Genomic DNA, 53,910 nt, shown 5'->3' on the forward strand with positions numbered 1-53,910 from the left:
AACAAATTAAATCGACCGAAGTTTCAATAATAGGTTTCCCGTTCGACTTGCATGTGTTAAGCACGCCGCCAGCGTTCATCCTGAGCCAGGATCAAACTCTCTGATAAAATGTTTGATTCACTCAAGATAACAACTAGCTATCTCTCGTTTTTACTGTTTATAAAAAGTTCATTCTATTGAATGATGATTCTTAAAGAATTTTCGAGAATCGTATGTGTTTCACTGTTTAGTTATCAAGGTTCTTTACTCGCCACCTTGCGACAGCTCATTTATTTTATCTCATTCTCAACCATTTGTCAAGAACTTTTTTAACTTTTTTCAAAACTTTTTTATTTTAAGAAGTTTTGAAACGGAGAAGGAGGGATTTGAACCCTCGCGCCGCTATTAACGACCTACTCCCTTTCCAGGGGAGCCCCTTCGGCCAGCTTGGGTACTTCTCCAAATTGCCCTACGCAATGCTTTCTGTTTATCAGAAGCGTTTTATATTATATCGCGTTGTTTTTCGTTTGTCAAGAACTTTTTCAACTTTTTCCAAAGTTTTTATTTCTTTTCAAACAGCGGAGAGAGTGGGATTCGAACCCACGCGCCCTTGCGGACAAACGGTTTTCAAGACCGCCTCGTTATGACCACTTCGATATCTCTCCATTTTCACTTTTCAGTGTTCGTTGCATCTCTGTCAGACGCAAGATGTATTCTATCATCAAATCTTTTTGTTGTCAACACAAATTTTTATATTTTTTCGATTTTTTTCAAAAATATCTCCGCAACGTCCAGATCCTCCGGTGTTGTAATCTTGATGTTCTGGTAAGACCCCTCTACAAGGCGCACTTTTACTCCACTTTCCTGCTCCACTACCATTGCGTCATCAGTAATCATTGTCATATCTTTCTTGCGAATACTCTCGTGCGCTTTTCTGATAAGCTCATAAGAAAATATCTGTGGGGTCTGTACAGTCCAGACTTTGCTTCGGTCTGGTGTTTCTTTTACAAAATCTGCTGCATCAGACACTTTTACCGTATCTTTCGATGGCATACCAACTACGCAGGCCCCTGTCTCCCGCACACCAAACATGCCTCTTTCCAGAATTTCTTCTGTAATAAACGGTCTTGCTCCATCATGAATAAAAACATAGTCGCAATCTTTACACGCAAGCAGACCTTTGTAGACGGAATCATAGCGTTCTTTTCCTCCGGCAATCACTTCTGTAACTTTTGTAAACTGATAGCGTTCCACAATTTCCTTTTTACAATAAGAAATCATATCTTCACCTGTTACTATAATGATATCCTGGATCAGTGGACTCTCCTGAAAACATTTCAGTGAATAATATAAAACAGGATGTCCCTGAATATTCAAAAACTGCTTCTGAATCTTGCTGTGCATGCGTTTTCCCTGTCCTGCCGCCAGAACGATTGCCGTTGTTTTTTCCTTCATTTCAGAAACCTCCTGTTTTGTTGAATTTTATTTTACAGTATTACTTTTTATAAAAATATCGCCTCAAATCAGCGTTCTCCAAGTTTCAGATTCGGAACTGCATTCAGATCCCATCCGTGACGTGTTCCCTTAATATATTCATAGTAAGCTGCCACCCCGATCATAGCCGCATTGTCTGTACAGAAAATCGGCGATGGACGGTAAAATGTATACCCACGTTCTGCACATGCTTTTTCCATGGCAGCACGAAGCGTGCCATTGGATGCAACTCCACCGGCAATAGCAATCTTATTCATCTTGTAGTCTTTTGCTGCAAGCATCGTATGTTCTACAAGGACATCCACCACTGCTTTCTGGAATGAAGCCGCCAGATCTGCTCTGTTTACTTCTTCTCCCTTCATCTGCGCCTGATTGATATAATTCAGAACTGCTGATTTCACACCACTGAAGCTGAAATCATACGGACAGTCTCCGATTTTTGCACGCGGAAATACGATTGCATCTGGATTGCCCTCTTTGGACAATTTGTCAATCTTCGGTCCTCCCGGGTATCCCAGTCCAATCGCACGCGCAACCTTATCAAATGCTTCTCCCGCCGCATCATCACGAGTGCGGCCAAGAATTTCAAATTCTCCATAATCTTTTACGATTACAAGATGTGTATGACCACCCGATACGATCAGGCAAAGGAACGGCGGTTCCAGATCCGGATGTTCAATATAGTTTGCAGACACATGTCCTTCTATGTGATGCACTCCAACCAATGGCAGTTTCTTTGCATATGCGATTGCTTTTGCTTCTGCAACACCGACAAGGAGCGCGCCAACGAGACCTGGTCCATAGGTTACTCCAATGGCATCCAGATCATCCAGTGTCACATCTGCTTCTTTTAATGCTTCTTCAATTACCTGATTTACTTTTTCAATATGTTTTCGGGAAGCGATTTCAGGTACAACACCCCCGTACAGCTTATGAAGTTCTATCTGCGAGGAGATCACATTCGAGAGAATCGTTCTTCCGTTCTTTACAACAGAAGCCGCTGTCTCATCACAGGAACTTTCGATTGCCAAAATCAATGTATCTTTCATTTTCAGACTCCTCTAGTCTTCTTCAAAATTCAATTCCCTGCTCTTACCATCTTTGCCCGGCCAGGCATTTGGGAAAATTCCTCTTACCATATCCATATATTCTTCCGGATGAATCAGCGACGGACTGTAATGTGTCAGCCACAGCTCCTTGACCTCTGCATCATGTGCCAATGTTGCCGCCTCACGAAAAGTCATATGTTTATAGCCCTTTGCCTTCTCAATCTTATCCTCTTCGCCATACATACCCTCGCAGATAAAAAGATCTGATCCCGCGGCATTCCTGAGAATAGAGTCCGTTGGTCTGGTGTCTGTCGTATAAGTTACCTTAATTCCTTTTCGGTCTGGTCCAAGTACCATATCCGGCGTATACACTGTACCATCTGCCTCGATCGTCTGTCCTTTCTGAAGTGGATTCCAATACTTCAGCGGAATCTCCTGCTCTTTTGCACGTTCCGGTGAAAATTTGCCCTGTCTCAGAATTTCAATAGTATACCCATAACAGATCACATTATGGTTTACTCGAAAAGCCGTAATACGATATCCATTCAGTTCAAGGACTTCCTGAGGCTTTGTAATCTCAATAAATTTAATCTCAAAAGGAAGTTCCGGTGCAATCACCCTGAGGGCATTTACAACCCTTTCCAGCCCTTTAGGACCTACCAGAGTAAGCGGTTCTGTCCTGTCGGCATTTCCCATAGTAAGGAGCAGTCCCGGAAGCCCGCTGATATGATCCCCATGATAATGCGTAAAACAGATCACATCAATTGGTTTGAAACTCCATCCTTTTTCTTTAACCGCCACCTGCGTACCTTCTCCGCAGTCAATCAACAGACTGCTGCCATTATATCTGGTCATCAGTGCAGTCAGCCATCGTCTTGGAAGAGGCATCATTCCTCCGCTTCCAAGCAAACATAAATCCAACATATATCTTCACTCCTGCATTTTTACTGCATCTTTGTCATTAACACTGCATTTTCTGTAGGATCTGTGTAATAATCTTTACGCAGTCCATCCGCTTTGAAGCCCAGTCTCTCGTATAGTCTTCTGGCAGTAGCATTGCCTTCACGCACTTCAAGATGCACAATATGTATTCCGTTCATCTCTGCCATTTTAAGCATACTGTCCACCAGAAAATAACCGATTCCTTCCCGCTGCCGGTCCGGACTCACTGCCACATTCAGGATATCTCCTTCATCAAGAACAGTCTGCATGCTACAGTATGCCAGAATCCTTTCTTTTTCTTCTATAACAAAAAACATCGTATTGTCTTTGGTAAGAAAAGTAAAAAATCCCTCTTTTGTCCACGGATCTGAAAAAAGTCTGTTCTCAATCTCCACAACCTGCTCCAGGTCATCCACCATCATTTCGCGGAAAGTCATGCCTTTATTTCAGCTTTTGCTGCCTCCCGCTCTGCACGTTCACGTTCTGCCTGAGATACGCGCAGATAATCCGGCACATGTTCCATCGCAGTCTCCGTCTTTCCTTCGCGGTAATAGAGCAGTCCCAATGCAGCTACTGCTGACGCGCGCTGTTTGTTCACATGCGCCGGTGCAAAAGAATACGGTACCTCAAGTTTCTCTTCAATCAGTTCACGGAATACCGGCACGCCATCACCCAGAAACGTCACCGACTGTCCATATGCATTTAATTTCGCGATCATTTCTTCCATCGGCACCGCCATCTGATCTTCTACAACTTCCAGCTTATGCTCTTTGAAACGATATACACCTGTGTACACCTGTTTACGTCTTGCATCCATGATCGGACAGATCAGTCCCGGTGTATCATAGAGATTGTATGCCAGTCCTTCTACTGTCGGAATTGCCACCAGTGGTTTCTTAAGAGCAAGTCCAAGTCCTTTGGCAGTCGCTGAACCGATACGAAGTCCGGTAAAGGATCCCGGTCCTGCTGCCACAGCAATCGCATCAATGCTTTCCAGATCAAGTTCTGTCATCTTCACGATCTCATCCAGCATCGGAAGCAGTGTCTGTGAATGTGTTTTTTTGTAGTTTACGGTGTATTCTGCCACCAGAACATCATCTTCTACGACAGCTACGGATGCTACGATCCCGGAACTGTCAAGACCTAAAATCTTCATATTTTTTCTCCTATAAGCCTTTTACAGTGATCTTTCTGTAATCAAATCCCTGTGTCAGATCTTTTTCTATTGTAATGGAAATAATATTTTCCGGAAGGATTTCCTCGATCAGCTCCGCCCATTCGATGAGACAGATTCCGTCACCAAAGAAATAATCGTCATATCCGATTTCTTCCATCTCTTCTATATCTCCAATACGGTATACATCAAAATGATAAAAAGGAAGCCGCCCTTCTTCATATACCTGTACAATCGTAAACGTCGGACTGCTTACCGGTTCTGTAATTCCAAGTCCTGCTGCCACTCCCTGTGTAAAAACCGTCTTACCGACTCCCAGGTCTCCGGTCAGCGTATAGATCTGTCCTGGTCTGGCAGCTTTTCCTATTTTTTCACCCAGAGCATATGTTTCTTCAGGGCTTCTTGTCTCTGTTACCATCTGTTGAATCACCTTTTTCCTTGCAGAATTGTTCTTTGCATATTATAATAGAGCGCACAGAGAAAAACAATACTTTTTACAAAAGGAGACTATGATTATGGCAAATACAAATCCTGTTGTAACCATCACCATGGAAAATGGCGATGTTATGAAAGCAGAACTTTATCCGGAAATCGCACCGAATACAGTAAACAATTTTATCAGTCTTGTTAAAAAAGGATTCTACGACGGACTTATTTTCCATCGTGTCATCAATGGATTTATGATCCAGGGCGGATGCCCGGACGGAACCGGAATGGGCGGCCCGGGATACAGCATCAAAGGCGAATTTGCCCAGAATGGTGTTGCAAATGATCTCGTGCATACACCAGGCGTTCTTTCCATGGCAAGAGCCATGCATCCAAACTCCGGCGGAAGTCAGTTCTTCATCATGCACAAGGCTGCTCCGCATCTTGACGGAAGCTACGCTGCATTCGGCAAAGTGATCGAAGGAATGGATGTTGTAAATAAAATTGCTGAAACTGAAACAGATTTCAGAGACAGACCACTGGATGACCAGCAGATCAAATCCATGACTGTGGAGACTTTTGGCGTAGACTATCCGGAACCGGAGAAATGCTGATTCAGTCAGTTTCCCAGTAAAAAGAAGCCTGCATGTAACGGTTTTATCTTTACAGATACGATCCGCTACATCAGGCTTCTTTTTTGTTCCCATATCAGTGATCAAATGTCATGACATTTCCATCAATCACCGCATAATACAATTCCTGATCTTTTTCGATTCCGGCACGTCCATTGGTACCCTCTGTGATCGCTTTCTCCACGCTTCCAATGTCCTGCACCGGAACCAGCAGTTTCATCACAACCTTGTCCGTATACTCACTGTCCAGAACCGGAATATTTCTTTCTCCGGCGATATACTGAATCTTGCCGATTCCTGTATAATCTGTCGTGATCTTAAGCGAAACACCCTTCTGTTTGAGAATCACTTTGCTTGCTGCAAGACCTTCCTGCACCGATTTGGAATATGCCCGCACCAGTCCTCCTGTTCCAAGCAGCACTCCGCCAAAATATCTTGTCACAACAACCGCAACATTATAGATGTCCTCTCCAAGGATCACATCCAGCATTGGTCTGCCGGCAGTTCCTGATGGTTCGCCATCGTCACTACATCTGGTAAATTCCCTGTTCATTCCAATAGAATAAACATAGCAGTTATGCCTTGCATCCCAATATTTTTTCTTCATTTCTTCCAGAAACGCAAGCGCCTCTTCTTCTGTTTCTACCGGGCGAACAGTCGCAATAAAACGGGATTTCTTTTCCACGATCTCGCCCTCTCCGCCTTCATATACAGTCTTGTACTGTTCCAGCATTCTCTATTCTCCCTCCTGCAACACGGGCTGCAACCGTCTGCCGACAGTCACAGCCCATATTTTATCTCTTATTTCTGTATTTCAGATCAATATTCCGGATCTCCGGTATCACTGCCATCATCCCCACCTGAGGTATCTTCTCCGGCATCATCGCCAGTGTCTCCGGAACCGCCTCCCGTATTATCACCGGTGTTATCGCCCGTACTGTCACCATCCGGATTTTCTGTAGTATCTCCATTCGGATTCTCCGGATCCGGTGTCGTTTCTGTATCATAGGTTTCTTCTTCCGTCGTATATTCGTTAATGTATTCGTCATCACCGTAGAAATGCTGATCACAGTAATCTGTCGGGATATCTCCGATATCAAAATATTCTGTAATTACCGGGCAGCCTGCTCTTGGCAGAAGTCCTGTTTCTTCGCAGACGCTCAGCTTCTCAACACTTGCCGGCATATCAAAATCTTTATCCGCAAGTCCCTCATGGATCCGGGTCATAACCTTTTTCCAGAGCCCTTTGTGGAAGTTTCTCGCGTCTTCCGGAAGTTTTTCATTGTTATCATAGCCAGACCATACTGCACATGTATAATATGGAGTATATCCCACAAACCAGAGGTCATTGTATGCATCTGTTGTACCGGTCTTTCCGGCAACAGTCATGTTATCAAGCTGGCATGCAGTACCCGTACCCTGTGTTACAACATCTTCCATTGCACTTGTCAGAAGCCATGCAGTACTTTCTTTAATAACAGATCTTCCTGCTGAATTCTTCTCGATCAAAACATTTCCATTATGATCCAGAATCTTTGTATAGTAGATTGGTTCGATATAGTTTCCACTGTTTGCGATTGCCGCATAGGCTGCACACAATTCTACATTCGTAACACCATGTGTCAGACCACCGAGTGCAAGCGGAAGATTTGCATCTGTCCATACTGTTCCGTCAGCATCTGTATCTGCTTCTGTCCCATGTGCCAGTGTTGTAAATCCAAAATTATCCAGGTACTGCAGACCAAGCTGCGGTGTCACCTGTTCCAGACATTTTACTGCAACAACGTTGATAGAATTCTGGATAGCCCGGCGGATCGTAGTCGTTCCACCATAACTCTTGGATGCATTGTTGACCGGAGAACCATCCGGGTAACTATACGGTTCATCCTCAAATGTTGTAGCAAGAGTCATTCCCTTTTCGTTTAATGCCGGTGCATAAGTAGACAAAATTTTAAATGTAGATCCAGGCTGTCTGGTCGTATCCGTTGCACGATTCAATGTCAGACTGGCCGTCTTCTCTCCTCTGCCTCCGATAATGGCCTTTACGTAACCAGTATGCTGGTCAATAACGCTCATAGAAGACTGAGGCTGCGGTGCAAAACTTACACGCTCAGAAACGACTGTACTTCCATCTTCCAGAATATGCGCCTTGTAGCGGTCTACATAACTCTGACCTTCTTCCTGGGAATCAAACAGAAGATCAAATTCCGGATCTTCATTCTGGAAGTAAAGACGAAGCATTTCTTTACTGTAGTTTACTTCTTCTCCCTGCGGATTCTTGACTGTCAGGGCATAATCCAGCGCATACTGTACATAGTCCGGATAGTTGGACGGATCTGCATATTCTTCATCCAGAATACTCTGAATACGTGCATCCTGCGTAGTGTAAATACTCAATCCTCCACTATAAACAAGATTCTGTGCCTGTGTCCGTGTATATCCCTTGATATTCATCAGGTCATTGATAACCTGATCGATCAGTTCATCCTCAAAATAGGTATATACCGTATTCTCAGAATCTGCATTTAATGCCTGTGCCGCCTGGATTCCTGAATATACATCGTCATTGATGACCTGATCATACTGTTCCTGTGTAATATATCCCTGATCCAGCATATGATCCAGAACTTCTTTACGTCGTTTGGCATTTGCTTCCGGATGCTCGATCGGGTTGTATTGTGTCGGATTCTGTGTGATTCCTGCCAGAGTCGCACATTCTGAAAGATTCAGATCCCACACATCTTTATTGAAATATTTTCTGGCAGCTGCCTGCACACCATAGGTTCCGGCTCCCAGGTTGATCGTGTTGAGATAATTCTCAAGAATCACATCTTTGTTGTTGATCGTTTTTTCTACCTCAACTGCCAGATACTGCTCCTGTATCTTACGAGTAAATCTTTCGAGCCAGGTAGACTCCTGTGTCCAGTTGGTAAATACATTATTTTTCAGCAACTGCTGCGTGATCGTACTTGCACCCTCTGAAAGATCTCCAGATGAAATATTCTTGACAAACGCACGGAGAATACCTCTTACGTCAATTCCATTATGTTCATAGAAACGCTCATCCTCAATTGCAACAACTGCATGCTGAAGATCCAGCGGAATCTGCTCTATGGAAACAGGAAGTCTGTTAGAACTTGGTGCTGTCAGTTTACGAAGCTGATTGCCATCACCATCATATAAAAATGTCGCATAACCCAGTGGTGAAATATCGATGTCATTTGCATCAGGAGCATTGTCTATAATCCCCCGAAAAGCCCCGATTCCTGTACATCCTATAACCACGCATATTGTAATCAAAGCTACGAACAGGACTCTGATCAACGAAACATGTGCACGTTTTCCCATCATGGCAGTCCGGGAAATCAGCGAGTTTCGCTTCTTTGAGACTGATTTTTTTCCGTAATTCATGGTTTTCCTCCTTTATAGTCCGTTCTATTATAACAAATACAATATATTAAATAAAGACCTAATTAAAAACTTCACACTTTGATTACTTTTCTTATCATTCACCAAAAAGGAGCTCTCCATACCCGGAAAGCCCCTTGTTTATCTCTTCTTTTGTAGATTCTGTCTGCTGTTCTTTATCAGAGAACCATTTTGGCCGCACCACAGATGCCGGCATCGTTTCCAAGTGTTGCCAGAACGATCGGTGTATCTTTACATGACGGAAACGCATATTTTATGTAATATTTCTGGATACAGTCGATCAACGGCTGTCCTGCTTTGGATACGCCTCCACCGATTACGATCGCCTCCGGATCAACGACTGCTGCAAATCCTGCAAGTGCTCCACCCAGAAGATCTCCTACATATTCCATTGTGCGGACCGCAAGTGTATCACCTTCTTTAAATGCATCCAGTACATCTTTTGCAGTGATATTCTGAAGGCCGCGCAGAGTGCTGTCCTCATCAGTTGCCGCAAGCATTCTTCCTGCTACACGAACAATTCCTGTCGCAGACGCATACTGTTCCAGACATCCATGATTACCGCAGTTGCACTTTTCTTCCTCATCACGGACTACCAGTGCATGTCCGATCTCACCGCCTGCGCCATGTTCTCCGGCAACGATCTTGCCCTCTACAATGATTCCGCCGCCAACACCGGTACCAAGCGTTACCATGATCACATTATCAGAACCTGCTGCCGCACCTTTCCATGCCTCACCCAGTGCTGCAACATTGGCATCGTTGCCGGCCTTGGCTTTGAGTCCTGTCAGATCCTGCAAGATCTGCGCAACAGGAGTAAATCCCCAGTAAAGATTGACTGCACACGCAGCTTCTCCTTTCGAATTGATCGGTCCAGGAATGCCAATTCCCACACCCTCTACGTCAGCCTTACTGATTCCTTTTTCCGCAATCTTATCATTAATAGCAGCTGCAACATCCGGAAGGATATTCTCGCCTTTGTTCTCTGTTCTTGTAGGAATCTCCCATTTATCAAGAAGTGTACCATCTGTCTGGAAAAGACCGCATTTTACAGTTGTACCTCCTACGTCAATTCCGAAGCAATATGAACCCATTTTTCTTCCACCTTTCCCTGTTTATTGGTTATTTAAAAGCACTTACTCTGCTTTATCAGTTTTCACGCTTACGCGCAATATTTGCCTGTACACGTTTGTACAGTTCCTCAGCTGCATTGTATCCCATCTTCTTCTGTCTGTGATTGACAGCGGCAGATTCTACGATGACTGCCAGATTACGTCCCGGTCTGATCGGAAGAGAATGGCAGACGATCTTATTTCCAAGATATTCCGTATACTCTTCATGAAGTCCCAGACGATCATATTCCTTATCGCGATCCCATTCTTCGAGTTTGATGACCAGATCCACAGACTGTGTATCCTTAACACTTTCTACACCGAACAGTGTTTTGACATCAATGATACCAATGCCTCGAAGCTCGATGAAATGCCTGGTAATATCCGGTGCAGAGCCCACAAGTGTCACATCACTGACTTTGCGAAGTTCTACGACATCATCGCTGACAAGACGATGGCCTCGCTTGATCAGCTCCAGTGCTGCCTCACTTTTACCAATACCGCTCTCTCCTGTGATCAGGATACCCTCACCATAAACATCCACAAGCACACCATGAATGGAAATGCATGGAGCAAGCTGAACACCCAGCCAGCGGATGATCTCTGCCATCAGGCTTGATGTCGTTCTTTCCGTAACAAATGTCGGTACATTGTATTTGATCGCCATATCGATCATGTCCTGAGACGGTTTGGTCATCGTACTGAAAATAACGCACGGGATCTTGCTGGAAATAAAACGTTCATATTTCATCATTCTCTTTTCATCGCTGAGCTGCATCAAATATGTGTACTCTACGTAACCGATGATCTGAACACGTTCATTTGCAAAATGCTCCAGATATCCCGTCAGCTGCAGTGCCGGACGATTGATCTCTGCTGTCATGATTCTCATCTCGGACAGATCAATTTCAGGAGTCAGATTTGTAAGGTTCAGCTCCTGTACCATCTTTGTCATCAATACACCTTTCATAATGTGTTCTCCTTTAATGTTTATTTATTCGGGTGAAAAAATTCATACACCTGTTGTGCACTTCTCATGTTCATGGATTCTGTCTCTGCAAGATCCTCCACGGATGCGTCGCGGATTCCCTCGATTGAACGGTAACGCCGCATCAGTGCTTTGCGCCTGCGTTCTCCTATTCCCGGGATATCATCCAGAATAGAATGTACCTGCTCTTTGCTGCGAAGAGATCTGTGATATTCTATCGCAAATCGATGTGCTTCATCCTGTATTCTGGTAATCAGACGAAAGCCCTCGCTGTTTGTATCAATTGGTATTTCAATATTATTAAAATACAGTCCTCTGGTACGGTGATGATCATCTTTTACCATACCGCAGACCGGAACCTGAATCCCAAGCCGGTCCAATACTCCCAGTGCGATGTTGACCTGTCCTCTTCCACCGTCCATCAGAAGCAGATCCGGCATCCTGGAAAAGCTGTCGAATTCTCCATTGCTCTCATGTGTAAAGCGTCTGGTCAGAACTTCTTCCATACTTGCATAATCGTTTGGTCCCTGCACGGATTTAATTCGGAATTTGCGGTAATCGCTGCGTTTCGGTTTGCCTTTCTCATAAACAACCATGGAACCTACGGATTCAAAACCGCTGATATTTGAAATATCAAATGCTTCCATGCGGTTAAGCCCCTTAAGCCCCAGCCATTCTTCAACCTCATGCACTGCGCCGATCGTCCGGCCTTCTTCTCTCCGGATACGCTCGCGGTCTTTCTCAAGAACCATGCGTGCATTCTCCCACGCAAGCTCCACAAGTTTTTCTTTTGTTCCTTTCTTCGGGACAACGATCCGCACTTTTTGCTTACGTCTGGAAGTAAGCCATTCTTCAATAACTTCTGCATCTTCGATCTCTGTCTGAAGTGTAATCTCTCCTGGAATAAATGGCGTACCGGCATAAAACTGTTTTACAAAACTGGACAATACCTGTGCTCTGGTATCTCCCCGCGCAACACGCAAATAAAAATGATCTCTGCCTATCAATTTGCCGTCACGCATAAAGAATACCTGCACAACAGCATCCTGCTCCCGCAGATCCAGACTTTCATCCATATCGCAGGCAATGATGTCTCTGTCTTCTTCTCCATATGCTGTGATTTTCTGCCGTTCTCCGATCTTTTGAATACTTCGGATCAGATCGCGGGCTTCTGCTGCATCCTCAAAACGCATTTCCTCGGATGCCTTTTGCATTTTATCGGTAAGCTGATCTATCGTTTCCTGGAAGTCTCCATTCAGAAAACGAATGACCTTCTGAATATTCTCTTTGTAAACACGCTGATCTGCATGCCCCGTACAGGGACCCATGCACTGCTTCATATGATAATACAGACATGGCCGGTCCTTTCCACAGTCACGTGGAAGATTCCGATTGCAGGAGCGTACCTGGTACAGTTTCCGTACCAGCTCTATGACATCTTTTACTGCCCCTCCGCTGGTATACGGACCAAAGTACCGATTCTTATCTTTTTTCATCCGACGGGCAAACAACACCCTTGGATAAGCTTCCTGAACTGTTACCTTAATAAACGGATAACTCTTGTCATCTTTGAGCATCGTATTGTACTTCGGACGATGCTCTTTGATCAGATTGCTCTCCAGTACAAGAGCTTCCAGCTCAGAATCTGTAATGATATACTCAAATCTGGCAATGTGAGTAACCATCTGTTCGATCTTGGCACCTTTGTTGCGGCTGCTCTGAAAATACTGCCGGACACGGTTTTTAAGGCTGATTGCCTTTCCCACATAAATGATTTCATCCCGCTCATCGTGCATCAGATAAACGCCCGGCTTGGCGGGAAGCTTTTTTAATTCTTCTTCGATCTGAAACATATTACTCCTCAGTATCAGATTCGTTATTGTCTGTTTCCGTTACCTCTGCAGCTGAAATTTCATTTACAGGCTCTGCCTGAGTTTCCTCAGTTTTTTCTGCTGCATCTGTTTCAGTCACAGATTCTGTATCCGCTGCTTCGTTCTCTGTCACAGATATTTCATCAGGAAGTTCACTCAGGTCTTCCGGAATCTCCATGCCCTTTTCTACAGCACGGAAAATTTTCATAAATTCTTTACCGGTGATCGTCTCTCTTCGAATCAGATAACCGGCAATCTTGTCCAGCGCTTCTCTGTGCTCATTCAGAAGTCTCTTGGCTTCCTCATAAGAATAATGAAGAAGCTGCATCACTTCGTGATCAATCTCTGTCGCTGTATCGTCACCGCAGTTCAGGACCGCACGTCCGGACAGATACTGATTTTCCTGTGTTGCCAGACCCATCAGCCCAAATTTCTGTGACATGCCATATTGTGTGATCATCGCACGTGCAACCTTCGTCGCCTGCTCAATATCATTGGCAGCTCCCGTCGTTACCGTATCAAACACAATTTCTTCTGCTGCACGTCCGCCAAGATAACCGACAAGCATTGCTTCCAGTTCTTTCTGTGTATTCAGGTATTTTTCTTCTTCCGGTACCTGCATAACATATCCCAGTGCTCCCATGGTACGCGGAACGATCGTGATTTTCTGCACCGGCTCTGCATCTTTCTGCAATGCATTGACCAGAGCATGCCCAACTTCATGATAGGAAACGATCCTTCTCTCCTGTACACTCAGAATACGGTCTTTCTTCTCTTTACCAACCAGAACGACTTCTACAGATTCCTGCAGATCCTTCTGAGAAACAGCTCTTCGCCCGTTCTTGACCGCAAGGATCGCAGCTTCATTGATCATATTTGCAAGATCGGAACCAACAGCTCCGGAAGTTGCAAGCGCAATCGCTTCCAGATCAACCGTCTCATCCAGCATTACATCCTTGGCATGTACTTTAAGAATTTCCACACGTCCCTTGAGGTCCGGTCGATCCACAATAATACGTCTGTCAAAACGACCCGGTCGAAGGAGTGCTGGATCCAGCACTTCCGGACGGTTGGTTGCTGCCAGAATCAGCAGTCCCTTGGACGTATCAAATCCATCCATCTCCGCAAGTAACTGGTTCAGAGTCTGCTCACGTTCATCATTGCCGCCGCCATACCTGGAATCACGGCTTTTACCGATAGCATCAATTTCATCAATAAATACGATGCACGGTGCATTTTTTTTGGCTTCTTCAAAAAGATCTCTCACTCGTGAAGCGCCAACACCTACAAACATCTCGACAAATTCGGAACCTGACAGCGAAAAGAACGGTACATTCGCCTCACCGGCCACAGCTTTTGCCAGAAGAGTCTTACCTGTTCCTGGAGGACCTACAAGCAGTGCTCCTTTCGGAAGTTTGGCTCCAATCGCTGTATATTTGCCCGGATTATGCAGAAAATCCACAACTTCCTGCAGAGATTCTTTTGCTTCTTCCTGTCCGGCAACGTTTTTGAATGTTACGCCTGTTTCTTTCTGGATATAAGCTTTGGCCCGACTCTTGCCAACACCCATGATTCCACTTCCGCCTTTGTTCATACGTCTCATCAGGAACAGGAGCATGACAAACAGCACGACCGTTGGCAGCAGCACACTGACCAGCATCGAAACGACTTCAGCCATTGCATCCGGCTGCTCGTACTGGAATATGATTCCGGTCCCCTCAAGACGCTTCGTCAGAGAATCAATGTCTTCCATTAAATTTACTTTGTATTCTACATTTTTATAGTATTCTTTCTGGATCTTCGGTACAACGGTCAGTACTCCGGACTGGAGTGTCACTTCTTTTACCTGATCCTTGTCTACCATGTCAATAAATTTATCATAGGTGATCTCACTGCTCTTGTCTCCCATATCTGTTACAAAAGCCAGACATACCAGTGAAATCAGCAGACAAACTAAAAAAGCCAGAATAGGCTGGCGATTTTTATTCGGTCCCTGGTTTCCGGGATTGTTTCGATTCGGGCGGTTTCTATCCGGCCGATTATCCATATGATTGTCCATTCTTGTCCTCCTCTTGTTATCTTCTATATTATAAAGATATTTCCTGTATAAATCAACTGGAAAACTGTGAATGTTTGTAGTACGTTATTGCCTGTGAACAGCAACTGTAGTATACTATCAACGTGATAGCCGGAAGTTTGTCCCGGCTAAATGTGATGGGAAAGGAAAACGATAAATGAAAATTGGATTTGATAATGACAAGTATCTGACCATGCAGTCCGAACACATCCGTGACCGCATCAGCAAATTTGACAACAAACTCTATCTGGAATTCGGTGGAAAACTTTTTGATGATTATCATGCTTCCCGTGTTCTTCCAGGTTTCGAGCCGGACAGCAAGCTTCGTATGCTCATGCAGCTGAGCGACCAGGCTGAGATCGTCATTGTTATCAGTGCCGCAGATATTGACAAAAACAAAATGCGTGGTGACCTTGGCATCACCTATGATGAGGATGTTCTTCGTCTGATCGATGAATTCACCAGCCGCGGACTCTATGTTGGAAGCGTATGCATTACCCGTTATGCCGGTCAGGAAAGTGCTGACCACTTCAAAAAACGTCTTGAAAAACTCGGCATTAAAGTATACTTCCACTACAGTATTCCTGGATATCCGAGTAATATTCCGCTCATCGTAAGTGATGAAGGATATGGCAAAAATGAATACATTGAAACAACCAGACCTCTGGTAGTCATCACAGCGCCTGGTCCCGGAAGCGGAAAAATGGCAACCTGTCTTTCTCAGGTATATCACGAATATAAACGCGGTGTTGCTGCCGGCTACGCGAAGTTTGAAACATTCCCGATCTGGAATATTCCACTCAAACATCCGGTCAACCTGGCTTATGAAGCCGCTACTGCCGACCTCAACGATGTCAATATGATCGACCCGTTCCATCTGGAAGCTTACGGCGAAACAACCGTCAACTATAACCGTGACGTAGAAATCTTCCCTGTACTTCAGGCCATGTTTGAAAAGATCATGGGCGAGTGCCCGTACAAATCCCCTACAGATATGGGTGTCAATATGGCCGGTAACTGCATCGTCGATGATGAAGTATGCTGCGAAGCATCCCGTCAGGAAATCATCCGCCGTTACTACAAGAGCTGTGCTGCACTTCTCACCGGTACAGGAAGTGAAGAAGAAGTACGCAAAATCGAGCTTCTTCTGAAACAGGCGCATGCTTCTCTCGAAGACCGCAAAGTAGTTCCGGCAAGTCTTCAGAAAGAGCAGGAAACCGAAGGACCGGCTGCGGCTCTGGAACTTCCGGACGGACGCATCATCTATGGAAAGACTTCCGACCTTCTCGGAGCTTCCTCTGCACTTCTTCTGAATGCACTGAAAGAACTGGCAGGTATTCCACATGAGAACCATGTGATCTCACCGGAAGCGATCCGACCGATTCAGGAGTTAAAGACTCAGTATCTCGGAAGCAAAAACCCGAGACTTCATACAGATGAGACACTGATCGCACTTTCTGTCAGTGCTGCCAACAATCCGGAAGCACGCAAGGCTCTGGAACAGCTTCCTACCCTTCGCGGCTGCCAGGCACACACGTCTGTCATGCTGTCCTCTGTCGATATCTGGGAATTCCGCAAACTCGGTATTGAACTGACCTGCGAACCAAAATTCGAAAAAGAGAAAAAATATCATTAATCAAATCTGTTTTTGATCCTATTTCAAAAGCCCCGGTGCCGCAATGGCATCGGGGCTTTGTTTCTGCTTACTTATGTATAAATGTTCAGTCTTCGTATCCGTTTGGATTCTTCTGCTGGAAGTTCCAGGAATCTGCACACATGTCTTTAATATCATATTCTGCTTCCCAACCAAGTTCTTTTTTGGCTTTTGTCGCATCAGAATAGCATGATGCAACATCACCGGCACGACGAGGTTTGATGGAATATGGAATCTTCACACCCGTTGCAGCTTCGAAATTCTTCACGATATCAAGAACGCTGTATCCTTTTCCTGTACCAAGGTTGTAAATGCTGAGTCCGGCATTGTCTTCCAGTTTCTTGACAGCTTTGACATGTCCTTTTGCAAGGTCAACTACATGGATATAATCTCTGACACCAGTTCCATCCGGTGTGTCATAATCGTTTCCGAATACTCCGAGTTCTTTAAGCTTTCCAACTGCAACCTGTGTAATGTATGGCATCAGGTTGTTCGGGATACCATTCGGATTCTCTCCGATGAGACCGCTCTTATGTGCACCGATCGGATTGAAGTAACGAAGAAGTACAACGTTCCATTCCGGATCTGCTTTCTGAATATCTGTCAGAATCTGCTCCAGCATGGACTTAGTCCATCCATATGGATTGGTACACTGTCCTTTCGGGCATTCTTCTGTGATCGGGATGATCGCCGGATCTCCATATACTGTTGCTGAAGAGGAGAAAATAATATTTTTGACACCATGTTTTCTCATCACATCAACCAGTGTAAGTGTACCTGCAATGTTATTCTCATAATATTCCCATGGTTTTACAACAGATTCTCCAACTGCTTTGAGACCTGCAAAATGGATACAGGAATCAATATCCTCTTTTTCGAAGACTTCATTCAGCCCTTCTCTGTCAAGAATATCTACTTTATAAAATTTAACCGGTTTCCCTGTGATCTTTTCTACACGCTCAAGACTCTTCTCGCTGGAATTGCTTAAGTTATCAAGTACTACTACCTCATATCCCGCGTTCTGAAGTTCTACTACAGTATGGCTTCCAATAAAGCCAGCTCCGCCTGTTACTAAAATTGCCATGATTTTTCTCCTCCTGACGTTTACTTTAGTTCTGTTTCGTTGTCATTGTAGCACCAATCCTTCTTTTTCACAATATCTTCCCTAAGTATCCCACATATTTTACTAAAACTCCCACATATTTTACTAATCCTGTTCGTTTCTCATATTCATGATTCTGAACTTTCATGTTTGTGCAATTTGTCATACAGCTTTTTTATGCAATATATATTATTTTTTTTGTAATTTCGGACTTTTTTTATACATTTTTATTGACACATTCCTCTCTAAACGATATAATCAACCTAACTTATTCGTGATAACCACGAAACCAAACTGACAGTTCTGTCAGTTTCACCAAACAAAAGGGAGGATTTTTCTATGAAACGTAAAATCGCATTAGCTATGGTACTGGCAATGACAGCATCAATGGCACAACCTGTCCTTGCAGCAGACAGCAAAACAACTCTGGACGTAATCATCAGCCAGTATGGTACCCAGACTCAGACCTGGTGGGCTCAGTTTGAAAAAGATTTCGAGGCAGAAAATCCTGATATCGATCTGAATCTGGAAGTTGTTTCCTGGAACGATCTTTATACAAAGGTAAATACACTGGTAGCAAACAACAACGCTCCTGACATTCTGAACATTGATGTTCTGGCAGATTATGTGGCTGACGACCTGCTGATGCCTGCGACAGAATATGCTTCCGAAGACTTGCAGGCAAAATTCTTCCCGTCATTCTGGGAAGCAAGCACGATCGATGATACTGTATATGCATTGCCGATCCTGGCATCCTGCCGTGCACTCTTCTATAACAAGGACATCCTTGATGAAGCAGGTGCTTCCGTTCCTACTACATGGGCAGAAATTCAGGAAACCGCACAGAAGATCAAAGACAAATTCGGCGATGACGTTTATCCATGGGGTATTGATATGACAACTGACGAAGGTCAGGCAGCATTCTCCTATTATACATGGAACAATGGTGGCGGCTTCGTAGATGAAAACGGCGACTGGGCTCTGAACAGCGAAAAGAACGTAGAAGCTCTGAATTACGCAATCGGTCTTGTGAATGACGGATATACAAACTCTGATCCTGCTAACGAAACACGTTATGACCTGCAGGATATGTTCGGTGCAGGCAAAGTTGCCATGATGATCGGACCAAACAACATTCCTACATACCTTTCTGACGGCGGATATGACATCAACTATGATGTAACAACTATCCCGGCTAACGAAGGCTGTGAGTCCGTTGCAATGGGTGTTTGTGACCGTCTTGAAGTATTCAAAGATGATTCCGCAGAAGATCAGGAAGCCCGTACAGCTGCTATCAGCAAATTCTTCGACTTCTTCTACGATGACGAACGTTACGCTGATTACATGGTATTTGAAGGATTCCTTCCTACTACACAGTCCGCAGCTGATCTTCTTGCAAAAGAAGACGAAACCTATTCATCCTGGATCGATATCCTGCAGAGCTGCAACTTCTACCCGGCAACCAAAACAGAATGGGCAGATGTTAAACAGGGCGTAATCGAAGTAGAGCAGAATGCACTTCTCGGTGATGATGTTCAGACACTTCTGGATGACCTTCAGGCTGATATCGCAGGCTGATCGCTTCACAATTAAATGGAACTTTACCGGGAGCCGGAACATTAGTGACCGGCTCCCGCTTCTTTTGAAAATCTTTAAACAAATGATTTGGTGGTGTTATTATGAAGAAAAAGAAACCTCTGGCTGCTGTGGAACCATATCTTTGGCTGCTTCCCAGCATCCTGCTTATGACAATCTTTATACTTTTTCCAATCTTTGAAGTATTTCGCACTTCAATGAGTGAAGTAAGTAAAGCCGGTCTTATCAAAGGCTTCTGTGGATTTGACAATTTTGCCAAAGTCCTGAAGGGTTCTACCTTTAAGCTGGTTCTCAAAAATACTCTTGTATGGACCATTGCCGTTGTTGTCATCTCTACCGTGTTTGGTTTTATCCTTGCACTTGTCCTGAACAACAAATTCCGTTTCCGTAAAGCAGTTCGTGCAATCGTTGTATTCCCATGGGCAACCTCCCTGATCATCCAGGCCGGCGTATGGAAATTTATTATCGATAAAGATTACGGTGCACTGAATACTCTTTTAATGAAGATCGGTCTTATTTCCAGTCCGGTCAACTGGACCCCTACCCCTGAAGCTTATTTTGCCTGGGAAATCTTTGTAGGAATCTTTGTTACAGTACCATTTGTTACCTTCTGTGTACTTTCCGGTCTGCAAAGCATCGACAACTCCTACTATGAAGCAGCAACCGTCGATGGTGCAAACTACTGGCAAAAGCTGTTCAAGATCACGCTTCCACTGGTAAAATCTTCCCTGACGGTAAGTACTGTGCTGAATATCATTTATGTATTCAACTCATTCCCGATCATATGGACAATCACCAAGGGGGATCCGGCAAGCCGTACCGATACCCTTGTTACATACCTTTATAAACTCGCCTTTTACAAAGGCAAATCCGGAGAAGCAGCTGCCGTATCCGTAATCGGATTCCTGATCCTGTGTGCATGTGCTTCTGTTTATATGGTACTTTCACTCAGAAAGGAGGATGAAGACTAATGAAAAAATCACGAGACTCCAAAAGCATACTCCTTCGTGTTCTTCTTTATCTTTTTGTCATTCTGGTCGTACTGGTTACTCTGTATCCATACTTTGTTATGTTTACGACAGCAGCCAAAAGCCGTGCTGAAATCTATGCAACCAAGGGAACACTTCTTCCGCTCAACTGGCTGTGGCAGAACTTCAAAGACATCTGGACACTGGCTCCACTCTCCAGATATTTTCTGAATTCTCTGATCGTTGCAGGTGGTTCCACTCTGATTGCAATCGTCTGTGGTATCCCGGCAGCTTATGCGCTTGCACGAATGAAATTCAAAGGAAAAAAGATCTTTCTTGGAATCGTTATCATCTCCCAGATGTTCGCACCTGTAGTCCTTCTGGTAGGTATCTACAAGATCATGTCCACTTTCGGCATGACAGACAGCCTTGTAGGACTGGTATTTATCAACGCAGCATTCAACCAGGCATTTGCAATCTGGCTCCTGCGCGGTACTTTTATCTCCATTTCTCCTGAAATGGAACAGGCTGCAACAGTTGACGGCTGCGGCAAGGTTTCTGCCCTGATCCGCATCCTTCTTCCTGTCGCTGCACCTGGTATCGTAACCGCACTGATTTTCGTATTCATCAACGCATGGAATGAATACACCGTTGCCCTGACACTGATTTCAACAGACGTACTCAAACCTCTGACAGTCGGTATCACAATCTTCAACGGTTACAACATGGTAGAATGGCAGTATCTGTTTGCATCTTCCTTATTCGCAACAGTGCCTGTTGTTATTCTGTTTGTTGCAATTGAAAAGCATCTCGTCGGCGGTCTTACCTCCGGTGGAGTCAAAGGCTGATACGCACAAAAAAAGCTTCGGAACCTTTTCAGGAATTCCGAAGCTTTTTTATTATAGCATATGTTATTTATTTATATTTATTTATATTTTTTGATAATCTCATTCATCTGCGGCAGCTTTTCTTCCATGTCTTTGACAAGCGTAAGCTGCGTTCTGCAGCGGTCAAGATTGTGTCCTTCACGATGAATGTGAAAATAATGGTCCCCTTCCAGATGATCTGTCAGAAAACGGATTCCATTCTCAAAAGTCATAAGGATTGCTCCCATCGGAAGCATCTCGATCTCAAGATCCGTCAGTGCACCGCCACATCCCTCGATAAAGCCTTTTGCATAAACATCAAAAAGATGAAGATCACAGGATACCTTGGAAAGATCCTGTTCATCCTCCAGTGCAGTACTTGCGCCAAAGCGAATAGAATCACCAAAGTCATTGGCAGTCAGACCCGGCATGACCGTATCCAGATCGATCACGCAGATTGCTTTGCCTGTCGCATCATCAATCATGATATTATTCAGCTTGGTGTCATTATGTGTAACACGAAGAGGAAGTCTTCCGTCAAGCTGCATATCATACAGTGCATGTGTCAGTTCTTCTCTTTCCAGGATAAAATCAATTTCCTTCTGAACAGAAGCGGCCCTTCCACAGACATCCTCTGCAACTGCCTTTTTGAATTTTGCAAAACGATCCGGTGTATTATGAAAATCTTTGATCGTCTCGTGAAGAGTCTCTGCCGGATAATCTGCCAGCAGGCTCTGGAAATGCCCAAATGCCACTGCACTCTGATAGAAATCATTCTCATCTTTGACCAGGTCATAACAGGTCGCACCTTCTATAAAGAGATACACGCGCCAGTACTCTCCCATTGAATCTACAAAATATGAAAGATTATTTACACTTTTTACCAGAGTAAGTGTCTCTCTCTCCGGATCTCCACCATTTTCAATGATTTTTTTGCGAAGCCAGGAAGTAACACCACTGACATTTTCCATCAATTCCACCGGCTTCTTAAAAATATTCTTACTCATTCTCTGCAGAATATAACGTTTTGTCCCCTGTGGAGTTTCATAGGTCAGCCTGTATGTATCGTTGATATGTCCATTTCCATATCGAACACATTCCCTGAGCTCACCCGGCAGTTTAAATCCATCAATTGCTTCGTGTACTTTATTCTCGATTTCCACTTATACTTCCTCCCACAGATTCTGCGGATACAGTCCCTGATCTTTCAGGTTCTGGATCGCAGTCATTACCATCGGCTTATCTTCTTTGTATGTGACGCCGTACCATTTGTCTTCAGATTTGAGTACTTTAACAGTTGCTTTCTTTTCCTGCAGAAGTTCATCTACAACAAACGGAAGAAAATACTCGCCCTTCATTGGGTTATTTTCGAGTGCATCATCCAGAAATGCTTTAAAACGGGCTTTTAATTCCTGTAAGATACTGTTGGAAAATCCCCACATATTCATAGAAACGATGCTTCCCTCCGGAAGCATAGTCCATGTCTTACCATCGTCTTCTGTATAAGCTGTGCCACCGTCATGTTTCTCAATATGTGTGCGTTCATTGATTTTGATCAGGTGACCTTCTTCATCTGTCACACAGACGCCTCTGGCAACATGACCATTCTCTGTCAGAGTATTTTCAAGACGATACCCAACCATCATATAATGGTAAACATCCTCATCACTCTGTTCTGAGGTCAGAAAATCATATGCCATCTTAAATGCATGTACTCCATAATAATCATCCGCATTGATCACGGCAAAAGGTCCGTCGATCTCATTGATACAGCTTAATACTGCATGACCAGTTCCCCATGGTTTCACTCTGCCTTCCGGAACAGTATATCCCTCCGGAAGATTATCAATTTCCTGGAACACATAAGCAACTTCAATCTGTTTGCTCAGGCGATCTCCGATAGCTTCACGGAATGCCTGCTCATTTTCTCTCTTTATAATAAATACAACTTTTTCAAATCCGGCTCTGACTGCATCATAAATAGAAAAATCCATAATAATGTGACCTTCTCTGTCAATCGGATCGATCTGCTTTAATCCACCATAACGGCTTCCCATTCCTGCCGCCATGACTACTAAAACTGGTTTCTTCATCATCTTTACCCTCCTGTTTCTCTTAAGCTGAACTCATGTTACAACACAAATTCCAATATAACAATAAATAATTTTCAGTTTGGATAACTCATATTAAATATGACCTGTTTTTGTATATTAGTATTTGCACAATCAAATTATATTTTTGCACAATGTCAATTATGATTTGACTATTTCTCACAAATTCATTAGTATAAGAAGCAGAAACAATATTATAAATGACGAATCTTATCTGACCAAGGAGGTTATCCCGTGGCTTATCAGAGCGTTCCGCTGGATCAGGAACTTTTTATAAAAGACATTTATACCATTCATTATTATGAATACCAGAATGATTTTCATTTCGACGGGGAACGACATGACTTCTGGGAATTTCAATGTGTAGACAAAGGTGCTGCGGAAGTGGTCACAGACAATGGCACTCATACCCTCACCCGCAGTCAGGTGATTTTTCATCGCCCAAATGAATTTCATACTCTAAAAGCGGCCGGCAAAACCGCACCAAACATCATCGTGATTTCTTTTGCCTGCGATTCCCCCTGTATGAAATTTTTTGAAAACAAAATACTCGAATTTTCAGATACAGAACGCAGTATTCTTGGACGGATCATCGCAGAGGCACGAAACTGTTTTTCTTCTCCTCTGGATAATCCCTATCTGGAAAAAATGATCAGGAAAGACTCCATTCCTTTCGGTTCCCAGAAGCTCCTGACATTGTATCTGGAAGAACTTCTGATTCATGTCATACGCCGTTACACGATTGCCCACTATTCTGCTTCTGCCGGTATTTATGATTCCTGTCAGACAGATTCTGAATCCTGCCGGAATATCATTCAATATTTAAATGATCATGTACGGCAGACCCTGACGATCGAAGAAATATCAAAAAAAAATATGATCGGACGTTCTCAGCTTCAGAAACTTTTCCGGGAAGAATATCAATGTGGGGTCATTGAATTCTTTTCCCGCATGAAGATTGATTTTGCCAAACAGCTTATTCGCGAAAATGATATGAATTTTACCCAGATCTCAGATTTTCTGGGGTACTCTTCTATTCACTATTTCTCGCGGCAATTCAAGAAGCTGTCCGGTATGACACCAACAGAATATGCCACATCGATCAAAGCGCTGTCTGAGCGTCCGCAGCGTCAGTCCTAAGAGAAAGCAATAAACTATATTAATATGTACCTGTCCACCAACAACGGACAAGAAGGAGGAATCATGCAGATCTGCAAAGTAAAAAATTATCAGGAACTCAGCCGGAAGGCAGCCAATCTGATTGCCGCGCAGGTGATCTTAAAACCAGACAGTGTTCTGGGCCTTGCCACAGGCTCATCTCCTGTGGGAACTTATGAGCATCTGGTAGCCATGTATGAAAATGGTGACCTGGATTTTTCTCAGGTGACAACCGTTAATCTGGATGAATACAAAGGACTGGCAGGTTCTGATGAACAGAGTTACCGCTATTTCATGAATACGCATCTGTTCCACAAAGTAAATATCGACCATGCACACACATATGTCCCTGACGGTACCGAACCAGATGCAGAAAAAGCCTGCCAGGCTTATAACGAACTGTTGCACAAAGTTGGTCCGGCAGACATTCAGCTTCTTGGCCTTGGTCATGACGGACATATCGGTTTCAATGAACCATCCGATCATTTCGAAGATGAAACACACTGTATTGACCTGACCGAAACTACTATCCAGGCAAATAAACGCTTCTTTGAAAGCGAGGAAGATGTTCCGAAACAGGCCTATACCATGGGAATCGGTACGATCATGCGCTGCAAAAAACTGCTTGTGATCGTCAGTGGCAAAGACAAAGCTCAGATTCTGAAACAGGTCGTACAGGGTCCGGTTACCCCAGAAGTTCCTGGCTCCATTCTTCAGTTCCATCCAAACTGCACAATTATTGCTGATGAGGATGCACTGTCTGAAATGACCATCTGAATGACTGTACATAAAAACTGTTCAGACATACTTTTGTATTCCAAATGGAGCTGATGTTCTTCAGAACACCAGCTCCATTTTTGTACCTTTTCCCGGTGTACTGTCCAGCCGTATCTCTGCCTTGTGCAGAATTGCACCATGCTTGACGATCGACAGACCGAGCCCGGTCCCTCCGGTCGCACGCGAATGACTCTTATCCACCCGGTAAAAGCGTTCAAATATTCTTTTCTGTTCGTTTTCCGGAATCCCGATACCGTTATCCTCCACCCGGTAAAACGGATGCGTCCCTATAGTTCCTGTAAAAATCTTTACTGTACCATCTTGTTCTGTATAGCGAATCGCATTATCCGCAATGTTATACAGCATCTCATAGATCACATGACGGACTCCCTCTACTATTACAGACTCTCCCTCAAGAGACACCGTAATATTTTTCTTTGAAGCCGCACTGTCCAGATGCAGCACGATATCTTCGGCAATCTCATACAGATCAACCGGTTCAAACGGAAGATCACTGCTCTTCTCATCCAGTCTGGAAAGCTGAATGATATCTGCCACCAGATTACTTAACCGACTTGCCTCATGATAGATCCTGCCTGAAAACTCCGGTACCTTCTCATCCGGAACCATACCATTCATCATAAGCTCCGCATACCCGGATATGGACATCAGCGGTGTTTTCAGTTCATGAGATACATTTGCTGAAAATTCTCTTCGTACCGCCTCTGCTTCTTTGAGTTCCTCCAACTGTCTTGCAATCTGCTTATTCTGCTGGTCTACTCTGCCAAGAAGAGGTCGCAGTTCTTCATATTTCACATCTTCAAGAGGCTTTTCCAGATTCAATGTATTGATTGGCTCGATCAGATCTTTTGTCTGCTTCTGTACCAGAACAAATGCCATGGCAAGTATCAGAAGCAACAAGCCGCCAAGCAGTGCCGAACTGGATAACATTGTTGAAAACACGCTGTCCGTTGTTCTTCCCACACGAAGGATATCTCCGTCTGCCAGTTTCACCGCACAGTAAAAATTCTGTTTGGAAAGGGTCTCTGAATAACGAAGACTTTCTGCATACCCATTCTTCTCAGCCTGAATGAATTCCGGACGGTTACTGTGATTTGCAAGTTCTGCTGAATCTTCCAGCGAATCAAACAGAACATTTCCCTCCGGATCAAGCAATGTAATTCTTGCGGAAGTTGCCTTTCCAAGTGCTTCATCCAGATAGGAATTTCCCATCTTTTCGACACCATCCTGAATATATTTCGTGCTGTCGCGGACGCTCTCCTTCAGATCCTCATTATATTTGCTGTACATGACCAGACCTGCTGCAAGGAATGTCAGAAGCACCGATACAACCACCAGTACACACGTATGATTCAGTATTTTTTTCCTCATATCATACTCCGATCCGATAACCGACTCCACGTACTGTTTCTATCAGATTGCCGGCATCTCCGAGTTTCTGACGCAAAGTACGCACATGAACATCTACGGTCCTTGTCTCTCCGTCAAAATCATATCCCCATACATGACAGAGAATCTGATTTCTGGTCATGACCAGTCCCTTGTTTTCCATCAGGTACTGAAGCAATTCAAATTCTTTACGGGTCAGTTCCACTTTTTCATCTTTCCAGTAAACTTTGTGTTTTCCTATAGAGAGCCTCAGCTCCTCACATTTCAGTTCTTTGTCTTCTTCCTGTCTGGAACAGCGGCGCAGGACTGCCTTCACCCTGGCAACAAACTCCATCATTCCAAACGGTTTGGTGATATAGTCATCCGCTCCTGCTTCCAGACCTCTGACCTTGTCATACTCGGCTTCTTTTGCCGTGACCATGATCACCGGTATATTTCTGGTATCCTGTGAGGATTTCAGACGTTCCAGAATACTGTATCCGTCCTCTCCCGGAAGCATGATATCCAGAAGGATCAGATCCGGGAGCTCTTCCTTCAGTGCTGTCCGAAGTTCCCTGCTGTCTGCCATTCCTTTTGCGGAAAAACCAGTTGTTTCCAATGTATAGATCAGAAGCTCTCTGATATTTTTTTCATCTTCTACACAATAGATCATTCAGCATTGTTCCTTTCTGTCCGAAAAATCCTGCAGAATCTTCTCAAAAATAAATACTCTTTATGGAAGCACATATTCTTTCTGCAGTTCTTCCAGACGTGTAAAATAGGAATCATCCGGTTCGTTTTTGATGCTTTCCAGATGACTGTGTGTATCATAAAGATTCTCTCTTACCTGCGTGATACAGACACTGATGTTGGAACAGTGATCTGCAATCCTCTCCAGACTGGTAATAAGATCTGTCAGAATAAATCCCATTTCAATGGTACATTCTCCGGAACGCAGTCGGTTGATATGACGTCGTTTCAATTCTTTGCTCAGTTCATCCACGACTTCTTCCAAAGGTTCTACATCTTCTGTCAGATTTAAATCCTGCTTGTCAAAAATCTGATATGCCGTATCTACAATCCTGCTTGTAGCTGCGATCAGAACCTGCAATTCATTTCGCGCCTGTGACGAAAAACTGAGATTCTTTTCATGAAGTTCCTGTGCAGATTCCATGATATTTACTGCATGGTCTGAGATACGTTCAAAATCCCCAATACAGTGAAGCATCGTGGATACACTGTGACTGTCTTTTTCAGACAGATCTTTATTGTTCAGCTTTACAAGGTAAGTTCCGAGTTCATCCTCGTAACGATCCACCTTAGATTCAATCTCCTGTACACGCGCTGCCTGTTCTTCACTATAATCATAGATCAGATCCAGTGCAATATTAAGTGCTTTTCTTGAATCTTTCTCCATATGTCTTGCCGCATTTCTTCCCTGTTCTACCGCAAAAGCAGGTTTTTCCAGGAAACGGGATTCCAGAATCATAAATTCCTGATCCTCCCTGCTGACTTCATCTGCCTTGTCATCACGGATCGTAAGACAGGCAAGTTTCACAAGCAGGTTAGAAAATGGCAGCCATACAAGCGTTGCAGTGATATTAAATACGCTGTGTGTGATCGCGATCGTTGCCGGTGTTGCCATCTGAGTCATAAATGGAAAATGTACTGCAGCATTGATGAGATAGAACAGGATCATAAAGACTACTGTTCCGATCAGGTTAAAATACAGATGGATCATCGCTGCACGTTTTGCATTCTTATTTGCTCCGACAGCAGAAAGAAGTGCGGTCACACAGGTACCGATGTTCTGTCCCATGATGATTGGAAATGCAGAGCTGAACGGTACTGCACCAGTCATACAGAGTGCCTGCAGGATACCTACAGATGCAGAGGATGACTGAATGATCGCTGTCAGGATCGTACCTGCCAGGATTCCGGCAACCGGATTCGAAAACTTCAGAAGAAGTCCGGTAAATTCCGGTACATCTGCAAGCGGTTTTACCGCCCCACTCATGGTTTCCATACCAAACATCAGAACTGAAAATCCAAGAAGAATCGTTCCGATATCTTTTTTGCGGGAACTTTTGGTAAATGTCAGTAAAATAATTCCGACAAATGCAAGAATCGGTGAAAAGGAACTTGGTTTCAGCAGACTGATAAAAAAGTTACTGCTCTCAATTCCTGCAAGGCTTAAGATCCAGGATGTGATCGTGGTTCCGATATTCGCGCCCATGATGATACCGACTACCTGGTTCAGTTTCATAATTCCTGAGTTTACAAAACCGACAACCATAACGGTCGTTGCCGAGGACGACTGAATAACAGCGGTCACACACATACCCAGAATGACTGCTTTCCATTTGCTGGAAGTCAGATTCTCAAGAATCTGTTCCAGTTTGCCTCCTGAAACCTTCGCCAGTCCATCACCCATGACCTGCATTCCGTACAGGAACATGGCAAGACCTCCTAATAATGTCAATATACTGAAAAAATTCATATTATTCTCCTTTACCTGAACTTAATATGTTTTCATCATATTGACACCGTGTAAAGTTCTCACCAGCATTCTGTTAAATCTTTGTAAAATCGACTTTTATCGAAAAAGTTCTTTTCATGTATCTTTTTAGAAACTGCGGATATTTTCATCCTCATCTCCGGTCTTATCAATGGACTTGATGATCAGATAATAGCTGACATTTTCGTTAACATTAACCAGTACACGATCACCGACCCTGTGTCCTCTGAGGGCTTTCCCGATCGGAGATTCGATGCTGACACGGTTTTCCATGGAATTTCCACGAATAGAGGTAACGAGTTTGTATTTTTCCACTTCTCCGTCTTCCTCGAATTCTACTTCTACAATATCATCCATTCCGACTTCATCCGATTTGGATGAATCATCTACGACAGTCGCCGTCTTAAGCATTCTCTCCAGATAGCGGATACGGCTCTCATTCTGATTCTTGTGCTTCTTAGCTGCATAATATTCGAAGTTCTCGCTTAAGTCACCCTGTGCACGGGCCTCTTTGACTGCCTCGATTGCTTCTTTACGGATAACGAGCTTACGATGTTCGATCTCTTCCTCAATTTTTTCTATATCTCTTTTTGTGAGTCTTTCTCCCATTTTTTATCACTCCTGTTACTGTTTTTTATGTAGAGTATAACAGTCATGCATGATCTCTACTGTAACTTTGCCTATCAGTATACACGAATTTCTCCGGAATGTACACCCGTACCGAAAATCCCTGATTGACAAAATCGCCAATTCATTATAGTCTTGTTTTATAGTTATTTATAGAAATTTTTTATAAATTGAGGTTAAAGTTATGGCAACGATATATCTGGATCAGGCAAGCACTTCTTATCCCAAAGCTCCGTCTGTAGCACAGGCTGTTTACGACTATCTGAATGGTTCTGCCGTCAATGTAAACCGTGGCGGCTATCAGGCCGCCTACTCCGTAGAAGGACAGATCTTTGAGACAAGAGAACAGCTTCTCCGGCTGTTTCACTTCACTTCCGGTAAAGGAAAAAATGTAATCTTCACCCCGAATATCACGACCAGTCTGAATATTCTGCTAAAAGGGCTGCTGAGATCCGGTGACCATGTACTCGTCTCCTCCATGGAGCACAATGCAGTCATGCGTCCTCTCGTACAACTTGAAGCAGACGGCGTAACTTTTGACCGTATCCCATGCTCTGACGACGGCTCTCTTCTTATAGAAAAGGCAGAAAAACTTCTCCGTCCGAATACCAGACTTCTCGTCTGCCTTCATGCCTCTAATGTCTGTGGAACGATGATGCCCGTGCAGAAGCTTGGTGAGTTCTGCCAGAAGCATCATCTTCTTTTCATTCTTGACACGGCACAGACAGCCGGAAGTGTTCCGATTGATATGGAAGAGCTTCACCTGGATGCGCTTGCCTTCACCGGACATAAGGGGCTTCGCGGTCCTCAGGGAACCGGAGGCTTCCTGATCCGCAACGAACTGGCATCTCAAATCGAGCCTTTATTGAGTGGTGGCACCGGAAGTATTTCCCACACCGAAGAAGTCCCGGCCTTTCTTCCGGATCGTTTCGAACCTGGAACTCCAAACGTTCCCGGCATTCTCGGACTGCATGCAGCACTCTGCGATCTGGAGAAAACAGACATGAATGCGATCCGACAGCATGAACTGGAACTGACACAATATTTTATCAACGGGATCCTGCAGATGGATCCGACAGAATCCGTTCTTCGTATAATCGGAAAGCGCGATATCAAGGACCGCACCTCTGTTGTCTCTGTCCAGACTTTACAGATGGATATGGCACGTGCTTCCTATGAACTGGATGTCACTTATGGAATCATGACACGCGTTGGACTTCACTGTGCCCCAAGCGCTCACAAGTCACTGGGCACTTATCCGGAGGGAACCATTCGTTTTTCTTTTGGACCGGAAAATACGCACCACGAAGTAGATTTTGCATTGCATGCCCTTGCCGAGGTGGCGGAGATTCCGCAGCACCTGTAAGAGCATTTACCCATACAGCACCAAGGAGAATCACATCATGGAATTTAAACAATTAGAAGCTTTTGTTGCCGTTGTAGACTACGGAAGCTTTTCCGAAGCAGCCAGAAAGCTTTATCTTACACAGCCTACGATCAGTGCACATGTCCGTTCTCTTGAGGAAGAACTGCATACCAAACTGATCATCCGTACCACCAAGAAAACAACCATCACCACAAAAGGATATCAGCTCTATGACAGTGCCGCCCGCATGCTGGAGATCCGTAACCATCTCCTGGAAAATTTCACCGGTGTGCAGAAGCATATGATCGACCTTGCAGCATCCACAATCCCGTCTTCCTATCTGCTTCCGGAGATTCTGGCTTCTTACGGCAAATCCCATCCGGACACCTATTTTCACTCTCTTCAGGCAGACAGTGCCGAATCCATCAACCGTGTACTGGACGGAACGGTTGATCTGGCTCTGGTCGGACAGAACACCCGCGACGAAAGCTGTGTCTTTCTCCCATTCTGTCAGGATGAAATGGTAATCGCCACTCCGGTCACACGCCATTATCTGGAACTGCAGCAGAGAGAATCTGTTACATTTGAAGATTTCATCAAAGACCCGATCATTATCCGCGAAAAAGGGTCCGGAACCAAAAAAGAAATGGATATCTTTCTGGAAAAGATCGGCATTACTTCCAGCGATCTGAATGTCATTGCACGTATGAATGATCTGGAAAGCATCAAAAAATCCATTGTCAACGGACTCGGAATCTCAATCCTGTCTGCCCGTTCTGCGATCGATCTGCAAAAAACAAAGCAGATTCTTCTTTTTCCACTTGAAGAATCTGCTCATAAAAGAACTTTTTATATTGTTTACAGTAAAAACCGCATCCTGAAACCACATGTGCGGCAGTTTATTCATTTTGTACGCGATTTCTATATTATATAATTCAGAATCACTTCACAGTTCCCTTTGTCTTTACCAGCACTTTTTGCAGGCTTCATAGCCCTGCGAAAGTGCCTGTGCTTCTGTTTCCTGTGTTGCTTTATTCGGATTCATGTTTCCGCAGTCCGGTCTGCTGTGATATTTACTTCCGGTCGCAGAAATCCATACTGTGCGTCCCTGTGTATCAGTAGCAGTATCTGCTTCCACTGCTGCCGATGCAGAATCTGAAAAGCTGCCGGAATACTGACCATTCTGAGACGAACTGCTGTCCGTACTCTGCTGTTTTGCATCTCCCGCCGTGTAATCATTACATGGTTCCTGATTCCAGCTTATCGTATCTCCATCTGACAGAGCAATGATCGTTCCCTGTTCATCCGTGCGGTAGACCGGGATATCCATATCGCTCAGTTTTTCCATTGTAGAAGCCGCCGGATGTCCATAAGAATTATTCTGTCCGCAGCTGATCACTGCCCAGGACGGAGTGGATGCTTCCAGAAGATCCCAGGAAGTGGAAGATGCAGAGCCATGATGTCCAAGACTTAATACATCACAGTCCAGATTCATTCCGGTACTGATCATATCCTGTTCGCTGGTCTCTTCTGCATCCCCCATAAACATAAAACTGTTGTTTCCATTCTCCAGACGGATGACTACAGAGTTATCATTGCTGTTCTGCGAGATTCCATCCGGTGCCATAACAGTAAAACTTCCGGTTCCGAATTCATAGGTATCGCCAACTGACGGATATTCTACGATGATTGCATGAGCCGTTGCGGTATTCATAAATGTATTGAACAGATCAGAAGTATGTACATAATCGGAACCTAAAACATGTTCTACTTCAAAATTATCCAGGCATTTCACCAGTCCACCCAGATGGTCTTCATCATAATGAGAAGAGATCATATAATCAATGGTCTCTACCTGCTGATTTTTCAGATACTGTACCACTTCGTCCGCATGAGATCGGTTCCCCCCGTCATAAAGAAGGTTTTCTCCACCGGACTGAACGAGGATTGCCAGTCCCTGCCCCACATCAATAAAGTGCACTGCCATATCGCCCTGACCAGATGCCTGTGCAGAAACAACACTTCCCGGTAATATCAGCATAAATGCCAGCAGTAACGACATCACATGCCGCATAAGTCTGTTTTGTTTTTTCATAATGTTCTCCTTCCTGAAACTATTCCAGGTTTCTCCATATGTCTTTGCTAGTAGCTGTTCTCCAACTTTACAGTTCTTCTATTCTTCTTCGTATTTCCTGACTTGCATCTTCAAACAGCAGCTCACGGTTATAACGAACATAACGTTCACACTCATAAGTTTCAAGGAAACGTACACACGAATAATCCGTGTTGATACCAGATACAAAGATTACCATTTCCTGGCTGTTATAGAATGCTGCTTCCATGAAATCAAAAGCATATTCCAGAGTCGAACCGGATGCATCCCAGGCATCTTCCCAGGACGCACGATATTCTCCAAATGCATTCTTTAAGAGATTGAATGCCTCTTCCCAGTTCTCTGTCTGTTCTTTTTTAAGAAGTGTCTCATATCCTTCCAGTACTTCGAGAGCCTTTCGAATCGTACGGTCCTCTCTTCGCTCCAGAAGACCCTCTGTCTGTTTACGTTCTCTTTCTGCCCGCAGATTATCCACAAAATCGCCGAGACGCTGTGCGAGATTTCCACCTTCCTGTGGCTCTTTTAACGCTTTCAGCACCTCGAATACCTTTTCCAGTACTTCTTCCTGAAGAACGACCTGGCGGATTGCCTGCCGAACACCGGAAAATAACAGATTAACTACACTGACTCTTTCATCAAACGGTGCATGGGAAACTTTTTTGACCATCGCTTCTGACGGCTGTCCTTTCAGAATCTCTGCAATCTGGTAATCCTGCTGATATTTCTGATACAGTTCATAATACTCTGCAAATTCCTTTGCAATCCGTTCATGCTGGATATACTGCTCCACTACCCCGGAAGTGATATCCTTGCCAAGCTGTTCATAAACTTCCATGATCCGTGACAGATCTTCCCAGCCACGCGGAGTCGCAAACTGTTTGCCGTCAATCGTCGTCTCCATCTGATAGAAACAGTTATTTCGAAGTTCCAGGTAGGAAAGAATTGCCGGATGGATGTTTTCTTTGAATGCATATTCTTTCCAGACGCGATAATCCGGCTCCACCATGATCTTCTTTACACGGTCCAGCGTAACCACATCAAAATCACGAACAGATTTATTGTATTCCGGTGGATTTCCCGCCGCCACAATTACCCAGCCTTCGGGAATTTCATGATTTCCAAATGTCTTGCACTGGAGAAACTGCAGCATTGCCGGGGCCAGTGTCTCAGAAACACAGTTGATCTCGTCAATAAAAAGAATGCCCTCTGTAAGTCCCGTCTCCCGCATGCGGTCATAAATACTTGCTACGATCTCACTCATCGTATATTCTGTCGCCGAATATTCTCTGCCGCCGTACTCTTTCTTTGAAATAAACGGAAGCCCGATCGCACTCTGACGCGTGTGATGTGTGATCGTATATGCGACCAGTGCCACCCCGCACTCCCTGGCAGCCTGCTCCATGATCTGTGTCTTACCGATCCCCGGTGCTCCCAGAAGAAGGACCGGTCTCTGATGTACGCGCGGTATCACGTACTCCTCATACTCGTTTTTCAGAAGATACGCCTGTACGGTATCTATGATTTCCTGTTTTGCCTGCTTAATATTCATAATGCTCTTCTTTCCTCTCTAGTGCCCGTGTATCCAAAATCAGCTTGATTGCCCATGGCGGCACATCCACATCCCGGTAATCATCTTTCATAAAAATAAATGCGGTATCATACGGCGGCATCTTTGCCGGAAAGGTTCCGTATCCGTCCGTAAAATACAGAAGCCCGCGTAGCCGCTGGAATGTCCCCATTCTTAACAGCTGGTCTACATAAGCGAATGCCGGGCGGAAATCCGTTCCGCCAAATCCCCGGATCGTAAAATCCTGAAGATACGCTTCCATCTCCCGCTGGTTATGTATCACCTGGTCATCCTGTATCTTCTCATCACACTGAATGATGTGTACCTGAATCTTTCGGAAAAAGCTCTCTGACTCAGCCAGCACGCTGTAAGTTTCCTCCAGAAAACGCCGGTTCAGGCTGCCGTTGCAGGACATGGATGTATCCAGCACGATCACAAAATCCTCGATTTTTTTCATCTCTTTTGTTTCAAGCGGTTCGATCAGTGGCATATTGCCGTATAATTCCAGTCCCATATGATAATAGATCGGATCAAACGAATCCATATCAACCTGCATTTCTTCTTTCAGAACAGAAAATTTCCGTAAAAACTCCCGATAATCATAACGTTTACGGTTCTCTGCCTGCAGATGCTCTATCAGTCCCGGAGACTCTCCCGCCACCTCTTTTGAAAAAAGTTCAATCTCCGTCTGCATCTTGCGACGCATCTCTTCCCATTCTTTCTGACGGCTTGCCATCCCGCTCCTGTTCTGTGGAGTATACCAGAAATGATGATCGTCCTGCCTGAATTCCTGTTCCAGTCTGATAATCTCGTTTTCTTCGCATTCCATCAACAGATAAAACAGAGCCTCTGCAGTGAGAACGCTCTTCTTTTCTTTCCACTGGCGGTATTTTTCTCTTCGAAAACTGTTCGGACGGATATAGACAGCCTTTTCATAAAGATCGTCCATGATATTCTCTACTGCAATATCCGCCGCCAGATTCCAGAGCCTCTGGTCACTTTCCTCTTTTACTTTCCTGCTCCACAGATGGCAGAACAGGCAGTGCAGCAGTTCATGCAGATACATGCGGTTGATCCACACTTTATTCTTCATAAAGGTATCCAGAAGCCATATCGGAGACGCATAGAGAAATTTCCCATCTGTCCCCATAACTTCTGTCTCCCCTGAAACAGCTGGCCGCAGTGCGCCAAATGCACTCTGCAAAAAACGCATCGCAACTGCCATCTCATTTCTGGAATTTTTGAGGATATCCTCGCAGATTTCTAAAGTTTCCTCTTCTTTTTTTCTCTCTTCGTGAACAAAATTTCCAAATTTGTCCCTGTCCTCTTTTTTCACAGTTCAAATGCCTTTCTCTGTTTCCTTCCATACTTCTGCAGCTCATTCATCAGAATGCTGACCCATCTGGAATCCTCTGACTGCTGTGCCGTTTCAAGCATTTTTTCTGTTGCTGCCCGGTCCGGTGCAAGTTCTTTCAGAATGTGCTGCATGGAATCATATGCCTTCTGTTCTCCCAGAAGCTTTACTGCCTGTAACCCGTGTTCCTTTATATAAGAAAGATATTTTTCTTTTGCCTCGTCCGTCATGCTCACCGGATAGATAATCCGGTCAAGTGCCAGATTCAGCACAATCCGTTCCTGTTCCCAGGCAACCGCGTATGGAAACAATCTGTCATACTCCAGCGTATTAAGTTTTTTGTGCACAAAGCTGTTTCTGTAACGGATGCCGCTCCCATGTACATGATTTTCCAGAATTCTGGCAGGCGTATTTTCCACACCTTCCTCAAAGAATTCCGGGAACCAGAAGCGTCCATGTTCCCCTGCTATTGTCATATCGACACACAATGTTTCCGGAAGTTCTGTCAGGAAATCCCTCAAACCGGATTCGCCTTTTGCGTCAGTCTCCATCGTGATCTGCTCCATCCTGTGACAGCCTGTCAGTGCCCCTGCCCCCAGATCCTGCATCTCACCATAAAAAGTAAGCTTCTTAAGGTGGAAACAGTTATAAAACGCATATCTGCCAATTTTTCTTAAATTTCGTGGAAGTCGAATTTCCTCTACCCGATTCCCCGCTGCCTGTGGCATATCTTCGTCAGGCTTTTCTTCCGTTCCATCTTCTGTAGAGAATTTTCCCTTTTCCTGCATGGTTTTTAATTCAGCCTGATCAATATGGTCTGAAAAAATATAGGCTCCAAGTTCTGTGACCGGCATTCCCTCCAACGTATCTGGAAGTTCTACGATCACATCGTATCCGTATACGCGATCAATGCAGATGCCGGTTTTATTTCTTCTATATAAATATATCATTTGTTTTCTCCCAGACGGATTTTTTCCATCTGCTCCTGCATTTCCTCTGACATATGGTCAAAAAGGTACGTTTTACTGCTCTGGCGGCGCTGATGCCACTCTGCTCTGGCGGCATTTTCGGTATCCTCGATTTCTTTTTTCAGTCCCTGCGCGGAAATCCGGTGTGCCCCCTGTCCCATAATAATAACCTGTTCCAGACCATCCGATGTGGCAACCGTTACCTGATACTGTCTGCCAATTTTGTGGACCGTCTTTTCAATATACTGATCTGCAGTCTCAGCTTCTTTTGTATAAACCACATAAATATTATGGTACGGAATAATTTCCTCTGCATGCCCTTCTACCTTATAGGCATCAAAGACAAGAATCAGCGTACATTTCCTATAGCCCTGGTAATTGCTCAGGATATCCATCAGTTTGTCGCATGCCGCATGAATGTTATCTTTTGCCAGTTCATTCAGTTCTTCCCAGGAAAAAATAATGTTGTATCCATCCACCAGAAGGTATTCTTCCTGTCGCGGCTTACCGGCTCTGTAGCGGGTAGTCGGTGCCGAACTATGGACAGTCTTCTTCTGGAAAGCACCACGGTCACGTTTTACCGGTCCAAAGGTCCGCTCAAAGATTGCCTGTAGCTCTTCTTCCTCTTCATAGCTTCCACTGTAAGAAAACTTTCCGTTTTTTCCACCGGTATTTCCGGAAACAGCTCTATTATCCACCGCTGTACCCGGATTTTCCGCACTTTCCACATCTTCATACCAGCTTTCACTGTCCAGTTCGTCCATATCCACACCACTGTGCAGATGCATATAATCTTCGACCTGATCCCACGGTACGACAAACCCGGCTCCATGTGCACAGAATACAGAACCTGTCGGATTTTCCAGATCAGCTTCCGGATCATATCCAATATTCTGTACGATCTCATCCTGATCTTTGCACGGTGCATATCCTTTGAGACTGCAGAAAAGTTTTCCTGTTCCATGTGTATAGGAAACAACCTCTTTCTGATAATCACGCATCTGAGAGACCGCCGCTGTTCCTTTAAGAACCGCAGTTTCTCCTTCTACTTCCGGTGCCTCAAAAGTTCCCTGCATTTTCTGGATATCTGCCATTGCACGCCCGATCATCTCTGCCGGAACTTCCAGTCGGAATTCATAATATGGTTCCAGAAGAATATTTCGTGCTTTGCGGAGTCCCTGACGGACAGCACGATACGTCGCCTGTCGGAAATCGCCTCCTTCAGTATGTTTCGCATGCGCTCGCCCGGTAAGAACCGTAATCTGCACATCCGTAAGCGGCGATCCAGTCAGCACACCAATATGCTCTTTTTCTTCGAGATGTGTCAGGATCAGTCTCTGCCAGTTCCTTGCAAGTACATCTTCACTGCACGCGGTAAAAAACTGACATCCGCTGCCCGGTTCACCCGGTTCGATCAGAAGATGAACTTCTGCATAATGCCGGAGCGGTTCAAAATGTCCCACACCTTCTACCGGCTCTGCAACAGTTTCTTTATATACAATACTTCCGGCGCCAAATTCCACTGCTACGTGAAAACGATCCCCGATCATTTTTTTCAGAATCTCAATCTGCACTTCTCCCATCAGCTGTGCATGTATCTCTGCAAGCTGGCTGTCCCACAGGATATGAAGCTGTGGTTCTTCCTCCTCAAGCTGACGCAGCTTCTGGAGCATCTGGTGCGGATCACAGTCGTCCGGAAGAATGATCTGATAGTTGAGGACAGGCTCCAGAACCGGAAGTTCTGATTCCTGTTCGATTCCAAGACCTTCTCCCGGATACGTTCTCGTAAGTCCTGTCACCGCACAGACAACTCCGGCCTCTGCTTCCGGTGTCAGTTCATATTTTGCTCCGGAATACAGCCGGATCTGATCCGCCTTTTCTTCCCAGGCTGCATCCTCTGCTTTACGGCCCGGCAGGCTCTGTCCCCCTGCTTTCGAGGAAAGCAGTGTTTTTACCTTAAGGCTTCCTCCTGTGATTTTCATATAAGTAAGGCGGTTTCCCTGCTCATCTCTGGCAATCTTAAAGACTTTTGCCCCAAACTCTGCCGGTCGCTCTGGTTCGGCAGTATATTTCTGCATGCCATTCCAGAAATCTTTTACCCCTTTTTCTTTGAGTGCAGAACCAAAATAGCATGGAAAGATTTTTCTCTCTACAATCAGTCTGGCAATCTCACGGTCTTCGATAATTCCTGTCTCCAGATATGTTTCCAGAAGGTCATCTTCACAGACCGCAATATTTTCCATCTGTTCCGGAGTGAGCTCGTACACACCAGAATCTGTATCCTCAGAATCTGTTTTTTCATAATCTTCCTGTGTTCTTCCAAAATCCACACAGTTCTCATGAAGATGATGTTTCAGATCGTTCAGCAACGCATCATGATCGGTCCCCTGCTGATCCATCTTATTGACAAATAAAAAAGTGGGAATCCGATATCTCTCCAGAAGTCTCCACAAAGTCATCGTATGGCTCTGCACACCATCCATTCCATTGATCACAAGGATTGCATAATCCAGGACCTGCAGCGTACGTTCCATCTCCGCTGAAAAATCGACATGTCCCGGTGTATCCAGAAGTGTTACCTCCATATTCTCTGTTTTCAACAGTGCCTGTTTGGAAAAAATCGTAATGCCTCGTTCTTTTTCCAGTTCATATGTGTCAAGAAATGCATCTCCATGATCCACACGGCCAATCTTTCTGATCTCACCGCACAGATACAGCAGCTCTTCTGACAAAGTTGTCTTTCCGGCATCAACATGTGCCAGAATTCCAATAACCAGTTTCTTCATTTATGTTCTCTTCTTTCAATTTGTCTTTTTTCAACTAAGATACCTGCGAATTATTTTGTACTCCGTACTTTCACAATTCTACATCTTCAACGTATAATGGCCTCAGCTTCCGTACGATCATCTCACTGACGCGGATCAATGTATCAAGGTCATTTTTCTGATTATTCAGATACGCATGGAAGCATCCCTGAATACAGAAAGAAAGCATGATATTCTTCTCCGGGTCCTTCTCATACTGTGGATATTTTTCTATAATCAATCGTTTAAGTTCTGCTTCCAGGCAATCTCCCAGATGACTTTTCTCCGCACCGGAAAACAGAATATTAATCAGTGAATGATTGGACACCAACGCTATATACAGATTTCGCGTGAACACATCCGGATCTTTAAACGGTGATTCCTGCTGGCTCGAAATATTCTTGAGTACTGTCGTGATCGTCTCTGATTCCAGCATCTGTGAAAGTGCATAAATGTCCTCATAATGACTGTAAAACGTCGATTTATTGATGCATGCCAGACTGCACAGCTCTTTTACCGTAATTTTTTCCAGTGGTTTCGCTGCCCGCAATTCCAGAAATGCATTCCGGATCGCTCTTTCTGTTTTTTCTACTCTGATATCCATATCTCCTGCTCTCCTTTATCCGACAGATTCGATAAATCGTCGGTTATCCACCGTTTATGTAAAATCGTCGGTGGACAATCCCCTTTTTTCTCTGGTATAAAGTAACTACAATACCTGCGGATTGCTTCGTGCTTTTACCTTTGGTATTTAGTATACTCAAAAAAGCAACTGATGTCTATTATCTACAAGGAGAATATGATGGATTTTTACGGATTTTATACAGGAAAAATTTTTGATGCTTATAAATATCTCGGTGCACATGTCGAAAAACAGGGCGTGACTTTTCGTACCTTTGCACCTTCTGCTTCCCGCATCACTCTGATCGGAGAGTTCAATGAATGGCAGGAATGGGAAATGAACAGGGTTTCCGACGGAAATTTCTGGGAATGCTATGTTCCTCAGGCAAAAGCCGGGCAGATGTATAAATACAAAATTTACGACCGGAGCGGAAATGCAGTCGAACACTGTGATCCTTATGGATTCGGAATGGAACTTCGGCCAAACAGTGCTTCTATCATTCGCGACATGTCCAAATACAAATTCAAAGACAGTCAGTGGATGCAGAGCCGCAGTGACTGCCGCAAAAAGCCGCTCAATATTTATGAGATTCATTTCGGTTCTTTCCGCAAACCGTCTGATAAGGCAGATGACTGGTATGATTACGAAGAAATGATCGACATTCTGATTCCATATCTTGTCAAAAACGGATACAACTATCTGGAGATCATGCCATTGAACGAATACCCGTGTGATGAATCCTGGGGCTATCAGGCAACCGGATTTTTCAGCCCGACTTCCAGATATGGAACTGCTGACCAGCTGAAAGCATTTGTAGATGCCTGTCACAAACATGATATTGGCGTATTGATGGATTTTGTTCCGGTGCACTTTGCTGTAGATGCTTACGGTCTGGCAAATTATGACGGAACCGCACTTTATGAATATCCGAACTCTGCAGTTGGTGTCAGCGAATGGGGAAGCTGCAACTTCATGCACTCCCGCGGTGAGACCAGAAGTTTCCTGCAGTCCTGTGCAAATTACTGGATCAGCGAATTCCACATGGACGGTATCCGTATGGATGCGATCAGCCGTGCGATCTACTGGCAGGGCGATCCGGCAAGGGGTGTCAACCTTAATGCAGTGGAATTCCTGCAGTATATGAACCAGGGGCTGAAAGGCATGCATCCTTCTGTGATCCTCGCTGCCGAAGATTCTACTTCCTTCCCGAAGGTAACAGACCCGGTCGATCAGGGCGGACTTGGTTTTGATTACAAATGGGATATGGGCTGGATGAATGATACACTGAATTATTTCCGCACCGCTCCTGAATACCGCTCAGAAAATTATCACAAGCTTACTTTCTCCATGATGTATTATTATGATGCTCGCTTCCTGCTGCCACTCTCTCATGATGAGGTCGTTCACGGCAAGGCTACGATCATGCAGAAAATGAGCGGAGACTATGAATACAAATTCCCGCAGGCGCGTTCTCTGTATATGTACATGTATGCTCATCCGGGCAAGAAGCTGAATTTCATGGGAAATGAGATTGGTCAGTTCCGTGAATGGGATGAAAAACGTGAACAGGACTGGATGCTTCTGGATTATCCGGCACATGAAGCTTTTGCACGTTTTATGAAGGATCTGAATAAACTGTATCTGGAACACTCTGCCCTCTGGGAAAAAGATTACGAAGCCGATGGTTTCCAGTGGATCGACTGTCATCAGGAAAGACGCTGCATCTATGTATTCGAACGCTGCAGCAAAAAAGAACGCATGATTTCCCTGTTCAACTTCTCCGATCAGGAACAGATATATGAACTGAAACTTCACGATGCACAGAAATTAAAAGAACTTCTGAACAGTAACCTTGCAATTTATGGCGGAACCCAGAAACGCAAAAGTGCCGCCAAGACAATCAAAGACGGCAAGATCGTCCTGACCCTGCCGCCGTACTCTTCCGTTTATTATCTTGCAGAATAATATTATAAACTTGCAGGGCTGCGATTACCTGACGGTGACCGCAGCCCTGACAATTTTATTTTTTCTTTATGCTTCTGAAAAAATAGCAGATTGCCCACGCAATACTCATTCCTGCTGCAATTCCAAAGGCAAAGAGAAAGGTATCCCTTCCATATTCCAGTGCCTGCACCGTATTCCCTTCGACAATACTGTTCATGCAATAATAAAGGGTACTTCCTGGAATCAGTGGAATGACGGAAGTCACAAAAAAGGAAGTGGACGTTTCTTTACAGATTCTTGCAAGGATTTCCGCATACACATCTACCATAAAACCTGCCAGCAATGACGGAAGGAAAACATTTCCCCAGAGCCCTTTTCCAAGCAGGAATACCAGCCAGCTTAAGAAGCCGCCAGCCGCTGCCAGTGGCAGATATTTCTTTTTCATATGAAAGAGAATTCCGAATCCCACAGAACCAATAGCTCCGGTAATCAACTGTATAACAATTGTTGTACTCAAAGTCCCAGCCTCCCAAACAGAATAATAGCTCCCATAAATCCAAGTGTCAGTGCGGCTGCAAGAAGTAATGCTGCAATCAGACGGATAATTCCGGAAAGTGTATCTCCGATCAGTACATCCCGGATAGCATTTGTCGACATAAGTCCCGGAATCAGGAGCATAATATCTCCAATCATGATCTTGTCCATATGAAGAGACGGACAAAGCAGAGTAAGCCCACAGATTGCACACCCTGTGAGAAAGGACGTTGCAAACTGAAAGGTCACTTCATTCATGCACACCGGTCGAAAATATTGCTGTAATCCCCAGATCAACGCCGCTCCAAGTCCCGCTGCAATCGCATCCGAAATGCTTCCTCCGTAAAAAAGAGCAAAACTGCAGGCAGCCAGAAGACTTCCAAGAAGTTTCCATGTCGACTTCGGTTTATCCGCATTGATCTGATCAAATTCTTTACGAAGTTCCGCAGCAGAAACAGGCTGTCTGCATGGAAATGACTCCTTTGTTATTCTGTTATCTTCTTCCGTAGCGTGTTGCCAGTTCCAGCATTTCTTCCTGAAGTTCTTCTGAGAACTGTCCTTCTTTTAATCTCCACTTCCAGTTCTTGCCAAGTGTGGACGGCTGATTCATACGTGCAGAGTTGTCAAGTCCCAGGTAATCCTGCATTGGGATGATACACAGGCTGGCAACGCTCTGCATTACAAGACAGATCAGGTCGTCACACAATTCCTTGCCGGAATCTTTAAAATTATTCAGATACTCTCGCACTTGTTTTCTCTCAGCCGGGGTGATATCATCCAGCCAGGAAAGGAGTGTTTCATTGTCATGAGTTCCTGTATAAACAACACAGTTTCTCGGATAATTGTGTGGCAGATAGTCGCTGGCATTTCCGGTATCACGCTCATCAAAGGCAAACTCAATAACTTTCATGTTCGGGTAGCCGCTCTCTTCTACAAGCTGTTTTACGGTATCGGTCATATAGCCAAGATCCTCAGCGATGATCTCTCTGTCTCCCAGACTTGCAGAAATTGCACGGAACAGATCGATTCCCGGACCTTTTTCCCACCAGCCGTTTTCTGCTGTCTTGTCACCATATGGAATTGCATAATATTCATCAAATCCACGGAAATGATCGATTCTTACAACATCATACAGACGGAAACAATTGGAGATTCGTTTGATCCACCATTCATATCCTGAATTGCGGTGTACTTCCCAGTTGTACAGAGGATTTCCCCAGAGCTGTCCTGTAACGGAAAATCCATCCGGCGGGCATCCTGCTACCTGGGTCGGGCAGTTTTTCTCATCAAGTTTGAAGAGCCACGGGTTTGCCCAGGTATCTGCACTGTCCATTGCAACATAGATTGGGATGTCCCCGATGATCTGAATTCCTTTTTCGTTTGCATAGGATTTGAGTTTCATCCACTGCTGGCGGAATTTGAACTGCATATATTCCTGAAATTCAATCTCGAAATACATTTCTTCTCTGTAATAATCCAGAGCATTCTGCCAGCGAAGGCGGATATCTTCTGCCCATTCGCTCCATGAAACACCACCAAAACGCTTCTTCACAGCCATAAAGAGTGCATAATCTTTCAGCCACCAGGCTTCTTCTTCCTGAAACTTACGGAATTCCGGATCCATATAGATGTTACTGCGTTCATATGCTTTACGAAGAAGTATCATGCGTCCTTCATATAATTTCGCATAATCTACGCTTGTTGCGTCTGCGCCAAAATCAATGCTGTCACATTCTTTTTTTGTCAGAACCCCCTCTTTGATCAGATCTTCCAGACTTATGAAATATGGATTTCCTGCAAATGTAGAAAACGACTGGTACGGAGAATCGCCGTAACTGGTCGGTCCCAGTGGCAGAATCTGCCAGTAGCTCTGTCCCGCTTTTTTCAGTGCATCTACAAATTCATAGGCCTTTTTGTCAAAACATCCAATTCCATACTTTGACGGCAGACTGCTCACCGGAAGCAGTACACCGCATTTTCTTTTCTGTGCCATTTTTTTCCTCCCTGGTATTCCTTTTTAACGCGGAAAAACCAGGCGCATTTTAACGCCCGGCAATCCTGATTTATCTGTTATGCTTATTTTGTCATATCGGAAGGTAAATCGTCAATGTTCAGAATTAATGGTTTATGTTAAATTTTAAAGATGTTTCCTTTTCTCTTCCACATAAAAAACACTTCTGTAAAACCAAATGCTCCTACAAACCAGGAGATTATTGATTCTTATGATTTTCTCTCAAGCGCAGCATCCACACAGAATTGCACCGGACTGATTCCGTCAGACCCGGTAAACGAGGATGAACTGGAATCCTATGAAGCGGTATATCACTATCAGCCACCGAAAATCAAAGATATGGCTGAGTCTAAGACTAATTGAATAACAACCAACAAGGGGATACACTTACTAAATATCGATGAAAAGTGTATCCCCTTAACCTAGTTCACATATAGATATTTTCTATTTCAGAGAATTCCAAATTCCCTCATCAACCGTTCTCTGAGCACTTCATCTACTGCTATTCTCTGCAAGTCATCCAGACGATTTTCTTGCATAAGCTTCGTTATAAGTGCAGACATTCGTTCTGTACCAGCTTTTTCGCCTTCAAGTTGTCCCTCTCTTCGCCCTTCCTCTCTTCCACGTACAACACCATCCTCAAATATCATCTGGCCAATCCTCGTCATCGCAACCGCCTCCTTTACCTCTTCCAAATCCTTTCCTTCCAGAAATTTATCTGCCAGTGTATAAAGCATTGCCATTGTTTTTTCTGCAGTGATACTTTTTTCTGTTTTACTTAGTTTCAGCGATTCCAGAATAATATCTTTACGTTCTTTCTTACTGCTCATCAAAGGAGTCAGTGCAAGTTGTGCAAATTCTTCCTCTGTAAATAATTCACCATTCTGTTTCTTTTCCTGCAGACGTTTCAGAACAGTGTCCGCATCTTTATCTGACAGATATATCGGTATCACTCGATAAGAATACATACCACAGTCTATTTCCGTAACTGTGTGTTCTATTCCACCGGAATAAATCACGTATGTAATAACATTTTTTCCTGTTTTGTGAGATAGTACACTCTCGTATGCATGAAATCTACGAAGATCTTTCTTTCCGGAATCTGTCGTCTGAAATTCTATATGAATATAGAAACCTCCAGTTGTAAGGAAAGTAAAATCCATATATAAAGAATGAATTGTCAGTTCCACCAGTTCTGTGATTCCTGCTTCCACAAAATCGTAATCTATTCCCAGAAACTTCAGGATCGTGTCACGGAAATAGTCAAAACCCATTTTCAAAATCGCATCTTCATGTTTCGTATTTGCCATACGGCTTCCTTTCTTTCTTCGTTCAGTATCGTATGCTTTTGTATTTTGAAAATGTCTTTGGTTTATTTATATGTTTATCTATAGGAACTTATTTTCTGTAATCTGCGTTTATCTTTTGTAATGTATAATGCAGGTTCCTCCTTTGAACTTATTGTACTATAATATTTATTTTTCAGCAATGTATCTATACGCACAAAGCCTCTGGGGTAGTTTATTTACCCAGAGGCTTTGGATTACTGAATCAAAATTCAACTTTTAACTTTTATTTTTTACTCCACCATCCGGCTCTCGTCGGCTTTGTATTCGAAGAAATCGAAATCGGCACATTTCTTATGAAGGACGCGGTCAGCGCAGGTGAGACCTACCATGGTGCCGGTGAACTCACCGTATTTGCAGTATTCATCGGAGAATCTGGTGGTATCGAAGATGCGTCCGATCTTCTCATAATTTTCTCCATCGTAGCTCCACTCAAACCAGGATTTTCTTCCTTCGATATAGAGGCGAAGGTAGATCGGCTTGTCCTCTACCGGAATCCTGGTATTCAGGAATTCTGTCTTGACGCCATTTTCCAGATGGATGATAGATAATGCACTCTGTCCAAGAGTTTCACTGTAATATTTGCGGAGGTTGATGTAGTTCATATTATCATAATACAGGATCAGACCGGCACTGTGCTGATGGACTTCCGGCACGAATTCCATCTTTGTGGTGATCCTTGCGTAAACGCTGGTCAGTTTTCTTGCAAGAATACTGACTTTGTTCAGGGAAGTACGGGATTCCTGCCCACGGATACGGACATATCCTTTTCTTGCATTTATATCAGCAAATCTCTGCGGCATGATACGTGGTGAGTAATAGAAGTTTCCAAGTTCATCACCATCAAAATCATCAAACTCCGGTGTCTTTTCTACCGGATATTCCGGGAGGGAACTTTCCGGTACTTCGAGCTTGGCAAGGTTGCTGCCATCCGCCATGCGGAGCCAGTTATCTTCTGTCCACATCATCTTTTGGATCGCGGTCTCTCTTCCAAGAGTGCAGCGCAGTTCCGGAACGAACGGTCTGGAGCAGAGATGAACCAGATAGACTTCTCCTGTCGGAAGTTCCACATAACTTCCATGACCGGATTTCTGAAGAATAGAGTCCGGGTTATAGTACTTCGGTTTCAGATGATCCGGGTCCTGTCTTTCGTAGGATTCTCCTGGTACACTTGTCACGATCGGGTTCTTCGGATCTTTTTCATATGGTCCCCAGACGTTTTTGGAACGTCCCATGGTCACACAGTGATTGTATCCTGTGCCGCCCTCAGCACACATGATATAATAATATTCGCCACGTTTTGTCAGATGTGGGGCCTCGATGCAGCCTCTGTCCGTGCCGCCCCGCCAGATCCGTTTCGGATATCCTACAATCTCCTGTTTTTCCGGAGAGTATTCCACCATGCAGATCGCACCCGGTTTTTCGTAGCCTTCTCTCGTTTCCCACTCCAGAGAAACTACATATTTCTTTCCGTTTGTATCATGGAACAGAGACGCATCGAATCCAGAAGAATGCAGGTAGACCGGTTTGCTCCACGGTCCTTTGATGTTTCTGGAACGGATCAGGAAATTATCTACATCAAAATATCTGGCATTCATGGAATTCATCACTCCATAAACCACATAAAACATATCTTCTTCTTCACAGTATGTCAGACATGGAGCCCAGATTCCTTTTGCACTTGGAAGTTTCTTGAGGTCTACTTCCTCATCATCGGTCAATACATGTGTATACAATTCCCAGTTTTTCAGATCTCTGGAATGATACACCGGGATTCCCGGAAACCATTCAAAAGTAGAAACTGCCATATAATAATCATCGCCTTTGCGGCAGATGCACGGATCCGGGTTGAATCCCGGAAGTATTGGATTCTGTATCATTGCATTTTTCTCCTCTCAGGATATATCAGATTGTAACTGTTCAGTACCCTTGCAGTTACGTCACATTTTAATTACTCCATTGTGATCCAGCCAAAATCAACACTGCGTCCCAGATCCCAGCTGTCCCAGCCGATCCAGCCCGGGGTATTGACGGTATCTGTCAGAAGTTTATAACTCCAGTAGTAATAACCGCTGCCTTTCTTCCATGCATCAAGCTGGACTTTTGCCAGGGCATTGTAGATTTTTTTCTTTTCCTCAGCACTTACCGTTTCTTCTGCGCTTCCCTCTACACCATTCAGAACGCTCTGTCCGCCCTTGGTATCACATCCGCAGGCAAGGGAATTAAACAGACACCACTCTCCGCAGATCACCGGAAAATATTTTTCCATTTCTGTGATCTTTGGCTCTAATTCTTCTTTTACATATTTTACGTAGGCTTCTACTGTCTGCTCGCATCCATCTGCTTCAGCAATCATCAGATACTGGTGCGTATCCAGGATGACATTGGAATATTTTTCTTCCTGCATAAAATCTTTCCATGCCATCAGTTCAAAGCCATCGTGAATAACCACATATTTGTCTTTCGGCATATATTTGCTGATGCGGTCATAGGCATCAAGATAGTATTTTCTGAGGAAATCCATCGTGATCGGTGCAGAACCCTGTGCAAGAACCGGGTCTGCCGGTGGATAACGATGCTCAATATCCATAGTTTTCCACATATTTTCTGTGATCGGCTCATTAAGCGGCTGGATTCCCAGAAGACCTTTTCTTGTTCCATAACGCTCTGCAAGGCGTTCCAGTACGCTGAGTGCAAACTCAACTTCGTCCGGATTCTGTGCCCACTTACAGACACCGCTGATTCCACCGTTGTCAAAACCATTCTGGCTCATTGGGACAGTATGAAGATCGATCAGAATCGTCAGCCCATATTTTTCTGCCCAGTTAAAAGCTTTGTCCAGTTCTTCGATACATCCGACAAATGGTTCTCTGTCACCAAAGATAAAGTACGGTACCGGGATTCTCACAGATTCAAGTCCCATTCTTTTGATCGTTACAAAATCACGCTCTGTGATGTATTCGGAACGATGGATCTTAATTCTTGCTTCATATACTTCCGATGAGAGCTGGCGCGGAAGATAATATTCATCTTCCGCTGTTGTGCCTTCAAATAATGCCGGGTTCATCCATTTCTCCAGAACCAGCCAGTTTCCAAGATTGACTCCTTTGATCTTCATGTTGTCCAAACCTCCGTTATTTCCCCATAGTTATACTCAAAATTTATTTACGTGCTTTCAGATCAGCCAGAATGCCGTCGAATTCTTTGTCCAGATGATAAAATTTCATGATGATAAGTCCGCATACATAGACTGCGATCGGAATCCATACGAAACAGATTCTGATAGATGTCAGTGCGGAAGCAGTCTGTGCTGCTGCATTTCCCACATATCCGCCAACTTCCAGGATCACACCGAGAAGTGCAGAACCGATACCATTACCAATCTTGTAACCGAAGCTGCAGGCACTGTTTACAAGTCCTTCTGTACGATATCCTGTTTTCCATTCGCCATAGTCGATCGTGTCAGATACCATTGCCCACATAGTTGCACCGCCGCAGGCATTTCCGATTCCACGGATCACACTGGATACTACGATGATCGGCATGGAGCCGCCTGAGAAATTCAGTACGAGCATTCCGATAATGTCCAGGATAAGTCCCAGTGAAAATACATTTCTTTTACCAAATTTTTTGACCAGCATGGCGATAAAGAACATGCCAAGGATCTGTACAACATTGAAGATACCATTGATGGTACTTACCAGATTTTTGTCTCCGAGGATATCTTTTGCATAGTATACAGTTGCGCCGCCGTTTACAGAGTACATCAGGAAGAAAAGTGCCAGCATACCGGTCATCATAATCCAGTATTTGTTCTGGAAAAGTGCCTTGATCCCTGTTACAAACGGAACGTTTTCTTCTACTTTCTGCTCGCCAGCCTCATTTGCTCTTACTCGTTCTTTTGTTCCGAAGAAGGTGCAGAGGAAAGCTGCGATGGAAACGAATCCAAATACAACGAAAGTTTTTGTCCATGCAGATGCGTTGTTTCCGAAGTATTCTACCAGAGGCAGTGTGAATGTATTGATGGTAAGTGTTCCTGCTGTTGCAAGAAGGTTTCTGAAAATACTTAATACAGATCTTTCATATGGATCCTGTGTCATCAGTGCGTTCAGTGCGGAATATGGGACATTGATCGCAGTATAGATGACGGTAGATACCAGGTTATAAGTGATAAATACGTACACCAGCTTCGGTGTGGATGACCAGGAAGCCGGAACGGAAAACATCAGGACTCCTGATATTGCAAACGGGATGCACATACGCAGGATCCACGGTCTTGCTTTTCCGAATCTTGAATGGGTACGGTCAACGATGACCCCCATGATAATATCACTGATTCCGTCAAAAACTCTTGAAATCATCATGATGGTTCCAACTGCCATCGCGCTGACTCCTGCGTAGTCTGTGTAGTAAAACAGCAGGAATGCTGACATTGCAGTATAGATGATGTTACAGCTGAAATCTCCACAGCCGTATGCAAAACGTTCAAAAATCTTTCCAAAGGTCAATTTGCTCTTTTGATTCATTGGTTTCCTCCCTCTCATTGCTCCGTGTTCTTCTTGTTTCTTTTCATTTTTTCTTTGCTTATTGCTTTGCCATGGCTGTTTCTTATGGTATTATAATAGCATATCATGATGGAGCATATTAGGTATAAAAAGAGCTAATATATAGGTCGATATTCTCTTTTTTTAATTTAATTTTGATAAAACAATAACAAAATACGGCTAGTAAAAAAGGTAAGAGGAATGGGTATTTATGAAAAATAAAGAAATCTCATATGAGATCATAGACTTTTCCGGTGAGACCAATGTACAGTTCCGTACCTCCGTAGATCCCGGAAGTTATATCCCGACGCACTGGCATCGTGCCATAGAGATCATTTATATGCAGGAGGGTTCTCTGGATGTCACTGTGGAATCCGAAAGTTTCACGATCCATAAAGGCGACTGTATCCTGGTCAATGGAAACGTCCTGCACTCCACCAAGTGTACTGCACCAAATACTGCGATCCTTCTGCAGATCCCGCTGGATTTTGTAGCAAAATATATTCCTGATCTCGGACAGCTCCTTTTTCTGTGGGATTATCGGACGGAAGATCCTGTCAAGAAGACAAAACTCATGATGTTAAAAACTACTCTGGAACAGCTCCAGATCATCAATGATATCCGCCCGGATGGGTATCTTCTGCGTTTTAACAGTCTGATCTTTGAACTTCTGTTTCAGCTGTACCACAATTTCAGCGTGAAAGTTTTTCATCAAAATATCAATCAGCGCCAGAAAGAAATGGACCGGCTTGATCCCGTTCTGAATTATATCGCAGAACATTACAAAGAACCGATCTCTCTGGACGAGATTGCAGACATCGCCTGCCTCCAGACTGGGTATTTCTGCCGCTTCTTTAAGAAAAAAATGGGCGTTACTTTTCTGGAATATCAGAATGAATATCGGCTCTCCTTTATCTACAAAGATCTGATCACAACCAAAGATCCTGTACATGTGATCCTGGAACGACATGGATTTACAAACTATAAGCTGTTTCGGAGAATGTTCCTGGAACATTTCGGAGATACACCGACGAAGATACGGAAACAGAGAGAACATGTATAAAAAACAAACCTCCCGGGTAGATTAAATTTATGGTTTTATGATAAGCCTTAATTTTAATCTACCCAGGAGGTTTCGTCTTATGAAAAAAGATATTCCATCCAAATCTTCCCCATCCAATCAGGAAATCATTGATTCCTGCGACTTCCTCTCAAACGCTGCATCGACCCAGGACTGTACCGGTCTGATTCCCGCGGGACCGGTGAATGAAGATGAGCTGGAGTCTTACGAAGATGTATATCATTACCAGCCGCCCAGACTTTCCCACAAAAGTACAGAAAATATACATGACAGCAAGTGAACATTCCCCAAAAAAGAAGCACAATTCGCCAGATACCAGCAAATTGTGCTTCCTTCAAACTAATTCACTTCTAAATGTACTCCACTTCAGGGAATATCAAATTCTTGCATCAGTTGTTCTCTGAATTCTTCATCCTGAGTTATTTTCTTCAAATCATCCAACCGATTTTCTTCCAACAACTTCGCTGTAAGCATCGACATACGTTCTGTCGCAGCTTTTTTACCTTCTTCCCTTCCACGTACAACACCATCATCAAAGATCATCTGACCAATTCTCGTCATCGCAACCGCCTCCTTTACTTCTTCCAAATCTTTTCCTTCCAGAAATTTATCTGCCAGTGTGTAAAGCATTGCCATTGTTTTTTCTGCTGTGATATTTCTTTCTGTCTTACTCAGCTTTAATGACTCCAAAATAACATCTTTCCGTTCTTTATTGCTATTCATTAATGGTGCAATTGCAAGCTCCTCGAAGACCTGTCGATATGATCAATACTTTTTTGCCATGATTAAATTTCCCCTTTTTCAGCGTTTTTTTTAACCTTCCGTATAACTTTCGCAGGCACTCCTGCTGCAATCGTATTGGCCGGAACATTCTTTGTTACAACTGCTCCTGCTGCAATGATTGAACCTTCACCAATTGTAACCCCCGGAAGAACTGTTACATTTGCTCCAAGCCATACATTTTTTCCAATGTGAATCGGCTGAAATATCATTCCTCCTCTTTTCTCAGGATCTTCCATATGGTTGATTGTTGCCAATACTGCATTATGTCCAATCAAGGCCCCATCCTCTATATAAATACCACCCTGATCCTGAAACTTACATCCTGCATTAATAAAAACGTTTTTACCTATATGGATATTTCGCCCACAGTCCGTATAAAACGGAGGAAACATTCCAAAACTTTCATCTATCTTTTGCCCGGTAAGTTCTGACATAAGTTCTACGATTTCTTCTTTTGTATGATATTTGTTATTCAGCTCCATCGTTATTTTTAATGCCCTTTGAGACAACTCATGCATAACCAGATGTTCTTCACTTCCACCATCTACAATATATCCAGGCTTCATATTACTCAGATATTCCTCACATGTCATGATTAACCAACCTCGTTTTCTTTAACATATATACCATCCTCCATATGCAAAATTTCTTGTAATTACACTACCAACAGTATGTGATATAGATATCATATATCCTAAAGTTAACTTTAGGTCAAGCATAAAATAACAGGAGAACCGTTAAATGTAAAAGTAACTTCCGGAGTGTAAATCTTAATTCCGGCTAGCTGACGTTAGTCTTACATGGTATTCTATAGATGCAGTGGATTCCTCCCATTTTACCAAGGAGGATATTTCTTATGACTACAACGAAACATGATAAAAAACATTTAACTACTACTCAGAGAATTAAGATTGAAGATGGTTTGAACAAAGGT

Annotated in this window: 46 protein-coding genes and 2 tRNA genes; 12 read left to right on the forward strand and 36 right to left on the reverse strand. The window is 44.0% G+C overall.

What is annotated here, in order from left to right:
* Window positions 1–350: 350 nt before the first annotated feature.
* The 8 genes from KQI91_RS08555 to tsaE all read right to left on the reverse strand — a co-directional run bounded on the left by KQI91_RS08555 (window position 351) and on the right by tsaE (window position 5,056).
* Window positions 351–440: transfer RNA gene (locus KQI91_RS08555), tRNA-Ser, on the reverse strand.
* A gap of 118 nt (window positions 441–558) precedes the next feature.
* A tRNA-Ser gene (locus KQI91_RS08560) sits at window positions 559–644 on the reverse strand.
* A gap of 85 nt (window positions 645–729) precedes the next feature.
* Complete coding sequence (gene ispD, locus KQI91_RS08565) at window positions 730–1,434, reverse strand: 2-C-methyl-D-erythritol 4-phosphate cytidylyltransferase (protein WP_216392411.1); 705 nt, start codon at window positions 1,432–1,434, stop codon at window positions 730–732.
* 68 nt (window positions 1,435–1,502) lie between these two features.
* On the reverse strand, window positions 1,503–2,522 hold the full coding sequence (gene tsaD, locus KQI91_RS08570) for a tRNA (adenosine(37)-N6)-threonylcarbamoyltransferase complex transferase subunit TsaD (RefSeq protein ID WP_216392412.1): 1,020 nt from the start codon (window positions 2,520–2,522) through the stop codon (window positions 1,503–1,505).
* Between the two features lie 12 nt (window positions 2,523–2,534).
* Window positions 2,535–3,446 carry a ribonuclease Z gene (locus tag KQI91_RS08575; protein ID WP_216392413.1) on the reverse strand — a complete coding sequence of 304 codons (912 nt, stop codon included), beginning with the start codon at window positions 3,444–3,446 and terminating at the stop codon, window positions 2,535–2,537.
* 20 nt (window positions 3,447–3,466) lie between these two features.
* Window positions 3,467–3,901 (reverse strand): ribosomal protein S18-alanine N-acetyltransferase, encoded by a 435-nt coding sequence (gene rimI, locus KQI91_RS08580; RefSeq protein ID WP_216392414.1) that lies wholly within the window; start codon window positions 3,899–3,901, stop codon window positions 3,467–3,469.
* The gene (tsaB, locus tag KQI91_RS08585) at window positions 3,898–4,620 is read right to left on the reverse strand and encodes a tRNA (adenosine(37)-N6)-threonylcarbamoyltransferase complex dimerization subunit type 1 TsaB (protein ID WP_216392415.1); all 723 of its coding nucleotides are present in this window, start codon (window positions 4,618–4,620) and stop codon (window positions 3,898–3,900) included. Before tsaB ends, rimI begins: the two co-directional genes overlap by 4 nt.
* A gap of 10 nt (window positions 4,621–4,630) precedes the next feature.
* On the reverse strand, window positions 4,631–5,056 hold the full coding sequence (gene tsaE, locus KQI91_RS08590) for a tRNA (adenosine(37)-N6)-threonylcarbamoyltransferase complex ATPase subunit type 1 TsaE (protein WP_216392416.1): 426 nt from the start codon (window positions 5,054–5,056) through the stop codon (window positions 4,631–4,633).
* A 97-nt stretch (window positions 5,057–5,153) separates the two neighbouring features.
* On the opposite strand from tsaE, the gene KQI91_RS08595 reads away from it, so the two are divergent.
* Window positions 5,154–5,678, forward strand: coding sequence for a peptidylprolyl isomerase (locus tag KQI91_RS08595; RefSeq protein WP_216392417.1), 525 nt, complete (start codon window positions 5,154–5,156; stop codon window positions 5,676–5,678).
* Window positions 5,679–5,772: 94 nt separating this feature from the next.
* Here KQI91_RS08595 and KQI91_RS08600 read toward each other — a convergent pair whose 3' ends face one another.
* From KQI91_RS08600 to ftsH, 6 genes are all read right to left on the reverse strand, one after another.
* A complete protein-coding gene (locus KQI91_RS08600; protein WP_216392418.1) occupies window positions 5,773–6,429 on the reverse strand; it encodes a YigZ family protein in 657 nt (218 codons plus the stop codon).
* Between the two features lie 86 nt (window positions 6,430–6,515).
* A complete protein-coding gene (locus KQI91_RS08605) occupies window positions 6,516–9,107 on the reverse strand; it encodes a transglycosylase domain-containing protein (protein WP_216392419.1) in 2,592 nt (863 codons plus the stop codon).
* Between the two features lie 176 nt (window positions 9,108–9,283).
* On the reverse strand, window positions 9,284–10,219 hold the full coding sequence (locus tag KQI91_RS08610; protein ID WP_216392420.1) for an ROK family glucokinase: 936 nt from the start codon (window positions 10,217–10,219) through the stop codon (window positions 9,284–9,286).
* A gap of 55 nt (window positions 10,220–10,274) precedes the next feature.
* Window positions 10,275–11,207, reverse strand: coding sequence for an HPr(Ser) kinase/phosphatase (hprK, locus tag KQI91_RS08615; RefSeq protein ID WP_216392421.1), 933 nt, complete (start codon window positions 11,205–11,207; stop codon window positions 10,275–10,277).
* Window positions 11,208–11,227: 20 nt separating this feature from the next.
* Window positions 11,228–13,078: an excinuclease ABC subunit UvrC gene (uvrC, locus tag KQI91_RS08620; RefSeq protein WP_216392422.1), complete on the reverse strand. Its 1,851-nt coding sequence runs from the start codon at window positions 13,076–13,078 to the stop codon at window positions 11,228–11,230.
* A gap of 1 nt (window position 13,079) precedes the next feature.
* Complete coding sequence (ftsH, locus tag KQI91_RS08625; RefSeq protein WP_216392423.1) at window positions 13,080–15,155, reverse strand: ATP-dependent zinc metalloprotease FtsH; 2,076 nt, start codon at window positions 15,153–15,155, stop codon at window positions 13,080–13,082.
* 175 nt (window positions 15,156–15,330) lie between these two features.
* On the opposite strand from ftsH, the gene KQI91_RS08630 reads away from it, so the two are divergent.
* Complete coding sequence (locus KQI91_RS08630) at window positions 15,331–16,809, forward strand: DUF1846 domain-containing protein (RefSeq protein ID WP_216392424.1); 1,479 nt, start codon at window positions 15,331–15,333, stop codon at window positions 16,807–16,809.
* Between the two features lie 85 nt (window positions 16,810–16,894).
* On the opposite strand, the gene galE is transcribed toward KQI91_RS08630, so the two are convergent.
* Window positions 16,895–17,911 carry a UDP-glucose 4-epimerase GalE gene (gene galE / locus KQI91_RS08635; protein WP_216392425.1) on the reverse strand — a complete coding sequence of 339 codons (1,017 nt, stop codon included), beginning with the start codon at window positions 17,909–17,911 and terminating at the stop codon, window positions 16,895–16,897.
* A gap of 357 nt (window positions 17,912–18,268) precedes the next feature.
* Between galE and KQI91_RS08640 the strand changes: the two genes are divergently transcribed.
* The 3 genes from KQI91_RS08640 to KQI91_RS08650 all read left to right on the forward strand — a co-directional run bounded on the left by KQI91_RS08640 (window position 18,269) and on the right by KQI91_RS08650 (window position 21,341).
* A complete protein-coding gene (locus tag KQI91_RS08640) occupies window positions 18,269–19,507 on the forward strand; it encodes an extracellular solute-binding protein (protein ID WP_216392426.1) in 1,239 nt (412 codons plus the stop codon).
* A gap of 101 nt (window positions 19,508–19,608) precedes the next feature.
* Window positions 19,609–20,496: a carbohydrate ABC transporter permease gene (locus tag KQI91_RS08645; protein ID WP_216392427.1), complete on the forward strand. Its 888-nt coding sequence runs from the start codon at window positions 19,609–19,611 to the stop codon at window positions 20,494–20,496.
* Window positions 20,496–21,341: a carbohydrate ABC transporter permease gene (locus tag KQI91_RS08650; protein WP_216392428.1), complete on the forward strand. Its 846-nt coding sequence runs from the start codon at window positions 20,496–20,498 to the stop codon at window positions 21,339–21,341. Before KQI91_RS08645 ends, KQI91_RS08650 begins: the two co-directional genes overlap by 1 nt.
* Before the next feature lie 77 nt (window positions 21,342–21,418).
* Here the strand turns inward: KQI91_RS08650 and KQI91_RS08655 are convergent, their stop codons facing one another.
* Window positions 21,419–22,516, reverse strand: coding sequence for a phosphotransferase enzyme family protein (locus KQI91_RS08655; protein ID WP_442860604.1), 1,098 nt, complete (start codon window positions 22,514–22,516; stop codon window positions 21,419–21,421).
* 6 nt (window positions 22,517–22,522) lie between these two features.
* Window positions 22,523–23,452: a sugar phosphate nucleotidyltransferase gene (locus KQI91_RS08660; RefSeq protein WP_216392453.1), complete on the reverse strand. Its 930-nt coding sequence runs from the start codon at window positions 23,450–23,452 to the stop codon at window positions 22,523–22,525.
* A gap of 252 nt (window positions 23,453–23,704) precedes the next feature.
* Here KQI91_RS08660 and KQI91_RS08665 point away from each other — a divergent pair, with 252 nt between their 5' ends.
* Together KQI91_RS08665 and nagB are read left to right on the forward strand one after the other, a co-directional pair.
* Window positions 23,705–24,610, forward strand: coding sequence for an AraC family transcriptional regulator (locus KQI91_RS08665; protein WP_216392429.1), 906 nt, complete (start codon window positions 23,705–23,707; stop codon window positions 24,608–24,610).
* A gap of 63 nt (window positions 24,611–24,673) precedes the next feature.
* Window positions 24,674–25,405: a glucosamine-6-phosphate deaminase gene (gene nagB, locus KQI91_RS08670; RefSeq protein ID WP_216392430.1), complete on the forward strand. Its 732-nt coding sequence runs from the start codon at window positions 24,674–24,676 to the stop codon at window positions 25,403–25,405.
* A gap of 60 nt (window positions 25,406–25,465) precedes the next feature.
* Here nagB and KQI91_RS08675 read toward each other — a convergent pair whose 3' ends face one another.
* From KQI91_RS08675 to KQI91_RS08690, 4 genes are all read right to left on the reverse strand, one after another.
* Window positions 25,466–26,797, reverse strand: coding sequence for a sensor histidine kinase (locus tag KQI91_RS08675; protein ID WP_216392431.1), 1,332 nt, complete (start codon window positions 26,795–26,797; stop codon window positions 25,466–25,468).
* 1 nt (window position 26,798) lies between these two features.
* Window positions 26,799–27,467, reverse strand: a complete 669-nt coding sequence (locus KQI91_RS08680; RefSeq protein WP_216392432.1) for a winged helix-turn-helix domain-containing protein — start codon at window positions 27,465–27,467, stop codon at window positions 26,799–26,801.
* A 60-nt stretch (window positions 27,468–27,527) separates the two neighbouring features.
* On the reverse strand, window positions 27,528–29,294 hold the full coding sequence (locus KQI91_RS08685) for a Na/Pi cotransporter family protein (RefSeq protein WP_216392433.1): 1,767 nt from the start codon (window positions 29,292–29,294) through the stop codon (window positions 27,528–27,530).
* Between the two features lie 126 nt (window positions 29,295–29,420).
* Window positions 29,421–29,921, reverse strand: a complete 501-nt coding sequence (locus tag KQI91_RS08690; protein WP_216392434.1) for a GreA/GreB family elongation factor — start codon at window positions 29,919–29,921, stop codon at window positions 29,421–29,423.
* A 202-nt stretch (window positions 29,922–30,123) separates the two neighbouring features.
* Between KQI91_RS08690 and KQI91_RS08695 the strand changes: the two genes are divergently transcribed.
* The gene (locus KQI91_RS08695; protein ID WP_216392435.1) at window positions 30,124–31,305 is read left to right on the forward strand and encodes an aminotransferase class V-fold PLP-dependent enzyme; all 1,182 of its coding nucleotides are present in this window, start codon (window positions 30,124–30,126) and stop codon (window positions 31,303–31,305) included.
* Between the two features lie 37 nt (window positions 31,306–31,342).
* On the forward strand, window positions 31,343–32,239 hold the full coding sequence (locus KQI91_RS08700) for a selenium metabolism-associated LysR family transcriptional regulator (protein WP_216392436.1): 897 nt from the start codon (window positions 31,343–31,345) through the stop codon (window positions 32,237–32,239).
* 30 nt (window positions 32,240–32,269) lie between these two features.
* Here the strand turns inward: KQI91_RS08700 and KQI91_RS08705 are convergent, their stop codons facing one another.
* The 6 genes from KQI91_RS08705 to KQI91_RS08730 all read right to left on the reverse strand — a co-directional run bounded on the left by KQI91_RS08705 (window position 32,270) and on the right by KQI91_RS08730 (window position 40,715).
* A complete protein-coding gene (locus KQI91_RS08705) occupies window positions 32,270–33,400 on the reverse strand; it encodes a ComEC/Rec2 family competence protein (protein WP_216392437.1) in 1,131 nt (376 codons plus the stop codon).
* 67 nt (window positions 33,401–33,467) lie between these two features.
* Window positions 33,468–34,967 (reverse strand): AAA family ATPase, encoded by a 1,500-nt coding sequence (locus KQI91_RS08710; protein WP_216392438.1) that lies wholly within the window; start codon window positions 34,965–34,967, stop codon window positions 33,468–33,470.
* The gene (locus tag KQI91_RS08715; RefSeq protein ID WP_253288470.1) at window positions 34,957–36,210 is read right to left on the reverse strand and encodes a vWA domain-containing protein; all 1,254 of its coding nucleotides are present in this window, start codon (window positions 36,208–36,210) and stop codon (window positions 34,957–34,959) included. Before KQI91_RS08715 ends, KQI91_RS08710 begins: the two co-directional genes overlap by 11 nt.
* A gap of 107 nt (window positions 36,211–36,317) precedes the next feature.
* The gene (locus KQI91_RS08720; RefSeq protein ID WP_216392440.1) at window positions 36,318–37,289 is read right to left on the reverse strand and encodes a leucine-rich repeat protein; all 972 of its coding nucleotides are present in this window, start codon (window positions 37,287–37,289) and stop codon (window positions 36,318–36,320) included.
* The gene (locus KQI91_RS08725) at window positions 37,286–40,093 is read right to left on the reverse strand and encodes a translation factor GTPase family protein (RefSeq protein WP_216392441.1); all 2,808 of its coding nucleotides are present in this window, start codon (window positions 40,091–40,093) and stop codon (window positions 37,286–37,288) included. Before KQI91_RS08725 ends, KQI91_RS08720 begins: the two co-directional genes overlap by 4 nt.
* 70 nt (window positions 40,094–40,163) lie before the next feature.
* The gene (locus tag KQI91_RS08730; RefSeq protein ID WP_216392442.1) at window positions 40,164–40,715 is read right to left on the reverse strand and encodes a TetR/AcrR family transcriptional regulator; all 552 of its coding nucleotides are present in this window, start codon (window positions 40,713–40,715) and stop codon (window positions 40,164–40,166) included.
* A gap of 198 nt (window positions 40,716–40,913) precedes the next feature.
* On the opposite strand from KQI91_RS08730, the gene glgB reads away from it, so the two are divergent.
* Window positions 40,914–42,698 carry a 1,4-alpha-glucan branching protein GlgB gene (gene glgB / locus KQI91_RS08735; protein ID WP_216392455.1) on the forward strand — a complete coding sequence of 595 codons (1,785 nt, stop codon included), beginning with the start codon at window positions 40,914–40,916 and terminating at the stop codon, window positions 42,696–42,698.
* 55 nt (window positions 42,699–42,753) lie between these two features.
* On the opposite strand, the gene KQI91_RS08740 is transcribed toward glgB, so the two are convergent.
* From KQI91_RS08740 to KQI91_RS08770, 7 genes are all read right to left on the reverse strand, one after another.
* Window positions 42,754–43,194 carry a threonine/serine exporter family protein gene (locus KQI91_RS08740; RefSeq protein WP_216392443.1) on the reverse strand — a complete coding sequence of 147 codons (441 nt, stop codon included), beginning with the start codon at window positions 43,192–43,194 and terminating at the stop codon, window positions 42,754–42,756.
* Window positions 43,191–43,700 carry a threonine/serine exporter family protein gene (locus KQI91_RS08745; RefSeq protein WP_330654504.1) on the reverse strand — a complete coding sequence of 170 codons (510 nt, stop codon included), beginning with the start codon at window positions 43,698–43,700 and terminating at the stop codon, window positions 43,191–43,193. The genes KQI91_RS08740 and KQI91_RS08745 overlap by 4 nt, the downstream gene beginning before the upstream one ends.
* 4 nt (window positions 43,701–43,704) lie before the next feature.
* Window positions 43,705–45,204 carry a 4-alpha-glucanotransferase gene (gene malQ, locus KQI91_RS08750; RefSeq protein WP_216392444.1) on the reverse strand — a complete coding sequence of 500 codons (1,500 nt, stop codon included), beginning with the start codon at window positions 45,202–45,204 and terminating at the stop codon, window positions 43,705–43,707.
* Between the two features lie 467 nt (window positions 45,205–45,671).
* Window positions 45,672–46,532, reverse strand: a complete 861-nt coding sequence (locus KQI91_RS08755; RefSeq protein ID WP_216392445.1) for a hypothetical protein — start codon at window positions 46,530–46,532, stop codon at window positions 45,672–45,674.
* Window positions 46,533–46,801: 269 nt separating this feature from the next.
* Complete coding sequence (locus KQI91_RS08760; protein ID WP_216392446.1) at window positions 46,802–48,448, reverse strand: glycoside hydrolase family 43 protein; 1,647 nt, start codon at window positions 48,446–48,448, stop codon at window positions 46,802–46,804.
* A 71-nt stretch (window positions 48,449–48,519) separates the two neighbouring features.
* Window positions 48,520–49,686, reverse strand: coding sequence for a glycoside hydrolase family 5 protein (locus tag KQI91_RS08765; RefSeq protein ID WP_216392447.1), 1,167 nt, complete (start codon window positions 49,684–49,686; stop codon window positions 48,520–48,522).
* Between the two features lie 43 nt (window positions 49,687–49,729).
* Window positions 49,730–51,094, reverse strand: a complete 1,365-nt coding sequence (locus KQI91_RS08770) for an MFS transporter (RefSeq protein ID WP_216392448.1) — start codon at window positions 51,092–51,094, stop codon at window positions 49,730–49,732.
* A gap of 229 nt (window positions 51,095–51,323) precedes the next feature.
* Between KQI91_RS08770 and KQI91_RS08775 the strand changes: the two genes are divergently transcribed.
* Both KQI91_RS08775 and KQI91_RS08780 read left to right on the forward strand, forming a co-directional pair.
* On the forward strand, window positions 51,324–52,175 hold the full coding sequence (locus KQI91_RS08775; RefSeq protein WP_216392449.1) for a helix-turn-helix domain-containing protein: 852 nt from the start codon (window positions 51,324–51,326) through the stop codon (window positions 52,173–52,175).
* Window positions 52,176–52,254: 79 nt separating this feature from the next.
* Window positions 52,255–52,473, forward strand: a complete 219-nt coding sequence (locus KQI91_RS08780) for a hypothetical protein (RefSeq protein ID WP_216392450.1) — start codon at window positions 52,255–52,257, stop codon at window positions 52,471–52,473.
* Between the two features lie 86 nt (window positions 52,474–52,559).
* Here KQI91_RS08780 and KQI91_RS08785 read toward each other — a convergent pair whose 3' ends face one another.
* The gene (locus KQI91_RS08785) at window positions 52,560–52,883 is read right to left on the reverse strand and encodes a hypothetical protein (protein ID WP_216392451.1); all 324 of its coding nucleotides are present in this window, start codon (window positions 52,881–52,883) and stop codon (window positions 52,560–52,562) included.
* Window positions 52,884–52,978: 95 nt separating this feature from the next.
* Window positions 52,979–53,569: a sugar O-acetyltransferase gene (locus KQI91_RS08790; RefSeq protein ID WP_216392452.1), complete on the reverse strand. Its 591-nt coding sequence runs from the start codon at window positions 53,567–53,569 to the stop codon at window positions 52,979–52,981.
* Window positions 53,570–53,910: the final 341 nt, after the last annotated feature.

Source organism: Blautia sp. MSJ-19, from assembly GCF_018918125.1.
Lineage (GTDB): Bacteria > Bacillota > Clostridia > Lachnospirales > Lachnospiraceae > Blautia_A.

What these genes read in the sequence shown, in the direction of transcription:
- ispD (WP_216392411.1), bottom strand. Translation starts at nt 1,434, where the DNA reads ATGAAGGAAAAAACAACGGCAATCGTTCTGGCGGCAGGACAGGGAAAA.
- tsaD (WP_216392412.1), bottom strand. Translation starts at nt 2,522, where the DNA reads ATGAAAGATACATTGATTTTGGCAATCGAAAGTTCCTGTGATGAGACA.
- KQI91_RS08575 (WP_216392413.1), bottom strand. Translation starts at nt 3,446, where the DNA reads ATGTTGGATTTATGTTTGCTTGGAAGCGGAGGAATGATGCCTCTTCCA.
- rimI (WP_216392414.1), bottom strand. Translation starts at nt 3,901, where the DNA reads ATGACTTTCCGCGAAATGATGGTGGATGACCTGGAGCAGGTTGTGGAG.
- tsaB (WP_216392415.1), bottom strand. Translation starts at nt 4,620, where the DNA reads ATGAAGATTTTAGGTCTTGACAGTTCCGGGATCGTAGCATCCGTAGCT.
- tsaE (WP_216392416.1), bottom strand. Translation starts at nt 5,056, where the DNA reads ATGGTAACAGAGACAAGAAGCCCTGAAGAAACATATGCTCTGGGTGAA.
- KQI91_RS08595 (WP_216392417.1), top strand. Translation starts at nt 5,154, where the DNA reads ATGGCAAATACAAATCCTGTTGTAACCATCACCATGGAAAATGGCGAT.
- KQI91_RS08600 (WP_216392418.1), bottom strand. Translation starts at nt 6,429, where the DNA reads ATGCTGGAACAGTACAAGACTGTATATGAAGGCGGAGAGGGCGAGATC.
- KQI91_RS08605 (WP_216392419.1), bottom strand. Translation starts at nt 9,107, where the DNA reads ATGAATTACGGAAAAAAATCAGTCTCAAAGAAGCGAAACTCGCTGATT.
- KQI91_RS08610 (WP_216392420.1), bottom strand. Translation starts at nt 10,219, where the DNA reads ATGGGTTCATATTGCTTCGGAATTGACGTAGGAGGTACAACTGTAAAA.
- hprK (WP_216392421.1), bottom strand. Translation starts at nt 11,207, where the DNA reads ATGAAAGGTGTATTGATGACAAAGATGGTACAGGAGCTGAACCTTACA.
- uvrC (WP_216392422.1), bottom strand. Translation starts at nt 13,078, where the DNA reads ATGTTTCAGATCGAAGAAGAATTAAAAAAGCTTCCCGCCAAGCCGGGC.
- ftsH (WP_216392423.1), bottom strand. Translation starts at nt 15,155, where the DNA reads ATGGACAATCATATGGATAATCGGCCGGATAGAAACCGCCCGAATCGA.
- KQI91_RS08630 (WP_216392424.1), top strand. Translation starts at nt 15,331, where the DNA reads ATGAAAATTGGATTTGATAATGACAAGTATCTGACCATGCAGTCCGAA.
- galE (WP_216392425.1), bottom strand. Translation starts at nt 17,911, where the DNA reads ATGGCAATTTTAGTAACAGGCGGAGCTGGCTTTATTGGAAGCCATACT.
- KQI91_RS08640 (WP_216392426.1), top strand. Translation starts at nt 18,269, where the DNA reads ATGAAACGTAAAATCGCATTAGCTATGGTACTGGCAATGACAGCATCA.
- KQI91_RS08645 (WP_216392427.1), top strand. Translation starts at nt 19,609, where the DNA reads ATGAAGAAAAAGAAACCTCTGGCTGCTGTGGAACCATATCTTTGGCTG.
- KQI91_RS08650 (WP_216392428.1), top strand. Translation starts at nt 20,496, where the DNA reads ATGAAAAAATCACGAGACTCCAAAAGCATACTCCTTCGTGTTCTTCTT.
- KQI91_RS08660 (WP_216392453.1), bottom strand. Translation starts at nt 23,452, where the DNA reads ATGAAGAAACCAGTTTTAGTAGTCATGGCGGCAGGAATGGGAAGCCGT.
- nagB (WP_216392430.1), top strand. Translation starts at nt 24,674, where the DNA reads ATGCAGATCTGCAAAGTAAAAAATTATCAGGAACTCAGCCGGAAGGCA.
- KQI91_RS08675 (WP_216392431.1), bottom strand. Translation starts at nt 26,797, where the DNA reads ATGAGGAAAAAAATACTGAATCATACGTGTGTACTGGTGGTTGTATCG.
- KQI91_RS08680 (WP_216392432.1), bottom strand. Translation starts at nt 27,467, where the DNA reads ATGATCTATTGTGTAGAAGATGAAAAAAATATCAGAGAGCTTCTGATC.
- KQI91_RS08685 (WP_216392433.1), bottom strand. Translation starts at nt 29,294, where the DNA reads ATGAATTTTTTCAGTATATTGACATTATTAGGAGGTCTTGCCATGTTC.
- KQI91_RS08690 (WP_216392434.1), bottom strand. Translation starts at nt 29,921, where the DNA reads ATGGGAGAAAGACTCACAAAAAGAGATATAGAAAAAATTGAGGAAGAG.
- KQI91_RS08695 (WP_216392435.1), top strand. Translation starts at nt 30,124, where the DNA reads ATGGCAACGATATATCTGGATCAGGCAAGCACTTCTTATCCCAAAGCT.
- KQI91_RS08700 (WP_216392436.1), top strand. Translation starts at nt 31,343, where the DNA reads ATGGAATTTAAACAATTAGAAGCTTTTGTTGCCGTTGTAGACTACGGA.
- KQI91_RS08705 (WP_216392437.1), bottom strand. Translation starts at nt 33,400, where the DNA reads ATGAAAAAACAAAACAGACTTATGCGGCATGTGATGTCGTTACTGCTG.
- KQI91_RS08710 (WP_216392438.1), bottom strand. Translation starts at nt 34,967, where the DNA reads ATGAATATTAAGCAGGCAAAACAGGAAATCATAGATACCGTACAGGCG.
- KQI91_RS08715 (WP_253288470.1), bottom strand. Translation starts at nt 36,210, where the DNA reads ATGGCAGTTGCGATGCGTTTTTTGCAGAGTGCATTTGGCGCACTGCGG.
- KQI91_RS08720 (WP_216392440.1), bottom strand. Translation starts at nt 37,289, where the DNA reads ATGATATATTTATATAGAAGAAATAAAACCGGCATCTGCATTGATCGC.
- KQI91_RS08725 (WP_216392441.1), bottom strand. Translation starts at nt 40,093, where the DNA reads ATGAAGAAACTGGTTATTGGAATTCTGGCACATGTTGATGCCGGAAAG.
- KQI91_RS08730 (WP_216392442.1), bottom strand. Translation starts at nt 40,715, where the DNA reads ATGGATATCAGAGTAGAAAAAACAGAAAGAGCGATCCGGAATGCATTT.
- glgB (WP_216392455.1), top strand. Translation starts at nt 40,914, where the DNA reads ATGGATTTTTACGGATTTTATACAGGAAAAATTTTTGATGCTTATAAA.
- malQ (WP_216392444.1), bottom strand. Translation starts at nt 45,204, where the DNA reads ATGGCACAGAAAAGAAAATGCGGTGTACTGCTTCCGGTGAGCAGTCTG.
- KQI91_RS08755 (WP_216392445.1), bottom strand. Translation starts at nt 46,532, where the DNA reads ATGGCAAATACGAAACATGAAGATGCGATTTTGAAAATGGGTTTTGAC.
- KQI91_RS08760 (WP_216392446.1), bottom strand. Translation starts at nt 48,448, where the DNA reads ATGATACAGAATCCAATACTTCCGGGATTCAACCCGGATCCGTGCATC.
- KQI91_RS08765 (WP_216392447.1), bottom strand. Translation starts at nt 49,686, where the DNA reads ATGAAGATCAAAGGAGTCAATCTTGGAAACTGGCTGGTTCTGGAGAAA.
- KQI91_RS08770 (WP_216392448.1), bottom strand. Translation starts at nt 51,094, where the DNA reads ATGAATCAAAAGAGCAAATTGACCTTTGGAAAGATTTTTGAACGTTTT.
- KQI91_RS08775 (WP_216392449.1), top strand. Translation starts at nt 51,324, where the DNA reads ATGAAAAATAAAGAAATCTCATATGAGATCATAGACTTTTCCGGTGAG.
- KQI91_RS08780 (WP_216392450.1), top strand. Translation starts at nt 52,255, where the DNA reads ATGAAAAAAGATATTCCATCCAAATCTTCCCCATCCAATCAGGAAATC.
- KQI91_RS08790 (WP_216392452.1), bottom strand. Translation starts at nt 53,569, where the DNA reads ATGACATGTGAGGAATATCTGAGTAATATGAAGCCTGGATATATTGTA.